General features: G+C 50.0%; 61 protein-coding genes and 1 tRNA gene (2 of these 62 only partly in view). 21 read left to right on the forward strand and 41 right to left on the reverse strand.

From position 1 onward, the window contains the following. Together BZG74_RS10650 and BZG74_RS10655 are read right to left on the reverse strand one after the other, a co-directional pair. A protein-coding gene (locus BZG74_RS10650; RefSeq protein ID WP_077772581.1) for a GNAT family N-acetyltransferase crosses the window boundary here: on the reverse strand, positions 1-73 show its 5' end (the start). Its footprint begins 368 nt before the window's first position; 73 of the gene's 441 nt are visible here — the first part of the coding sequence; its start codon is at positions 71-73; the stop codon falls past the left edge of the window. 12 nt (positions 74-85) lie between these two features. Continuing rightward, the gene (locus tag BZG74_RS10655; RefSeq protein WP_101494696.1) at positions 86-670 is read right to left on the reverse strand and encodes a nucleoside deaminase; all 585 of its coding nucleotides are present in this window, start codon (positions 668-670) and stop codon (positions 86-88) included. Positions 671-962: 292 nt separating this feature from the next. Between BZG74_RS10655 and BZG74_RS10660 the strand changes: the two genes are divergently transcribed. Together BZG74_RS10660 and BZG74_RS10665 are read left to right on the forward strand one after the other, a co-directional pair. Further along, complete coding sequence (locus tag BZG74_RS10660; RefSeq protein WP_235605749.1) at positions 963-1,997, forward strand: efflux RND transporter periplasmic adaptor subunit; 1,035 nt, start codon at positions 963-965, stop codon at positions 1,995-1,997. 10 nt (positions 1,998-2,007) lie between these two features. After that, on the forward strand, positions 2,008-5,100 hold the full coding sequence (locus BZG74_RS10665; protein ID WP_077772584.1) for an efflux RND transporter permease subunit: 3,093 nt from the start codon (positions 2,008-2,010) through the stop codon (positions 5,098-5,100). 80 nt (positions 5,101-5,180) lie between these two features. Here BZG74_RS10665 and BZG74_RS10670 read toward each other — a convergent pair whose 3' ends face one another. Next, the gene (locus BZG74_RS10670) at positions 5,181-6,074 is read right to left on the reverse strand and encodes a LysR family transcriptional regulator (RefSeq protein WP_077772585.1); all 894 of its coding nucleotides are present in this window, start codon (positions 6,072-6,074) and stop codon (positions 5,181-5,183) included. Positions 6,075-6,164: 90 nt separating this feature from the next. Here BZG74_RS10670 and BZG74_RS10675 point away from each other — a divergent pair, with 90 nt between their 5' ends. Beyond that, positions 6,165-7,094 carry a DMT family transporter gene (locus BZG74_RS10675; RefSeq protein ID WP_077772586.1) on the forward strand — a complete coding sequence of 310 codons (930 nt, stop codon included), beginning with the start codon at positions 6,165-6,167 and terminating at the stop codon, positions 7,092-7,094. 85 nt (positions 7,095-7,179) lie between these two features. On the opposite strand, the gene BZG74_RS10680 is transcribed toward BZG74_RS10675, so the two are convergent. Beyond that, entirely contained in the window at positions 7,180-8,427 is a 1,248-nt protein-coding gene (locus BZG74_RS10680; RefSeq protein WP_077772587.1) for an NAD(P)/FAD-dependent oxidoreductase, read from the reverse strand. A gap of 324 nt (positions 8,428-8,751) precedes the next feature. Here BZG74_RS10680 and BZG74_RS10685 point away from each other — a divergent pair, with 324 nt between their 5' ends. The 4 genes from BZG74_RS10685 (at position 8,752) to BZG74_RS10700 (ending at position 13,760) form a co-directional block, all read left to right on the forward strand. Further along, positions 8,752-9,978, forward strand: a complete 1,227-nt coding sequence (locus BZG74_RS10685; protein ID WP_077651347.1) for an ATP-grasp domain-containing protein — start codon at positions 8,752-8,754, stop codon at positions 9,976-9,978. Further along, positions 9,971-11,950, forward strand: a complete 1,980-nt coding sequence (locus tag BZG74_RS10690) for a hypothetical protein (protein WP_077772588.1) — start codon at positions 9,971-9,973, stop codon at positions 11,948-11,950. The genes BZG74_RS10685 and BZG74_RS10690 overlap by 8 nt, the downstream gene beginning before the upstream one ends. A 128-nt stretch (positions 11,951-12,078) precedes the next feature. Beyond that, complete coding sequence (locus tag BZG74_RS10695) at positions 12,079-13,086, forward strand: amidoligase family protein (RefSeq protein ID WP_077772589.1); 1,008 nt, start codon at positions 12,079-12,081, stop codon at positions 13,084-13,086. After that, positions 13,062-13,760, forward strand: a complete 699-nt coding sequence (locus BZG74_RS10700) for a gamma-glutamyl-gamma-aminobutyrate hydrolase family protein (RefSeq protein WP_077772590.1) — start codon at positions 13,062-13,064, stop codon at positions 13,758-13,760. Before BZG74_RS10695 ends, BZG74_RS10700 begins: the two co-directional genes overlap by 25 nt. A gap of 67 nt (positions 13,761-13,827) precedes the next feature. On the opposite strand, the gene BZG74_RS10705 is transcribed toward BZG74_RS10700, so the two are convergent. The 8 genes from BZG74_RS10705 to BZG74_RS10740 all read right to left on the reverse strand — a co-directional run bounded on the left by BZG74_RS10705 (position 13,828) and on the right by BZG74_RS10740 (position 18,233). Next, positions 13,828-14,301: a 2TM domain-containing protein gene (locus tag BZG74_RS10705; RefSeq protein WP_077772591.1), complete on the reverse strand. Its 474-nt coding sequence runs from the start codon at positions 14,299-14,301 to the stop codon at positions 13,828-13,830. 149 nt (positions 14,302-14,450) lie between these two features. Then, the gene (locus tag BZG74_RS10710) at positions 14,451-14,666 is read right to left on the reverse strand and encodes a VF530 family protein (protein WP_077772592.1); all 216 of its coding nucleotides are present in this window, start codon (positions 14,664-14,666) and stop codon (positions 14,451-14,453) included. A 187-nt stretch (positions 14,667-14,853) separates the two neighbouring features. Then, the gene (locus tag BZG74_RS10715) at positions 14,854-15,318 is read right to left on the reverse strand and encodes an NUDIX hydrolase (protein WP_077772593.1); all 465 of its coding nucleotides are present in this window, start codon (positions 15,316-15,318) and stop codon (positions 14,854-14,856) included. Further along, the gene (locus BZG74_RS10720) at positions 15,318-15,893 is read right to left on the reverse strand and encodes a GNAT family N-acetyltransferase (protein WP_235605750.1); all 576 of its coding nucleotides are present in this window, start codon (positions 15,891-15,893) and stop codon (positions 15,318-15,320) included. Before BZG74_RS10720 ends, BZG74_RS10715 begins: the two co-directional genes overlap by 1 nt. Continuing rightward, positions 15,886-16,407, reverse strand: coding sequence for a GNAT family N-acetyltransferase (locus BZG74_RS10725; protein ID WP_077772594.1), 522 nt, complete (start codon positions 16,405-16,407; stop codon positions 15,886-15,888). Before BZG74_RS10725 ends, BZG74_RS10720 begins: the two co-directional genes overlap by 8 nt. 134 nt (positions 16,408-16,541) lie before the next feature. Beyond that, a complete protein-coding gene (locus tag BZG74_RS15840) occupies positions 16,542-17,090 on the reverse strand; it encodes a hypothetical protein (RefSeq protein ID WP_077772651.1) in 549 nt (182 codons plus the stop codon). Next, entirely contained in the window at positions 17,090-17,626 is a 537-nt protein-coding gene (locus BZG74_RS10735; RefSeq protein WP_077772595.1) for a GNAT family N-acetyltransferase, read from the reverse strand. Before BZG74_RS10735 ends, BZG74_RS15840 begins: the two co-directional genes overlap by 1 nt. A gap of 19 nt (positions 17,627-17,645) precedes the next feature. Next, complete coding sequence (locus BZG74_RS10740; protein ID WP_077772596.1) at positions 17,646-18,233, reverse strand: GNAT family N-acetyltransferase; 588 nt, start codon at positions 18,231-18,233, stop codon at positions 17,646-17,648. A 210-nt stretch (positions 18,234-18,443) separates the two neighbouring features. On the opposite strand from BZG74_RS10740, the gene BZG74_RS10745 reads away from it, so the two are divergent. Then, positions 18,444-19,088 carry an NAD(P)-dependent oxidoreductase gene (locus BZG74_RS10745; protein ID WP_077772597.1) on the forward strand — a complete coding sequence of 215 codons (645 nt, stop codon included), beginning with the start codon at positions 18,444-18,446 and terminating at the stop codon, positions 19,086-19,088. 59 nt (positions 19,089-19,147) lie between these two features. On the opposite strand, the gene lhgO is transcribed toward BZG74_RS10745, so the two are convergent. The 4 genes from lhgO to BZG74_RS10765 all read right to left on the reverse strand — a co-directional run bounded on the left by lhgO (position 19,148) and on the right by BZG74_RS10765 (position 22,392). Then, positions 19,148-20,383, reverse strand: coding sequence for an L-2-hydroxyglutarate oxidase (gene lhgO, locus BZG74_RS10750; protein ID WP_077772598.1), 1,236 nt, complete (start codon positions 20,381-20,383; stop codon positions 19,148-19,150). A gap of 53 nt (positions 20,384-20,436) precedes the next feature. Next, positions 20,437-21,159 (reverse strand): hypothetical protein, encoded by a 723-nt coding sequence (locus tag BZG74_RS10755; protein WP_077772599.1) that lies wholly within the window; start codon positions 21,157-21,159, stop codon positions 20,437-20,439. A 92-nt stretch (positions 21,160-21,251) separates the two neighbouring features. Next, a complete protein-coding gene (locus BZG74_RS10760; RefSeq protein ID WP_077772600.1) occupies positions 21,252-21,776 on the reverse strand; it encodes a GNAT family N-acetyltransferase in 525 nt (174 codons plus the stop codon). A 187-nt stretch (positions 21,777-21,963) separates the two neighbouring features. After that, on the reverse strand, positions 21,964-22,392 hold the full coding sequence (locus BZG74_RS10765; RefSeq protein ID WP_077772601.1) for an organic hydroperoxide resistance protein: 429 nt from the start codon (positions 22,390-22,392) through the stop codon (positions 21,964-21,966). 181 nt (positions 22,393-22,573) lie between these two features. Here BZG74_RS10765 and BZG74_RS10770 point away from each other — a divergent pair, with 181 nt between their 5' ends. Both BZG74_RS10770 and BZG74_RS10775 read left to right on the forward strand, forming a co-directional pair. Continuing rightward, positions 22,574-23,017 (forward strand): MarR family winged helix-turn-helix transcriptional regulator, encoded by a 444-nt coding sequence (locus BZG74_RS10770; RefSeq protein WP_077772602.1) that lies wholly within the window; start codon positions 22,574-22,576, stop codon positions 23,015-23,017. Between the two features lie 117 nt (positions 23,018-23,134). Then, positions 23,135-23,371 (forward strand): RNA recognition motif domain-containing protein, encoded by a 237-nt coding sequence (locus BZG74_RS10775; protein WP_077772603.1) that lies wholly within the window; start codon positions 23,135-23,137, stop codon positions 23,369-23,371. A gap of 57 nt (positions 23,372-23,428) precedes the next feature. Here BZG74_RS10775 and BZG74_RS10780 read toward each other — a convergent pair whose 3' ends face one another. After that, the gene (locus BZG74_RS10780) at positions 23,429-23,749 is read right to left on the reverse strand and encodes a HigA family addiction module antitoxin (protein ID WP_077577889.1); all 321 of its coding nucleotides are present in this window, start codon (positions 23,747-23,749) and stop codon (positions 23,429-23,431) included. Between the two features lie 184 nt (positions 23,750-23,933). Here BZG74_RS10780 and BZG74_RS10785 point away from each other — a divergent pair, with 184 nt between their 5' ends. Beyond that, positions 23,934-24,185, forward strand: coding sequence for a hypothetical protein (locus BZG74_RS10785; RefSeq protein WP_077772604.1), 252 nt, complete (start codon positions 23,934-23,936; stop codon positions 24,183-24,185). Next, entirely contained in the window at positions 24,182-25,009 is an 828-nt protein-coding gene (locus BZG74_RS10790) for a TauD/TfdA dioxygenase family protein (protein ID WP_077772605.1), read from the forward strand. The genes BZG74_RS10785 and BZG74_RS10790 overlap by 4 nt, the downstream gene beginning before the upstream one ends. 13 nt (positions 25,010-25,022) lie before the next feature. Here the strand turns inward: BZG74_RS10790 and BZG74_RS10795 are convergent, their stop codons facing one another. From BZG74_RS10795 to BZG74_RS10870, 15 genes are all read right to left on the reverse strand, one after another. Then, complete coding sequence (locus BZG74_RS10795) at positions 25,023-25,532, reverse strand: GNAT family N-acetyltransferase (protein ID WP_077772606.1); 510 nt, start codon at positions 25,530-25,532, stop codon at positions 25,023-25,025. A 62-nt stretch (positions 25,533-25,594) separates the two neighbouring features. Then, entirely contained in the window at positions 25,595-26,074 is a 480-nt protein-coding gene (locus BZG74_RS10800; RefSeq protein WP_077772607.1) for a GNAT family N-acetyltransferase, read from the reverse strand. Between the two features lie 62 nt (positions 26,075-26,136). Then, a complete protein-coding gene (locus BZG74_RS10805) occupies positions 26,137-26,412 on the reverse strand; it encodes a putative quinol monooxygenase (protein WP_077772608.1) in 276 nt (91 codons plus the stop codon). Positions 26,413-26,525: 113 nt separating this feature from the next. Continuing rightward, positions 26,526-27,125: a glutathione S-transferase family protein gene (locus BZG74_RS10810; protein ID WP_077772609.1), complete on the reverse strand. Its 600-nt coding sequence runs from the start codon at positions 27,123-27,125 to the stop codon at positions 26,526-26,528. 1 nt (position 27,126) lies between these two features. Further along, positions 27,127-28,278 (reverse strand): YbfB/YjiJ family MFS transporter, encoded by a 1,152-nt coding sequence (locus tag BZG74_RS10815; RefSeq protein WP_201247382.1) that lies wholly within the window; start codon positions 28,276-28,278, stop codon positions 27,127-27,129. Positions 28,279-28,400: 122 nt separating this feature from the next. After that, the gene (locus tag BZG74_RS10820) at positions 28,401-29,126 is read right to left on the reverse strand and encodes a class I SAM-dependent methyltransferase (RefSeq protein WP_077772611.1); all 726 of its coding nucleotides are present in this window, start codon (positions 29,124-29,126) and stop codon (positions 28,401-28,403) included. Positions 29,127-29,327: 201 nt separating this feature from the next. After that, positions 29,328-29,807 (reverse strand): lecithin retinol acyltransferase family protein, encoded by a 480-nt coding sequence (locus BZG74_RS10825; protein ID WP_077600293.1) that lies wholly within the window; start codon positions 29,805-29,807, stop codon positions 29,328-29,330. Between the two features lie 365 nt (positions 29,808-30,172). Beyond that, complete coding sequence (locus BZG74_RS10835; protein ID WP_077772613.1) at positions 30,173-30,664, reverse strand: hypothetical protein; 492 nt, start codon at positions 30,662-30,664, stop codon at positions 30,173-30,175. A 161-nt stretch (positions 30,665-30,825) separates the two neighbouring features. Then, on the reverse strand, positions 30,826-31,365 hold the full coding sequence (locus BZG74_RS10840; RefSeq protein ID WP_077772614.1) for a hypothetical protein: 540 nt from the start codon (positions 31,363-31,365) through the stop codon (positions 30,826-30,828). A gap of 78 nt (positions 31,366-31,443) precedes the next feature. Continuing rightward, a complete protein-coding gene (locus BZG74_RS10845) occupies positions 31,444-32,418 on the reverse strand; it encodes a hypothetical protein (protein ID WP_077772615.1) in 975 nt (324 codons plus the stop codon). Positions 32,419-32,513: 95 nt separating this feature from the next. Then, the gene (locus BZG74_RS10850; RefSeq protein WP_077772616.1) at positions 32,514-33,014 is read right to left on the reverse strand and encodes a DUF4365 domain-containing protein; all 501 of its coding nucleotides are present in this window, start codon (positions 33,012-33,014) and stop codon (positions 32,514-32,516) included. A gap of 93 nt (positions 33,015-33,107) precedes the next feature. Next, on the reverse strand, positions 33,108-33,620 hold the full coding sequence (locus tag BZG74_RS10855) for a hypothetical protein (RefSeq protein ID WP_077772617.1): 513 nt from the start codon (positions 33,618-33,620) through the stop codon (positions 33,108-33,110). A gap of 133 nt (positions 33,621-33,753) precedes the next feature. Further along, complete coding sequence (locus BZG74_RS10860) at positions 33,754-34,299, reverse strand: hypothetical protein (RefSeq protein ID WP_077772618.1); 546 nt, start codon at positions 34,297-34,299, stop codon at positions 33,754-33,756. Positions 34,300-34,795: 496 nt separating this feature from the next. Then, positions 34,796-34,886 (reverse strand) — tRNA-Ser (locus BZG74_RS10865). Between the two features lie 180 nt (positions 34,887-35,066). After that, positions 35,067-36,275: a NupC/NupG family nucleoside CNT transporter gene (locus BZG74_RS10870; protein ID WP_077772619.1), complete on the reverse strand. Its 1,209-nt coding sequence runs from the start codon at positions 36,273-36,275 to the stop codon at positions 35,067-35,069. A gap of 580 nt (positions 36,276-36,855) precedes the next feature. On the opposite strand from BZG74_RS10870, the gene BZG74_RS10875 reads away from it, so the two are divergent. From BZG74_RS10875 to BZG74_RS10885, 3 genes are all read left to right on the forward strand, one after another. After that, positions 36,856-38,133, forward strand: a complete 1,278-nt coding sequence (locus BZG74_RS10875) for an NRAMP family divalent metal transporter (RefSeq protein ID WP_077772620.1) — start codon at positions 36,856-36,858, stop codon at positions 38,131-38,133. 207 nt (positions 38,134-38,340) lie between these two features. Then, on the forward strand, positions 38,341-39,009 hold the full coding sequence (locus tag BZG74_RS10880) for a Bax inhibitor-1/YccA family protein (RefSeq protein ID WP_046073363.1): 669 nt from the start codon (positions 38,341-38,343) through the stop codon (positions 39,007-39,009). A gap of 226 nt (positions 39,010-39,235) precedes the next feature. Next, complete coding sequence (locus BZG74_RS10885; RefSeq protein ID WP_025672953.1) at positions 39,236-39,565, forward strand: TusE/DsrC/DsvC family sulfur relay protein; 330 nt, start codon at positions 39,236-39,238, stop codon at positions 39,563-39,565. 127 nt (positions 39,566-39,692) lie between these two features. Here the strand turns inward: BZG74_RS10885 and yccX are convergent, their stop codons facing one another. Beyond that, entirely contained in the window at positions 39,693-39,965 is a 273-nt protein-coding gene (gene yccX / locus BZG74_RS10890) for an acylphosphatase (protein WP_077772621.1), read from the reverse strand. A gap of 81 nt (positions 39,966-40,046) precedes the next feature. Here yccX and BZG74_RS10895 point away from each other — a divergent pair, with 81 nt between their 5' ends. The 3 genes from BZG74_RS10895 to BZG74_RS10905 all read left to right on the forward strand — a co-directional run bounded on the left by BZG74_RS10895 (position 40,047) and on the right by BZG74_RS10905 (position 43,857). Further along, a complete protein-coding gene (locus tag BZG74_RS10895; protein ID WP_077772622.1) occupies positions 40,047-41,420 on the forward strand; it encodes a methyl-accepting chemotaxis protein in 1,374 nt (457 codons plus the stop codon). A gap of 138 nt (positions 41,421-41,558) precedes the next feature. Further along, complete coding sequence (locus tag BZG74_RS10900) at positions 41,559-42,746, forward strand: class I SAM-dependent methyltransferase (protein WP_077772623.1); 1,188 nt, start codon at positions 41,559-41,561, stop codon at positions 42,744-42,746. 130 nt (positions 42,747-42,876) lie between these two features. Further along, positions 42,877-43,857 (forward strand): sensor domain-containing diguanylate cyclase, encoded by a 981-nt coding sequence (locus BZG74_RS10905; protein WP_077772624.1) that lies wholly within the window; start codon positions 42,877-42,879, stop codon positions 43,855-43,857. 76 nt (positions 43,858-43,933) lie between these two features. Here BZG74_RS10905 and BZG74_RS10910 read toward each other — a convergent pair whose 3' ends face one another. The 5 genes from BZG74_RS10910 to BZG74_RS10930 all read right to left on the reverse strand — a co-directional run bounded on the left by BZG74_RS10910 (position 43,934) and on the right by BZG74_RS10930 (position 50,297). Beyond that, entirely contained in the window at positions 43,934-45,817 is a 1,884-nt protein-coding gene (locus BZG74_RS10910; protein WP_077772625.1) for a propionyl-CoA synthetase, read from the reverse strand. A gap of 65 nt (positions 45,818-45,882) precedes the next feature. After that, on the reverse strand, positions 45,883-47,334 hold the full coding sequence (locus tag BZG74_RS10915) for a bifunctional 2-methylcitrate dehydratase/aconitate hydratase (RefSeq protein WP_077772626.1): 1,452 nt from the start codon (positions 47,332-47,334) through the stop codon (positions 45,883-45,885). Positions 47,335-47,377: 43 nt separating this feature from the next. Beyond that, entirely contained in the window at positions 47,378-48,529 is a 1,152-nt protein-coding gene (gene prpC, locus BZG74_RS10920; protein ID WP_077772627.1) for a bifunctional 2-methylcitrate synthase/citrate synthase, read from the reverse strand. A gap of 114 nt (positions 48,530-48,643) precedes the next feature. Next, positions 48,644-49,513, reverse strand: a complete 870-nt coding sequence (gene prpB, locus BZG74_RS10925; RefSeq protein ID WP_077772628.1) for a methylisocitrate lyase — start codon at positions 49,511-49,513, stop codon at positions 48,644-48,646. A gap of 70 nt (positions 49,514-49,583) precedes the next feature. Then, positions 49,584-50,297, reverse strand: a complete 714-nt coding sequence (locus BZG74_RS10930; RefSeq protein WP_077772629.1) for a GntR family transcriptional regulator — start codon at positions 50,295-50,297, stop codon at positions 49,584-49,586. Positions 50,298-50,526: 229 nt separating this feature from the next. On the opposite strand from BZG74_RS10930, the gene BZG74_RS10935 reads away from it, so the two are divergent. Further along, a complete protein-coding gene (locus tag BZG74_RS10935) occupies positions 50,527-51,138 on the forward strand; it encodes a YitT family protein (protein WP_077772630.1) in 612 nt (203 codons plus the stop codon). 180 nt (positions 51,139-51,318) lie between these two features. Beyond that, positions 51,319-52,191 carry a (2Fe-2S)-binding protein gene (locus tag BZG74_RS10940; protein WP_077772631.1) on the forward strand — a complete coding sequence of 291 codons (873 nt, stop codon included), beginning with the start codon at positions 51,319-51,321 and terminating at the stop codon, positions 52,189-52,191. A 6-nt stretch (positions 52,192-52,197) separates the two neighbouring features. On the opposite strand, the gene BZG74_RS10945 is transcribed toward BZG74_RS10940, so the two are convergent. Continuing rightward, complete coding sequence (locus BZG74_RS10945) at positions 52,198-53,313, reverse strand: endonuclease/exonuclease/phosphatase family protein (protein WP_077772632.1); 1,116 nt, start codon at positions 53,311-53,313, stop codon at positions 52,198-52,200. A gap of 29 nt (positions 53,314-53,342) precedes the next feature. Next, complete coding sequence (locus tag BZG74_RS10950) at positions 53,343-53,828, reverse strand: 3'-5' exonuclease family protein (protein ID WP_077772633.1); 486 nt, start codon at positions 53,826-53,828, stop codon at positions 53,343-53,345. A 315-nt stretch (positions 53,829-54,143) separates the two neighbouring features. On the opposite strand from BZG74_RS10950, the gene BZG74_RS10955 reads away from it, so the two are divergent. Then, positions 54,144-54,599 carry a methylglyoxal synthase gene (locus tag BZG74_RS10955; protein WP_077772634.1) on the forward strand — a complete coding sequence of 152 codons (456 nt, stop codon included), beginning with the start codon at positions 54,144-54,146 and terminating at the stop codon, positions 54,597-54,599. Positions 54,600-54,665: 66 nt separating this feature from the next. Here the strand turns inward: BZG74_RS10955 and helD are convergent, their stop codons facing one another. Continuing rightward, positions 54,666-56,232 carry the 3' portion of a DNA helicase IV gene (gene helD / locus BZG74_RS10960; RefSeq protein ID WP_077772635.1) on the reverse strand. The gene runs 509 nt beyond the window's last position, so 1,567 of the gene's 2,076 nt are visible here — the last part of the coding sequence; its start codon lies beyond the right edge, outside the window — the gene reads right to left on this strand; its stop codon occupies positions 54,666-54,668.

A 56,232-nucleotide genomic window follows, 5' to 3' on the forward strand; every position in this document is an offset into this window, starting at 1 on the left:
AAGGGGCCATATTCTCTTGGGTCAGCTTTTGGCTGTAACTGGCATCCGTTGTCGGACCAATCGCAACATCCATGTCGTTCTCCTCTTATCCACGCTTGGCTAAACGCGCTTTAACGGCACTCACACCTTGCCAATCTTCCAACTCTTGTTCGGGGTGCTCGGCTCTAAATTGCTGATACAGCGCAATGCCCTGTGGATCTTCCAGCACATCAACCATCACCCCTTTCTCTTGCAGCATCATCTCGTTACCGCTCGCACTGGTGATATCCCCTACCACCACTCGAGAGAAACCGCGCATGGTGATCAATGCCGCACACACATCGCATGGGCTTAAACTGGTAAACAAGGTTGTTTGGCTAAAATCAATTCGCCCAGCATCACGTATCGCCGCCGTTTCACCGTGGTTGTAAGGGTGATTTTCTTGCACCAAGGTGTTGTGTCCTTTACCCACTATATGACGTGTTTCATTGTCAATAATCACCGCGCCGATGGGGCATCCTCCTTCCTCAGCGCTTTTTTGGGCTAGCAGCACCGCAATGCGCATCAAGTCCGCATCAGTTAGTTTTTGGCTGAAGCTGTTATCCACCAGCACCGGCAAACTGCGCGTTGGCATATGCGCCATGGCACGCAGCGCTGCTTCGTTCACCGTGCTGTTTGCATTGAGTAGCATCCGCTTTCTCCTCATCCTCTCTGACAGATAACGTTAGACTGCGTCATACCACAAGATCATCAATTTACTCGCAATTAATGAACCAAACAGTGATAAGGTTTGTATTGGTCAATTCGATATTTGTTATTGGTTTAATCGACCTTTTGCGCCTTCGTCTGTACTTGTTAGCCAAGGGTGGTGATAGCAACTCTGTTCAGGGATTTTTATGATAAAACGTTTGATTATTATGTTAGTCGCATGTGGGCTCGTTTTTGGGGGAATTTTTGCTTACAAAGCAGTAGGCAATCATTTTATGAACCAATTCTTTGACAACATGCCTGCCCCCACGGTCACCGTGACGGCCACCACAGTCTCAACCCACCCATGGCGAGAACAACAAACCACCATTGGTAGTTTTGCGGCCATTAATGACACCCAGCTAACTACCGAGGCAAGCGGCATCGTCAACAATATCTTGTTCGACAATGCGACATCGGTGAAAAAGGGACAATTGCTCCTCACGCTAGATGCCAGCGTTGATGAGGCAGAATTACGTCGGCTCGAGTCCGTCGCAGAGCTTGCTCAACTTGAGTTGAGACGCTATCAACGGCTGTTTAAAGATAAAAATGTCTCTGAATCTGAGCTAAAGCGCAAAGAAAGCGAAGCCAAACAAGCGATTGCCGCTGTCGACAGCCAAAAAGCGCGCATTGAGCAAAAGTCATTAACCGCGCCTTTCGACGGCATCATTGGCATCCGAGAAGTCAGTCTTGGCCAACTCATTGCGCCGGGGACAGCCGTTGCGACACTCACGTCAGTGACCCCCATCCACCTCAACTTTACCTTACCCGAGCAGCAGCTCAGCACGCTGGAAAATGGCCAAACCGTTTCTGCCACGATTAGCGCACAGCCCGACGAGGTCTTTACCGGCACAGTGACTGCGATTTCGCCGGTTGTGACGCCCTCGAGTCGCAGTGTCGACATTCAAGCCACCTTTGACAACCCAGATGCCATTTTACGGTCAGGCATGTTCGCACGCGTGAGTCTTGATCAAGGTGAAGAAACGCAAAATGTCTTGCTGGCACCACAAAGCGCGATTCAATTTAATCCGTATGGCAACGCAGTCTTCGTGATCCAGGAGAAAGACGATGCATTAACGGTACAACAGCGCTTTGTGCAAACGGGCGCGCGCCGCGGTGACATGATTGTGATTAAAGAAGGTCTTCAACCCGGTGACCGTATCGTTACCTCCGGCCTCCTCAAGCTCCGTAACGGCAGCAACATCAAGATCAGTGACAATGAGCGTGTTCAGCCGAGCGAAGATCTTGATCCCAACGTTGTGAATCAATAGGAGCCATTCGATGCGATTTACCGACGTCTTTATCAAGAAACCCGTCTTGGCCTCCGTGGTGAGCCTATTCATTATCTTGCTCGGCTTACGCGCCATCACGGACATGAATGTGCGTCAATTCCCCGAGATCAAAAATGCAGTGGTCAGTGTCTCTACCACTTATATCGGTGCAGATGCCGACCTGATTCAAGGGTTTATCACCACGCCGTTAGAGCGTGAAATTGCTGCCTCTGAAGGGATTGATTACTTAGTCTCGACTTCAACCGCCGGTGTGAGCACCATTGAGGCCTACTTGCGTCTGGATTACGATCCGAATGAAGCACTCACACAAATTGCCGCACAGGTGAATAAGGTGCGCTCTGAGCTACCTGATGATGCCCGTGAGCCCGTCGTTACCCTGCAGGTGGGGGAAACAGTCGCGGCTATGTACCTCGCGTTCTACTCTGACGTCCTCACTGACAATCAAATTACCGATTACTTGGTCCGGGTGGTCGAGCCACAACTGTCGACGATTCCCGGTGTCCAGCGTGCTGATGTGTTAGGTGCCAGTAGCTTTGCGATGCGGATCTGGCTCGACTCGGTCAAAATGGCCGCTTACGATCTCACAGGCACGGATGTGATTGCCGCCCTGCGCAGCAATAATGTGCTTGCTACGCTGGGGCGCACCAAAGGCCAAGACGTGGCGATTGATTTGAACGCTGCCACCGACATTCATGACGTTAAGCAGTTTGAAGATTTGGTGATCAGCAGTGATGGCCAATCTGTTGTGCGATTGAGTGATGTGGCGACCGTTGAGCTCGGCGCCGAAAGTTACCAAACGTCGGTGAACTTTAACGGGCTTGATGCCACCTTTATCGGCATCGAAGTCTCGCCAGATGCCAACGCGCTGGATGTGATTGAGGCGGTGAATCAGGTGTGGGATGCCGACATTACCACCCAATTGCCTCAAGGGTTATCGGCCTATATCGCCTATGATTCAACCGAGTATATTGATAACGCCATTGATGAAGTGGTGATATCGATTATTCTCGCCCTAGCCATCGTGGTGTTTGTCATCTATGGCTTTTTGGGGTCATTACGCTCAGTGGTTATTCCTGCGGTCGCGATCCCCGTATCGCTCATCGGCACCTTCTTTTTAATGTGGCTACTAGGATTTTCCATCAACCTCCTGACACTGCTTGCCATGGTGCTTGCAATCGGTGTGGTGGTCGATGATGCGATTATCATGCTTGAAAACGTGCACCGCCATATCGAAGAAGGCAAAAGCCGAACACAAGCTGCGCTTGAGGGCGCGCGCGAACTGGCGTGGCCGATTATCACCATGTCGACCACCTTGGTCGCGGTATTCCTGCCCATCGGCTTTGTTGGTGGCTTAACTGGGGTACTGTTTGTTGAATTTGCCTTTACCCTCGCCGCATCGGTGATCTTATCCGGCGTGGTGGCGCTTACGCTCTCGCCTATGATGTGTGCCTATGTGCTTAAGCCCTATCAAGCGGACAAAGCGACCCAAGAGCGCTCCCTTGAGCACTGGCTGGATAAGCAGTTTGACCGATTGCATCATCGCTACCAACGCACACTCCATAGCTTGTTGAATACCAATGCGGTGATCCTCACGTTTGGCGCGATTGTTTTAGTGTCTTGCTATTTCCTGTTTATCACCAGTCCTTCTGAGCTTGAGCCCGCTGAAGACCAAGGGTTTGTGTTCTCCATACTCGAAGCCGACAGCCAATCCACGCTGGATGCGTTGTCTGCCAGTACTGACGAATTAAACCGACTGATTGACGATGTACCAGAAATCGACAACGTCTTTATTATCAATGGCTCTGGCGGCACCAATAACGCAATCGCGGGTATTGTACTTGCGCCATGGGATGAGCGAGAGCGCAGTACCCAAGCGATCTTGGAAAACGAGATTCAACCCTTTATGGACAGCCAACCAAGCTTAAGTAGCTTTGCCTTGGTGCCTCCTTCACTGCCATCTCCGGGCGGCGGCACACCGGTTGAATTTATTATCGGTTCAACACAACCCTTTGAAGCAATTAATGAAGTCGCGAACAATATCGTAGTCAAAGCGATGCAAACGGGGCGGTTTATCTTTGTCGATACCGATCTGAGCATTGACCGCCCCAAACAAACCGTCAACATTGACCGTGAAAAGGCGGCTTTGATGGGCGTGAGCATGCAACAGCTTGCGGCAGATATGGGCTCACTGTTATCTGGTGCGGATGCGGGACGCTTTTCACTTGAAAACCGCTCTTACCGAGTGATCCCCCAAGTTGCACGTAATGAACGTCTCACGCCAGAACAGTTGCGCCAGTTTTATACCCGCAACCAAGACGGTGAATTGGTTCAGCTATCAACGTTAGTGACCTTAGAAGAAAGTGTGCAGCCCCAAGCATTGCGCGGTTTTCAGCAGCTGAATGCGGTGAAAATTTCTGGTGTACCGCGCCCTGGCGTGCCCTTGGGGGAAGCGCTGGGTGTACTCGAAGAGATTGCGGCGACAGAATTGCCAGCAGGCTTTAGTGTCGATTATGCCGGACAGTCACGCCAGTTTATGAGCGAAGGCCAGCAACTGGTCGTGACCTTCTTCTTTGCTTTAATCGTGATTTTCTTGATCTTGGCGGCGCAGTTTGAGTCGTTTAAAAACGCGATCATTATTTTGGTCACCGTGCCAATGAGTGTCTGTGGCGCGCTGATATTTATCAGCCTCGGCTTTACCACCTTGAACATATACACCCAAGTCGGCTTACTCACCCTCGTTGGTCTGATTGCCAAACACGGGATATTGATCGTCGAGTTCGCCAACCAGCTCCAACAAGAAGGACGGAGCAAACGTGAGGCGATTGAAGAAGCGACCGCCATCCGTTTACGCCCTATCTTGATGACCACGGCAGCGACGGTGCTCGCCATGATCCCGCTCTTGATTGCCTCAGGCGCCGGCGCAGGGGCCCGTTTTGCTATGGGGCTGGTGATTGCCAGTGGGATGACATTGGGCACCTTGTTCACCCTGTTCGTGGTGCCTGCCATGTATCTGTTCTTAGCCAAAACCATCACGCCGGCATCCACCGAGTTATCGCCAGCGAGCACGCACCATAGTGATTAATCGAAAAATCGTACCCATTGGGGCCACTGAAACGTGGCCCCTTTTATATCGAAATCAGCCCTTTTATGCCTGATTACGCGCTAAGAGGATGTAAAACGCGCGAGGACGAATTCCACCAACAATCGAACGCGCAAGGGCACTTGTTCTCGGTCTCGATAGAGCAAAAATAGCGTACGCGCTCGACTGCACCATTGCGGCAACACGCGCTGTAATTCGCCCTGTTCTATCAAAGGTAGCGCGGAATAATCAGGAATATAGCCGATGCCAAATCCGGCTTGCACCGCATGGGTTAACATTTCAATTTCATCCACTTCGGCACGTATGCCCGTGGTGGCTTGATAATCAAACGCCTCCCCCGTTTGATGGTGTGTGAGCTCCCAAACCGTCATCGGATGACAAATCACCACCGGCTGACCACTCAGATCATTGGGTGAGCGCACGTCGTGATAGTCACTGTCAGGACTGGCACACAAAATGAAGTGAATATCGGTGAGCGGCCGTGCAATCCAATTTTCTACCACTGGATTCCCGACTCGAAACACCACATCCATGCCTTCCGCTTCAATATCTATCAAGCTATTGGAAAAGTTAAGATCCAGTTGAATCTCGGGGTACTCACGCATAAAGTCGAAAAAGACGCAGCGTAAAAACTGCTTACCGGCATTGATCGGTGCGCTAATACGAATTTTGCCTTGGGGGTGATGTTTCTCACTGACGAGATCATCATTGAGTGCCTGCAACTCATCGAACAATCCTGCGGCACGATCAAAGTAGCGATGACCAATTTGGGTCAGCGAGATACGATGTGCATCGCGATTGAGTAAACGCAGAGCAAGATCCTGCTCAAGCTGGCGAATACGACGACTTAGGGTGGATTGCGGCATGGCAAGCTGCTGCGCTGCGGCTTTAAAGCTCCCTAGCTGCGCCACGGTACAAAAACAGCGTAAATCGTCTAACGAATAGTTAGGTTTCATATTTGGAATCTACCGTTCTGATATTGCCGGTTTATTCATATTTTGAAACTTATACACTAGCGCACATCACTCAACAAGTCAGGTCTTGCTATGACAACTACTGCTTCACTGTGGAAAGCCATTGCCCTTCTCATTTTATGTGCCTTTTTTTGGGGCAGCACTTTCCCAATTGGTAAAGATGCGCTGAATGAAGTGAATGCGCTCACCTTGGTCTTTTGGCGCTTTGCCGTCGCCGCAATTTGTCTAAGTTTTTATCTTAAGCTCACCCGAACCCGCGTCCCCACACTCAGCGCTAAACAATGGCTGTGGGCGACTACCGTCAGCGCCGTGGGGATTGGCGGTCTTAACCTCTGTTTGTTCACTGGGCTCGAGTACACCCAAGCGACCAATGGGTCATTAATCATGGCGCTCAGCCCGTTGGTGACTTCACTTATCGCCTGTATCGCGATTCGCGCATTGCCGCGTAAAGGGCAAGTTTTCAGCTTGGTGGTAAGTTTATCGGGCGTGCTCGTGGTAATCACCAATGGTCAATGGCAGATGCTCAGCCAATTAAACTTTAACCAAGGCGATCAGATGATTTTCACTGGCATGTTTGCATGGAGTGCATACACCTTCTTCAGCCAAGGCATTGGCCGTTGGATGCCGGTGATCCCCTACACGTTTTTGGGCATGCTGAGTGGCGCAACCGTCATTGGCATCATGTGTGCGCTTACACCAGAGGTTCATCCATTCGGCGAAGTCTGGGCTGCAAGTCCGCTGGCCGTTTCCGAACTTCTTTATATCGGTGTACTGGGTACCGTCGCCGGTTACTTACTCTGGCTCAACGGCGTGCGCCATCTAGGTTCAGCCAATGCAGCACTCTTTTTTAACTTTGTGCCTGTGTTCGCGGTACTCACCGCGTTTTTGATGGGACAAGCCGTGAGCCAACTTCAGGTGGTGGGCATTGTGATTGTGATCGCTGGGCTGTTGCTGCCACGCCTCCCTCACCCACGCCATTGGCGCGTTGCTCGCGTCGCGTAGTCGTACTGGTGTAATACAATTAAATGTTAATGGGGAGCGTACCATGGAGTCATGGCCACAATGCGCTGCCCATTATTGGTATGCACTATCTTGCAAACCGAGTAACGCTATATGGGCGCATGTCGACGTCCGGGGTTTCTCCATCCATCATTTGCCCTAATAATTTCCCGGTGACTGGCCCTAAGGTAAACCCTTGGTGTCCGTGACCAAAGGCGAGCCACAGCCCTTTTCGTTCGGGTGCCTCACCTATCACCGGCTTCATGTCGGGCATGCATGGACGCCCCCCTTTCCATGGCGTTTCATCAACACGTTCACCGATCGGATACAAAGCCCGCGCTTCTTGCTCGGCTGCTAGAAGCTGACTCTGATCCATGGGCGCATCCAAGGCGGTTAGCTCTGCGCCCGTAGTTAAACGGATACCTGCACGCATAGGTGCCAGTAAATACCCCACTTCGGCATCCATGATCCAATGATTAAGCGGCTTTTTCTCATCGCATTGGTAATGCATATGATAGCCACGCTTGGTAAACAGAGGCACCTCTAGACCTTGTTGACGCAACCAGTAAGAGGACCAAGGGCCCATTGCCATTACCACATGATCAGCTTGCAGACGCTCTTGATCGGTTTCAATCACCCATTGTTCACCAGTTTGTTGCAGTGATTGCAAGTTTGCGAGCTTTACCTCGCCGCCCTTAGCGATGACATCGTCGGCATAAGCCTTAACCAAGGCGCCAGGGTCAGTGACAGTCCAGGGTTGCTTCCAGTGGATCGCCCCTGCAACCGAAGCGGTTAAACCGGGCTCCATTCGCGCCACTTGCTCACCATCCAGCACCTGGTATTCCACGTCGTAAAGCGCCTTATCTGACGCAGCTCGCGTACACTCTTCGTCTAGGGCTTTTTGGGTACGGAATAGCTTTAGGTAACCCTCTTTGCGGATCAATGCCCCCGCTTGCGCAGATGTAATCATCTCCTCATGAGTCTCTAGAGATTGCATGATTAACGCCGCATACTCTGGCACCAATTGTTTGTATTTACTCTCACTGGAACAGTGCCAATACTGTAATAACGGATGAGCTGCTCGGATCACACTGGTGGGACGGTAGCGGATGTCGACGGAACGATTCGGCAATACGCGCAACAAGGTGGCAAGATCGCGGGGAAATGCGTAGGGCCTAACTGCTTCGCGCTGAATAATCCCGGCATTACCAAACGAGGTCTCTTGCCCTGGTGCCACCCTATCAATAACAGTGACATCGTAACCTCGGTTTAAAAGGTGCCACGCCACCGACACACCGACCATGCCTGCACCTAATACCACTACCCGTTTTGCCATACTTCGCTCCCTGAATACCTTGAAATTATGTTTTTATTGTTCTTTGCTTGTCATTGTGCGGTTGTGTGCTTTTTGCTCATAAGTTACAAGCTTTTAACCGATGCAGGTAGAGGTATTTGACAATCAATCTCACACTTTTTCGACCACCCCGTCCCTTTCAGATGAGCTCAAGCAAGTAAGTCTTTGTCAATGAAACAATTCATTATTCTTACTGATTCCAGCTAGCTAGCGCACACTTCCAGCAGAGAAACAGGGACACGTGGTTACTATTTACACCTAGCTATGTGACAGTGATGACACACATTCGACGTAGAAGGAAGCAATATGGCTGACTATGATCCAAACAAAGGCTTCGTCGCCATCCTGGGATGGAGCCTAAATGCAATTGATGCGATTAGCCGTTTCGATCGTAAATATGTCGTTGTTGCCCCGACATGGGCAGAAGAGTACGCCAAAGAACATGATATTCCCTATTTGCCGTGGGATTTTGAGCGCCTCAATGATCGCTCATTTGAAATTGCCACCACCTTGCAAGAAATGGGTGTCGATGTCGCCATTCCACTGTTCGAAGAAACCGTAGAGTGGGCCGGCGCCATTAACGCCGTGCTGCTTAAAAACCCCAAATTGATGGGACAGTCACTTCTCTTTCGTGATAAGTCCTTGATGAAACGCCGTGCACAAATCGGTGGTATTCGGGTTGGAATCTTTGAAGAAGCGCAAGATAAATCCGACGTGGTGCGTTTTCTACGCCGGGTTAACCAAGCGTTGCTAAAACTTGATGGCGACCCGAACGATCCCATTCACCTCAAAGCCTTTGACAAAGCTGGCTGCGAAGGCCATTGGATGGTGCGTGAGCCTGATGATCTCGATCGTGTCTCCGATGAAGAGTTTCCACTGTTGATGGAAAGTCACCTCGATGGTTGGGAGTTCGCGGTCGAAGCATTTATTAAAAACCGCAAAATCCAGTTTTTAAACATCTCCGAATACGTCACGCTCGGCTACTCGGTATTTGTTCCTGCCTCCCCCGAGTTGGAAAAGTATCGCGAAAAAGTGACTCAGGAAATCGAGAAGCTGATTGAAGCGTTTGATATTGATTTTGGCTTTATCCACCCTGAATACTTTGTGACCAACGATGGGCAAATGTACTTTGGTGAAGTGGCTTACCGCCCACCCGGTTTCCAAGGCTTTGAAATTATTGAACGCGTCTACGACTTTAACTGCTATCAAGGTATGGTCGTCGCCTTCGACCCACACACGACTGACGAAGAGCTAGAAGCCTTTTTCCCAACGCCTATCAAAGATGCAAAAGGGGTCGCGGGTACCTTTGGGGTCTATCCAAGACGCCGGGTAGTGAGTCAATTAGCCATTCCTGAAGAGACCGAGAACCACGAGTACTTTGAATTTCATGAGCTACAATCACCCATGGAAGGGAAAGTGCCTAAACGCAGTGCATTTGGCACACACTGGGGCTTGCTCCACTTTTATGGTGAAGATCCCCACGTTATGCGTGACTTATTAAAAGCACAGGAAGATCTTGATTTCTATGTCTAGCTTACTGAATAAGCTTGATCATGCCGTTGAACAACTTGGTCAAGTGAGTTCCATCGCCAAAGCGCGCCACCAATTTCACGTGATTGATATTTGTGGGCGTGTATTGGCGCAGGATGACGGCATTAACCAACTTTACTCTCGTATTGTGACCCTCACCGAAGCAGGCCTTTTTGAGGGCACAGATTGGGGCCAGCCTGAGTACTTAGTCGCGAATCTGGTGCCAGACACCATAGCCCACGCCGACAAAGCAACCGTGGTGCTAGATTGTCTCAGCCAGCTTCGGATGCTAGCTATCGTCCAGGGGAAGATCTCTTCCCCTCTGTTCTCTCAACAAGAAGCGCACCAGTTTCTTGCCAAGGTATTGAGCCTCAATTTATCGCTCGTGATGGGTCTCACCGACGAGTCGAGCCGTATTCGACTTGGTGCAACGGCCCCCGCCATTAGCACCCTATATCGTTTTATTCTCAGTCACCTGGGCTACGAAACCATTCTCAGTGAGCTGGTTGATGAGGTCTGGCGCGTGCTCGCGCAACGTCCTATCCAAGTCAACCCCATCAAGGCGATGATCAATCAGATCTCTATCTTAGTATCGCAGGAGCAGATTAACTTAGGTGAAGCCAAGCTTGGCATCGATCGTCTTGTGAGTGCGTTATACGGCCCAACCCAGGGCTGTTATGACGACCCAGGGCTAGATGCTTACTGTGAGCGTCTTGGAGCAATGGACAGCAATGCTTTACAGCAAGAGGCGTTGGGATTTGCACGTGCGATGCATGATGTCGGTTTAGCATCTGATTACCACGCCATATTTTTACGGTGGTTACTGGACAATGAGGGCAGCGACACACTCCCCACCGCGCTAGGTTTAAGTAATACTGGCTTAGACTGCCTAGTGACCTATCGTCAGCTGGTGCATACACTGATCCAAGAAGCAATCTATCCGCAAACCGCGCAAGCTGTGTATGGCTTGGCAATGATGCTAGAACGGGGTGTTCTGTTCGATGCGCCTGTCGCCCCGAGTCTGTGGCGTCAGATTCATCTCAACCTACACCCAGACGTCGCCCATACACTGACCTTGGCCTTTGGTGAGCAACTCCCCGCTCGCGTTCATCTGTTAGCGGGTGTCATGTCAGTGCTTGGCCAGCCGCTAGGTGTGGCTCAAGGCAACAACCCGACTTGCCAATCGGCACGTGCAATATCCATGTGGGCGTATAATGACCCTGATTACTTACTTAACTGTATCGTTCAAGTTGCTTGCAATCAGAGCCTACGCATGCATTTTGAAGGACAGTCGTTAGACTCTCACACCCTCTTGCAAGGTCTGAGCACTGCGTTACCATTTGATACAGACCCAGTGTCAGTTGTTCTCGTCCCGCATCTGGACAAACTTTATATTGAAATGGGTCGACTGTGTGTTAACCGTGAGCAAGACCCGCATAAATGGATCAACCCAGAGTTTCATGGTTGGTACGTGGGGCGTGAGTTCATGATTGCCGTTGACGTTAAAACAGGACAACTCAAAGAGTTTGATAGTTTTATCGAGCGCTTCTACCGCAGTTATCATCCGCTTTATAACGGCAACATACCCGTTATACACCCCCAGCCGGTTGGGATCGCCGTCACTAGCAGCCAAGGTCGATTTGTCGGCTGGCACGCGATAACCTTGATACGTATCGCCCTTGACCAAGACAGCGTCATGCGGGTGTATTTCTACAACCCCAATAATGACAGCGGCCAGGACTGGGGGCATGGCGTGGTGGTGTCAACGCAAGGGAAAGGAGAGCAATACGGGGAAGCTTCCCTGCCCTTTGAGCAGTTTTTATCTCGACTATACCTGTACCATGATGACACGATTCAAGTCGGTATAAAGAGTCCTCTACCCAGTGAAGCTCTCAATGAAATCAAACGCATGGCGCTTGAAAGCTGGGCACAAGATCGCGTAGAAAACAACCCAAACATCGCTGTTAACGGCTAACAACCAGCCTGTTCAGTGCTCTCGGCATCACTGAACAGGTGTTTAATATTTATCCCCTCAGACCTTTAATTGTCAAAGGTTTATCCCCATCTCTTATCTAGAGTCGATAAAAATGAGGCTAAAAAACCATGGATGCGCCACATTCACCACTGAAAACACCGCCTCAGATCTCAAACGCTAAGGGAAATACGCGCCGCGTAGGCGTTGAGATAGAGCTCAGTGGTCTAGAACTTGATACCATCACCCAATTAGTAGCTGACTTTTTCTCTCTTAGCGTTAAACGTGGTGGCCGTTATGACCGTCGCTTGGACGGAGACAAAGCCGGAGACTGGGTGGTTGAGCTCGACTATGCCAAGCTCAAGCGCTTAGGGCAAAGCGATCGTAGTGAAAACACCATGACCAATCGACTGGATCAATCCGCCGAAGATCTATTGGCATGGGCGGCAAAAGCCTTTGTCCCCGTGGAAATTGTCGGCCCTCCTCTGCCACTTGACCGCCTGCAAGAGGTAGACCAACTCATTGCTCATCTCCGTCAGCAAGGAGCCGAAGGAACCGAAGACAGCCCAGTTTATGCGTTTGGCATGCAGCTTAATCCAGAGCTGCCTGATCTAACCGCCAAAACGATTTGTGCGCACTTAAAAGCATTCTTATGTTTGTATGACTGGCTTTTAAAGCGAGCTGATATTGATCTATCTCGGCGTCTAACCAACTATGTCGACCCGTTTCCCAAAGCATACGTTGAGCGTGTATTAGCCAAGGACTATTGGCCTGACCTCAACACCTTGATTGATGACTACCTTGTTGATAACCCTACTCGTAATCGTGCACTGGATATGCTGCCCTTATTCACTCACCTTGATGCAGAGCGAGTGAATAAAGTCATTGATGATGGGCTCACACAAGCGCGGCCCACGTTTCATTATCGGTTACCGGATAGTAAAGTCAGCCAACCGAACTGGGGCATTCACGAAGCATGGAACGATTGGGTGGAAGTCGAAAAACTCGCCGCTGATCCGGCGCGACTGGACGCATGTTGCAAAGCCTATTTGGGCTATCTCAACGATCCATTAGCGCGTATCGTTAATAACTGGGCGGAAAAGGTGCACAATTTATGGATAGACCCGTCATCGCAATAACCGGCCCGAGCAAAGGCGCACGGCTGCCACGTTTTTTTGTTGCCGCGGCAGTCAAACTCTATGGTGGCAAGCCGTTACAACTACACCCCGGTACCGCGCTGGACCCAGACGCCTATCATGGCGTAGTGATTACCGGCGGGCACGATGTCGAGCCTGTTTTGTATGCTGCGGAGCCCGAGGTCAAACCCAACTACGATTCTGAACGCGATGCCCTGGAGAGTGCCGTTATCAAAAGCGCACTGGCAAGCCAAAAGCCCTTGCTGGGGATTTGCCGTGGTGCGCAACTTCTCAACATTTGCTTAGGCGGCACCTTGCACCAAAGCTTGCGCGAGCAACGTAAAAAAACCTCTCATCGCTGGACAATATTCCCGATGAAAACCTTGTGTATATTGCGTGATGTCAACGGCCACATCCAGCAACGGTTGGGGCAAGGCAGACTCAAAATAAACAGCCTGCACAACCAAGCGATTAACGCGTTAGGCGAGGATTTAACGATTAGCGCACGTGATTTAGATGGCATTGTACAAGCCATTGAGTCGCCCAACCGCCCCTATACACTGGGCGTACAGTGGCATCCGGAATTTTTGCTGTATCTTGGCTGTCAGCGTGCGCTGTTCAAAGGCTTAGTCGAGCACGCAACGCGCTTCCAGCAGCGACAAGCGGCATCTCAGTAAACATGTCTGTTAGTTGGTGAAAAACAAAAACGCCGAGGCACATTCGCTCGGCGTTATCAGGTAGCGATTAACGCTTAGACCGCGCGTTCAGTCGCTTCTCTATCTGACGTTTTTCCCACTTATCACCAAAGAGATCGACAATGCCCAGAGCACTGACACCGTGGCTGACCACGGCAATCCCCCATCCCAATGCGACCCACCAAGCCCAATAATAGCCTGGTGTGGTTAGCCAGTTGATAATAAACAAAATCGCCAGCACGACCACATAGTGCGTCAAATGAGAATAAAAACCGCCGAGGGCGCGGACGCGCTTGGCAATCGCTCTTTCTTCTGGACTCATTGAAGTATCTGCCTGCATGTCTGTCTCCTTTTGCAAATCAGTAATGTCGATATCAAACACAGCAGCCAACGATTTCAGCGACTCCAATCCGGGTTTGTGGCCGCGTTCGATACGTTGAATCGTCCGAACACTGAGCCCACTAAATTGTGCTAATTGGTCTTGCGACCACCCTTTTTGAACTCTGAGTACTTTCACGTTCATCCTTGCTCCTTTGTGCTCTTCCCTATCGACACTATGCAAAATGGGGGCGACATTACCACGACAGCGCCCCGACACCTTAACGACAGTTATTTAAAATCAATCACTTTAAAAACAAAAACCACCCAATAGCCAATCCACGTATTTCACCCTTAACAAAAGGTATCAATATACAAGGCTTCGACCTTATCGCGCGCCCACTGCGTTTTACGCAAAAATTTCAGCGATGATTTCATCGAAGGATCGTTGTTGAAGCAGTTCACGTTGATATGTTGGTAGAGGCCTGACCAACCATAATGTTCTACCAAACGGGTCAATATGGTTTGTAGGGTTAACCCGTGCAGCGGGTTATTAGGTTGTGTATCCATAAGGGTTCTCAGCAACTCGAGCACGCGCTCGTCAATAAAAGCGCTACTCTACGTGACGATATTGCAAAACGCGAATTTAACCACGGTAGCGCGCCAGCTTATAATCAAGGTTTAGCTGGTACCAAGGAAACCGTGTCACCGTGCAATATCATGTATCTTGAGTAAAAAAGCGTTCCATTCTCATGGTTCATTCCTGATGGTTAGGCAAGTTGACGCGATATAACGGGTTAACGGGCTGATCAACAAAGTAAGCCCAAACATGATCATATACAGCATGCTGATTTGGGTACGGCGCCAAGGCTTTTGCCTGATCAAGTGAGCACCAGCGAAACTCGGTGTGTTCCTCATTAAGCGTGATGGCTTGATTATCATCACACATCACCACAAATACAGGGATAAGCTCGATCACATTCACCGATGCTTCGTAAAACTGCTCCAAAAATTGCGCGTTATATAAATCAGCCACCGCTATCTGGGTTTCTTCGCTAAACTCACGGACGATGGCGTCCACTCCGGTCTCACCCGCTTCAATCGAGCCCGCAACATGGCACCAGAAGCCACCTTTCACTCGCTTCATCAGTAGCATTTTTGTCTCCCCGTCAATACGAGAGAGCGCTACGCCCGAGACCACGGAAGTATTCACAGGGATCATTATTTCTCCTCTGTTTCAAATGCCGCCACTTTTGCATAAACCACAGTGCTAGAAATCGCACCGCTCGGCAGGATACGGTCATTGATAAGTATCGCTTCTTGATGATACCCACAGCGCTCGGCTACCGCACGGCTGCGGGTGTTTTCGTAGGCGGTTTTGATTTCGACACGCTTGGCATTAAGGCCATCAAACGCGTACTGGTCTAGCGTTCGCACCGCTTCACTCATATAGCCAAGGCCTTCTTTAGAGCTCCGCAGCCAATAGCCTATTTCAAAATAAGGAATCGCGATGTTGCGGATAATTAAGCTGATCACACCCACCAGTTGCCCAGTCGATTTTTCAAAAATCGAGTAGCGTAACTCGTTAATGAACATGTCAAAGTTATCAATCGCTTGTTGGGTGTTTTCAATCGAGCTTGATTCGGTCAACGCGTGCGGCAGCCAATCCATAAAAGGAGCAAGGGTGTGCTGGCTTTCCAACACGGCTTCTAAAATGAAAGGCTGATGGGTCATATTAGGCGCCACCAGCAACAGACGATCACTGTCCAGTTGGTCCACGCGCGGGGAATCATCCATTAATGTCCACCCAGTACCGCGCCAATGATTCATTGAACACTTCGCCATTGATGATGTTTTCCAACATGCCGCCATTAGCTTCAATTACTTTACGCGATGCCGTATTGTCTTCATTCGCGGTAATTAGAGCGCGAGTGATCCCTAGCTTTCTCGCCTTGGGCAGCGCTAAGGCTAACATTTGCTTGCCGCATCCGCGTCCACGATATGACGGCGCAATATCGTAACCAATGTGTCCGGCTTCTTGAGATAGAAATGGCGTATTAATGTGATGGCGGATCCGAATCGCGCCAATGATTTGTTGCTCAGCATCAAGCAGCCAAAAATGACTACACGGCACATAACCTTTACGAAGGTTTTTACCCAATGCCTCATCCGATAACCGAGTCACGTAAGTGGGGAAATCGTCTTTCCCCGGCCGATAATAATCGGCATTATCGGGGTCAAACTGAGCAAAATCATCATAAAAACGTGTAAAGGCTGCTTGGTGATTGAGTGCGGGGGCGACTAATTCCATGTGCTTGTTCCAATTCTTGTCATAGAATAAGGCTATCTCATTGAAATTGAGAAATAAACACTTATTGATCGCCTGTCACCCCATCGCCTTAGCGCTCGCCACCTAGATGTGATTGAGTTGTTGATTGCCGCGCATCACTGCCAACGCATCACCGCATCAAACGTTTGACAATGTTGAACCGCTTGCTCCGCCTCTTGCAGATAAACTTGTTGGGCACTTGAGGTTGGATAGGTTAAATACTCGGAACATTTCGCGCTTTGACCGTTACCCACCACAATCTTGGCGCCCGGTTGCAAGGTGCACTGTACCAATTTATCGAGCGGCGACCATTGATAACAAATCTCATAGTCTTGGCGATAATCCGCCACCAAGCCAGACGGTTGTGATAACGACCACCAGTGACCAAACTGACTATGCGGGTTGGTGCTATTCCACGCGCGATATACTGTCACCCCTTCAGTCGCCTGATATACCTTGCCTTGGCAAAGCTTCCCTTCCAATGGCTGACCCAACGACGACGCCAGTAACGCTGGATCGTCCACAGCGACAAACTTGTCTGCCCATGCGCTTGGCAACGCCGTGCTACCGACACATTCTGCAGCGTTGGTCGTTTCATTATCAACGGGCGCACTGGTACACGCTTGCAGTGTCACCATCAGTGCGCCAAGTAGTGCTTTTTTCATCATCCTTGCTCCCATTCGTGTCGTAATATGGCGTAAACCACCGTATCCCACCACCGTTCTTTAAAGAAACGATGCTGATGAAAATGGGCCTCTTGTCGCATGCCAAGTGAACGACAAAGCTTGGTTGCAGCAAGATTATCGTAAATAGTCTCAGCGTATAACCGATGCACACCCAGAGACTCAAAACCAAAGTCGGCCAGCGCGACAGCCGCCTCTCTCATTAGCCCCGCGCCTTGCGCCTCTACAGCTAGGCCGCATCCGATGGAAGCTTGACGGTTGTCCTCAAGCCTTAAACCGACGGTGCCTATACATTTTTCTGATTGCTTGCAGATAACCGCTAACTGATAAGCCACGCGTGGATTTGTGTTGGCTTGTTCGATAAAGCGCGCGTGTAAGTCTCGGTATGCCTCTGGCTGGCAGTCCGTTTCGCTATAAAAACGCTGGTACTTCTGGTGTTGCGTTAAGTGAACAAACGCCTCTTCATCGCTCGGCTGCATGTCACGCAGCACAAGTCGACGTGTTTCAATCATAAACATCCTTGTCTCTCTTGTTGTTTTAGTTCAGCGCCTTGACCATGGTGGTGGCGCCTGAAAAGCCGACTAACCATTTTAGGTGCGGAAAGCGCTCTTCTTTAGTGGCGACAAAGCCTTTGGCTTGATAAAGCTTGCGGGCTCTGGGGTTGCTATTAATGACATCTAATCGAACGCTTTCAAAGCCATGTGCTTGAGCATAATCCACAATGGCATCCAATAATTGGGAGCCAATCCCCTGCCCGCGCACAGCGCTATCAACAGCAATGCCATCCATCACCAATTCATTGGGTGCCGCTTTACGCTCAAACAGCGCCAATACTGCACAGGCCCAAATGCCTTTAATGGGCCCCAAACTATCGATCAGTTGTTTTGCGCCCATACCCTGTGTCAACGCGCCGGCTTGAGTTTGAAACCCGGCCAACCCCACCACCTTGCCGTTTTGCATAGCAGCAAACGAAAAGTCTGGGACGAAACATCGGGATAGTATCGCCACGCGCGCTGCCTGATTAGGGATTGCCCGTGCGAACTTCATCCCAAACGCCTGCTCATACAACTCAGCGACCTGTTGTGCTTGCTCAAGCGGCCATCCTTGCCGGATCGCTATCTTCATTGGCTCCCCTCAGTCTTCCTCAATAAAAAACACCTACACACTTATCTTGACGTAAAGATTTTTAGAAACTATCTTTACATTAAGATAGATAATTAATCACAACTTAATCAGTTCAGCATGGTTTAACCACAAGCGTATGACAGCCACCCTTTTTACTGGCTATTGCGCGGCATAAGGACACACAGGAGTCATAACATGGAGACTAACGTAATGAATATAATCGTATTTGGTGCCACGGGCGATATTGGCAGTCGAATTGTGTCGGAAGCGTTGCAACGCGGCCATAAGGTCACGGCAGTGACACGTAACGAGGCGGCATTCAGCAAGCTACCCGACGGCGTAAAACCTGTCGCCGCCAATTTGAGCGATGCGGACAAGGTGGCATCGGTAATGGCTGGTCATGATCTTGCCATTACGGCGTTACGTCCACCGACAGGCGAAGAAGCACATTTACCCGTGTTAACCCAAGCAGTCGTCCAAGGCGCAGCCCACCATCAAATGCGCGTTCTGATTGTCGGCGGTGCCGCTCGACTGATGATTCCGGGCACTGACGGTGAAACCGTGTTAAACGCCGAAGGATTTCTCCCTGCTTCAGCGGTTGAGATTGCACGCGCGTGCCAAGTGCAATATGAGCAGTGCCTCGCCAGCCAAGATGTGATTTGGAGTTACCTCTCGCCTGCCGCCATGATCGCACCTGGTACTCGCACCGGTCAGTACACATTGGGGACAGACACCTTAGTGACAGATAGTGACGGACAGTCTCGCATTTCAATGGAAGACTTCGCGGTCGCCATGCTTGATGAAGCCGAAATCCCTAAGCATTTGCAACAAGCATTTACTGTGGGTTACCAATAATCAAAGTAAGAGCCAGCGGCCACGAATAGGTGCTGGCTTTCACTTTCCAGTATGTAACGCTAATCAGCCTCACTACTGAGCCACTGCTGTTTTTGCGTCACCTTGTCACAAATGTATTCACCAATCGGCATCGCAGAGGTCGCGGCTGGCGATGGCGCATTGCACACGTGTAAACTCCGCGCACTTTCGGCAAACAGAAAGTCGTGTACCAAGGTGCCGTCACTTAGCACCGCTTGAGCTCGGATCCCCGCAGGATAAGGCTTCAAATCCTTAGCTTTTATTGTCGGACAGTACTTATTGACTTGTTTGACGTAGCCCGGCTTCCACCACGAGTTTTTCAGCTCGACCAAGCCAGTCTTTAAGTTGTTGATGGTCACTTTCCAAAAGCCCGCAAACGTTAGCATTTGCCAGGTATCTTTTAGACTGAGATTGACCTTGCCATAGCCTTCTCGCTTCCAGCCTTGCACAGCGTTAGGTCCCACCGTAATGGAGCCGTCTATCATCCGCGTGAGATGGACGCCTAAAAAAGGTAAGTCGGGATCGGGAATCGGATAGATAAGGTGATTCACAAAGCCTTGGTACTGGTTCGCGAGTTGATAGTACTCACCGCGGTAAGGGATAATTTGAAACGCGGTCGGGATCCCCATCATTTTGGTCATTCTATCTGCCATCAACCCACTGCATGTCACCACAAATTGGCATTGAATCGTCAGGCGCTCCCCGCTTGCTTGGCAATGGAGAGTGACTTGTTCAGCCGCTTCGCTGGCTCCAATCACTTCTGTACTGAGTTGGGTGACACCACCGAGCGCTTCAAACTCACACACCATTTGCTCAGTCACCCGCCGATAGTCAACAATGCTGGTCGCGCGAACCGCAATGGCACCTAAGCCTTTAACATTCGGCTCTTCAGCATGAAGCTCCGCCGCATCCAGCCAGCGCACGTCGATATCATTAGTTAAGCAACGTTCATAGAGCGCCTGCATCCGAGCCATCTCTTGCTCGTTGGTGGCGACCAATAGCTTGCCGCAGTTTTCGACCGCAATACCGTGTTTGGCGCAAAACTCAATAGTCAGTGCCGCCCCTCGTTTACAGAAGTCGGCTTTTAAACTGCCTGGTGGATAATAGACACCCGCGTGGATCACGCCGCTGTTATGCCCGGTTTGATGTTGGGCAACGCTTGCCTCTTTTTCCACCAGCAGTACAGAGCAGTCAGGATAACGCTGTTTTAACTGCCAAGCCGTAGACGCGCCAACAATACCACCACCGACAACTACATAATCATAAACAGATTTCATACACGCCTCATGACACTGGCAGCTGAGATTGTTGCAACTGATACTTACGCCCACTAAAACCGGTACCGGAGGCTGGCTAGGCCATAGTGAAGCCAAGAAAAGTTATAGACTTCATCGTTGTCCGCCCCACCTTCTAGGGTGCGATATCCCAGAGCGCCATACCAGCCATCACCAAGGTGATACTCCAACATCAGCGCCGCATCAACCGCACGTCCCATGGGTGACCACGCGCCTTCCACATCCAAGATCAACGCCGCGCGATCGGACAGGCGATATTGCCCATAGCCATGCAGCAAGGGCACTATACCAACGTTGGATTTCGTTGCTTTTGTTTCACCTTGCGCGAGGGTGATTTCAGCATCTCTCACCAAGGCGGCGGCACCAACGCCCCACTGCCAAGGGCCATGATCGTAAAACGTCCAGCGGTATGTCGCACGATAGGTATTGAATTGATAATCCGCGTCAATCGCTTGCCCATCGGCAAAGCGCTGATCCTGAAACTGGATGCTTTTTGACAGCGTGCCACGACCATCGACAGATAGAGGCGCAAAGGTTAGGCGCACCGCGTGCTGGGGATTGAACTGATACGTGCCATACAAACGCAAGTAGGGCGTAGCGGATCGGCCGGTTAAATCGGTCATATCAAAGCGAGTGCCAGTATCTCCGGGGATGCTGACATCATTTTTGCTAAACGTCACCCCGCCGGTTTCAACGCGAAAATCCAACCCTTGCGCATAAGCCCCCGTTGATAGCCCCCCGACAAACAACACACTCATGATTCGAGCTGTCTGTTGGCACATCGTGTGCAAGTCTAAGCCTGCCCTAAGCCATTGTCGCGTATGACCAAACGTTGTGGTTCTGCCCTTTCTCATTGCGCTTTGCCCTTATTATCGGCGTCAATCGCAGCATACATAATATGCTGAGGCCCTGCCGCGCCGCCCCAGTACAGCTCGCCTGTATCAGTAAAGCCGCCTTTTTGGTAACAGGCTTTAGCGGCCGGGTTTTGACAGTTCACCGTTAGATACACCCAATTGAAATCACGATAATCAACGGGCAAATACTCAAGCAAGGCTTTAACCGCACCGGTACCTAAACCCTGCCCTTGATACCGCGCATCCACCACAAACATGCGCAGACCCAGCGTCTTTGGCGGACAAAAGTCGTACTGAGAGGCATAGTCGGTATCGAGTTTAAAAAAGCCTACCGTCTTGCCCGCTCGCTTGATCACATGGCGGTGAATGGTCTCACTGGTCTCGGTAAGAAATTCGTCTGCGGTGCCGGCAAATTTCACTTGTTGGTCGTGTAGGGATACCTGGCGAACATCGTCGATGTCCGCATCAGTCAGTGGAGCGACGCTTATCTTGTTGAGCTGACTAGTGGTGGTTTCTGACATACCAGTTCTCATCATCCTTGTTATTGGTATAGGGCTTGTGCGCTAGTCTTAGTGGTCAATAGCCCTAGCGGTCAATGCTGAGCACTCGAGGTTAGGAGCGCCGAACAACGCGCTGCTTCCATAAAAAGCGGACATAAAAAAGGGAGCCCCGCTACACAGCGCTCCCTATCATAGCGTGCCAGTTAGGTTAAATCACTGACAATTCGACCTTAATATTGCCACGCGTGGCATTGGGATACGGGCATACCTGGTGCGCTTGCTCGACCAATGACTGCGCGGTCTCTTTATCCAGATCACCCACAGACACTGCCAACTTCACGGCAATGCCAAAGCCGCCATCAATGGGGCCAATCGACACTTCTGAGTTGATGTGGGTGTCTTCCGGCAAAGTGACGCCTGCTTTACCCGCCACTAAACGAAGCGCGCCAATAAAACACGCCGCATAACCGGCGGCAAAAAGCTGCTCAGGATTTGTCCCTTCACCATCGTTTCCGCCCAAACCTTTAGGCGTGGAAAGCGCCACATCTAAACGTCCATCATCAGATTTGGCTGACCCTTCACGGCCTCCGGTAGCGGTCGCTTTTGCTGTATAGGCAACACTTTGTAGCTCTTTCATTTCACTCTCCTGTAGTCCAGTCCGCTTGCGGCCCACTGCTTCGCACTCAGCAAGTGCGGTAAAGCCGCTTGCATCAGGTTTATTTATTTTGCATGCAAAATATTAGATCGCATACCCCAACATTGCAAATACTTTGCGCGCAAAATAAAATACTCACTAGACACACAGACAGTGATAAGCCATGACTTACCCCCAATTACAGCTCAATAGCCAAATTTGCCACCGCTTATACAAGGCCTCCAACGGTATTTCGCGTGCCTATCGAACCTGGTTGAGCGAGCTTGATCTCACCTACCCGCAATATGTGGTGATGATGGCACTGTGGGAAACTGACCGACTCGCGATCGCAAACCTGGTTGAGAAAACCGGCATTGATGGTGGCGCGATGACGCAGATTTTGAAAAAGATGAGCGATAAAGGCTTGCTCACCATCGTGAAAGACGAAGACGATAAGCGAAAGCGGTGGGTAACATTGACGGGCAAAGGCACTGAGCTGCAGCACCAAGCAGCGGAAATTCCTGAAAAGATTCGTTGTAAGTTTCCCAGCATTGATGGTCAGCAAGCGCAGCAACTTATTGCGCTGCTGGATAAGATTAATCACGACTTAGGAGAAAGTGACGCATAACCGTCGGCTGAGCAGCACTCAAGGCTAACGTATCGATAAGAAAGCCAAACTATTACTTGGTCGTGGCATCCTTTACTGACACAATCGGTGCTGTTACCTCGATATTAACGGACAACAATGAAACTTTTAGCTCGCAATCTTGCTCGCACCACTACCGAACACCAACTCCGTCAGCTGTTTTCTGAACACGGCGATGTCACCGAATGCAACCTGGTGCTGGACCAAGAAACTGGCGAATCCAAAGGCTTTGCTTTTGTGACCATGCCTGACGAAGCAGAAGCCAAAGCCGCGATGGCCGCTTTAAACCTCACCAGTGTTGCGAAAAGCAAAATCCGCGTGAAAGTCGCAAACTAAGCAAAAAGCCCCCTTGCACTTACATTGGCTATGAGGCGAGAGCGATAGCCAACACGATCACACGTGTTGGCTTTTGTTTATGGTCGAAACTTCTGTCCATGGGCGAATACTATTCAGCTGATCTTCGAGCTCATGTTCAGTAATTTCAGTATCATAGGCCACTTGAGCACGCAGCCAATAGCCCTTCGACAATCCAAAAAAACGGCATAAACGCAGGTCTGTATCAGCCGTTATAGCCCGTTTACCAGCAATAATTTGACCAATACGCTGTGCGGGCACTCCGATTTCTTTAGCCAAACGATATTGCGAAATCCCCATCGGAGTCAGGAACTCTTCTTTTAGTAACTCGCCAGGTGTGACAGCTTCTACAGTACGCATGAGCGACCTCTTAGTGATAATCAACGATTTCGACATCTTTGCACTTAAGCGTTCGAATCATAAACCTAATAGTAACGCACAGCGTTAATAACGTAAAGCGTCATTAAACGATAGCTGATTGACAGCCTACGTCCGGCTCGTCACTATCAAGCTTTGATAATGTAGTGACGCTTGAGCAGTCAAAATGGCAAAACCGAATAAAAAAGGCCCCACCAAAACCATCGATATTTTCTGTAAACGCTGTAACGCACAGCTGTTTAGATACCGAAAAGGTGGTAAAGGCGCTTTGGTGAAGTGCTTTAAAGAAAGGATTGTTGAAGATGCCACCACCACGCCGTGTCACTGCCCTCAGTGCGAACAGCCCTTTGCGCGTGACACCCTGGTGCGAGGCACACCAGCCTACAAATTCATTGGCGGTAAGGTATGGTTCAAATGAAGATAACCCCTTTAGGCGATACGTTAGGGGCGCAAGTCGATAATATCGATTTATCCCAGCTTTCCGAGGCTGAGTTTGCGGCGCTGTACCAAGCATTTTTACGCTACAAAGTGCTTTTCTTTCGCGAGCAGCCTCTCTCTACCGACGATCATGTCGAACTGGCAAAACGCTTCGGCGAGCTTGAGTCTCCTCACCCGTTTTTTCCGCACCTGCCCGACAACGACCAAGTGGTCGTGATTGAAACCAGCCGCGGCAATCCACCCAGCCAAAGCTATTGGCACACCGACATGACATGGCAAGCGGTGCCGCCCAAGTGCTCGGTTTTACACGCGCAATATGTACCAGAACATGGCGGTGATACGATTTGGTGTGACATGGCAGCAGTATGGGCTGATCTCACCGACGAAGAAAAAGCCGAGCTACGCCAGCTCAACACCATTCACGCATTGCACGCCTTTGAAGGTAGCCGTTACGATCATCAAGACGCCGACGGCCAGAGTGTGGTTTCGAAACGCGCTCAAGACTACCCACCCATTCGCCGTGCCATGGTGCAAACTCACCCAGAAACCGGCCAAGAAGTACTATTTATTAACGAGCAATTTACTCGCGCGATTGCCGATTGGCCAGAGGCTGACAGCCAACAACGGCTGGCGACACTGTTCAGTCAAGCTCGCCAATCGAAATATCATGTTCGCTTTCGCTGGCAAAAACACTCGGTGGCGATCTGGGATAATCGCGCCACCCAACACTACGCAGTAACCGATTATGGCGACACACCCAGACGATTACACCGCGTCACGGTTCAGGGTGACAGTGCTCAATAACGCCTAATGTCGATCAGGTACGGGTGTATTGATACAGATTGTTGCTATGCCCATAAAGCATGATTGGGTGTTGTAGCTGAAACCCGAGCTTTTCAAGCAAACGGTTTGAAGGTTGATTGTCCGGTAAGGTCACCGCCTGAACCGTAGTCAGTCCGCTCGCTATCAAGGTTGCCTCAAGCACCGCCTGGGTGGCTTCTGTGGCGTATCCTTGCCCGGTATAACGCGATAAAAACGCGTAGCCTAAATCTGGATATGCCAACTCATCGCGCTTGAGCACACCGCACATGCCAATGGGCTCACTATCTTCCCGCCGTTCTACCAGATTCAGGCCAAAGCCATGTGCTTGATAACTTGTGAGCGGCCCGTGACGAAGATACTCGACTGCATCTTGTTCAGTGCGCACCTTTTTATCTGCGATATAGCGTATAAACGACGCATCATTAAGCAGCTCCACAATAAACGGCGCATCGTCGAGTATAAACTGTCGCACATTGAGCCTTTTTGACTGGCATATCAGTGTCATAAATCACTCGCCTACTGAAACATTCTATCGCGCCATAATCGCATATTGGCGCGAATAAGTATCTACGCCGGCAACCAACACTGGTAAAAATCGGTCTTCGCATGTTTGGGGTTGGCGCGAACAAATTCCCAGCCGTGCTGGCGATAAAAGGCTAACGCACGATGATTATCACGGCTTACAGATAGCAACGCTCGGCGACACCCCGCATTTGTTAAGGTGGTTTCGATATAGCGCTGAAGCAAAGGAGCAAACCCTCGACCACGAAAGGCAGGTGCAAGATAGATGAGATGCAGATAACCCGTCTCAGGCTCCGGTGACGTGCTGCGAAATTCAAGCTGCCCAGCCCATTCTCCATCGACAAAAATATGCCGATAAAACCACTCGGGCTGATTCATGCGTTCACTCACCCGTTCAAAATAGCCAGCCAGAAAGTCTTCAAACCCCGCATCGGATCCAAAGCTACACACAAAAGCGTCCCGACGTGCAGCCACACAATAAGCAAAATCGGTTTCAAGATTGATGGGACGGAAAGTCAGGTGCATGGGTGTGCCCTTACGCTTTAGCGGCTATACGCGATAAATAACGATGGTATTCAGCCCAGGCTTTATTCGCTGATCTGGTAGTGACGCGTGACATTTTGCGTAACCACTCCCCAATAGGATGATTTAACTCTCTCTTGGTGCTTATCAAAAGCTGAGCGATCAGTAAACTCTTCATAAACATCAAATCGCAGCGGGTTGTCCGAATGTTGCTGAACCTTAAAGGCCAAACAGCCCGGCTCTTCCAACGTCAACTTTTCATGATTAACAAGCTCTCGCGTCACGGCCTTAAGATCAGTGTCTGGCACGAGAATAAAACCTTCTAAAATGACTTTTGACATATAGTTTATTTTTAAAATATCTCGTTAATTTGGTGAGGCCTTTAATATCGGAACCAGCCATATCGACCTAATGTGATTTTGGCGATAGTCACTAAAAACATTCTTTACAAAACCTAAGTAAAGGCCGTTTCTTTGACACTTGCACGCTCTAAAAACCTCCTTAACCAGTCAGCGAGGAGTGGCTGGCTTTCACCCCATTGCAGCTCCGGTAATCGAAAATCGATATAGCTCAGCGCAACGCCAGTAACAATCTGGCCAAGGTTAATGTCGGACTGCATAACGTCAGTATTCACCCTATCCTCCAGCGTCTGAAGGCACCTGATAATGGCACTCTGTCGACGAACTCCGAGTACTGTACTATCGCTCTCTTTCCCAAAGTGCTTCCGATTAATAACCGTCATAAAAGCTGCATCGGTAAGGCCCTGACTAAGCCCCGAGAGAGCAAGGACATCAGTGTAGTTGGGTGCACCAAGCAAGCTGTTCGTCGAAGAAAGCCCGTCCAAGTATGACGCGATGAGAAGGGATTCTGATAAAGTCTCTCCCCTATCCGTTACAAGCACGGGAATTTTTCCGTTCGGATTGGCGGTAAGCAACGCATTGTCATCCGCCCAAGGATCTACCCAGATGAGCTTCACATCATCCAACTGCTTTTCAATCGCGCAGATTCGGACAACTCTTGCATAAGGCGATGTCGTGTTCAGATACAGTTCCATATCAATTTTTCTCCATCTGTGTGGCTTTTCGAACGATAAGATATCGAGTTGATAGCAAGAGGACACCGCTCGCCAGAATAACGGCACCAATGCTGAATAAAGGTTCGTAGCTACCAAGCGACGCGTAGACGAATGCCAAAGCGTACCCGCCTGCTGCTTGAAATGCAGCGAACATGGCGGTCGCCATACCCCATATCTTTTTATGACCAGCAGGCCCCATAATCTCTGAAAGCCGCCCTGCTGTTAGCGCAACAATGCCGGGGATCATGGCTCCAACGACAAAGGATGAAACCGTGATACTGGCCATCGATACCCATATAACCGGTAATACCGTCGCGATGGACTTTGCTAGAAACCCTGACAGCAGAGCCTCGTGCCAGCCGAGCTTTTTGGCCGCCCTCCCGGCAATAAAAGGTCCGAAAACAGCACCAACACCCAGAACAGCCCATTGGAAACTCGCGATGCTCTGCCCCATACCGACTTCACGTGCAAGATAATCTACCCAGAAAACCGTATGGGGAACAAAGCCGACTCCGTCCATCGCATACGCCGCCATGACGATTCCGATGCTCCATTTCTGTGCAGCGGTTAAGCCCTCTGACCCATTTCCTGAATGGGGAATAGCTGGTAATGATTTCAACCTTGCGAGAGCCCTATCGGCGACAAGGCCAGCCGCAGCAGCAAGTACGCCGAGCCCAATCCAGGCTAAAACAAGCCCTACATTTAACAATAACGGAATCGCGGTGGCCGACAAAAAAGCCCCAATTCCGATACCGGTAAAAACCATCGCTCCGGTCGCTGGTCGTTGTGACGCTGGCGTACTTGAGAGAGCCAGAGACGGACCGACAACCATCAAGGTTGCACCGGCAAAACCAGACACAAATCGCCAGATAAAGAACCACACGAAGCCGATCGGGCTCAGACAAAGAAAGAAGCTCAACGCGACTGCGATATAAGCGCCGCCAAGCACATAACGGAGTTTGTATCGCTCAGAGAGGGTGTGCGCGCCAATCGCTCCACCGAGATAGCCGAGCAGATTCGCGGCCCCCAAGTATGCCGCTTCCGTGGCCGTAAACCAGTTGGCTTCTACGAGTGCAGGAATAATTGGTGTGTAGGCGAACCGCGCCACGCCAATCCCCACAAATGTTGCCATCGCCCCAACGAGCAACGCAGAGAGATTGAATCTACTCGGTCTCATATTGTTATGCCCTCCATGGCGCTAAGTGTGCCCGGCTCATAGCCTTATTCAGACTGGAAGAGCCTCAGACTCATTTTTTAGATGCTTTGGGGTGTAGCGTGAATGAATAGGTATAGAGCAAACCCCATTGTTTCTCGCCCCCACCTCAAATACGCATCTTTCCAATGTCGTCTCGTTTTTACTTTATCCAATAGCTCTATATTTTCAGGGTCTAGCATCAACTCGCGTTCAGCAGCTAGCCAAAACGAGCTTTCAAACGTATCCCAATCTTGATAAGAAGAATGGACGACATAAGCGCATTCAAGGCCTAGTTGATTTCCTGCTTCTATGTTTTGAAGGTTTGAGCGTAACTCTATCGGGTCAATACCTGTTGCGAGTAAGTACTCTTTATCTGGTTCTTTTCGCCAATACGCATCCCCAAGTACAATTACGCCATTAGACGCTATGAGAGCCTTCATGTCAGACAACGCATGGTCTAAAGCTTCACCAACATCGCCAAAAGCATGAGTAGAGCCTAAGCTAAAGCACGCATCAAATACGCCCCTAGGCAGTTCCATATCTTTGAATGCTGCATTATGAAAGGTGACTTTATCTAAATAAGGCTCCAAGTTTTCCTTGGCTTTAGCAATCTCCCTTTCATCAATTTCAATGACTACCGCCCGACAGTTAAACTTTTCTAAAACGCTTTTAATTAATTCGCCGTTACCACAACCAACATCTAAAACTAAAGAGTCCTCATTGAGCCATAGTTCACCCAGCAAGTTATCTAAACAATTTGGGTTGATGGGGTTGTTATATTTCATTATTACTTTCCATAGTGTTTTAATTGAAAATTGATATGAGTGTTAGCGTCAATAACGCCTAACGAAGATGAGCAATATTCGCCATTGTTGCCTGTGTACGTAAGATGAACGTGAACTTAGGCTCAATGCTCAGAGGAGGAATGATGTGGGGTAAAAGCCTCGCCATCCTCTAGTGATTGGCGAAATAGTCGTTTGTCTTACCTATTTTTCCTCAACGGCTTTAGTAGCTAAGACTGCTAAACCACCCAGAGCTAATGAACCACCGAGAAACTTAGCAAACTTCGGATTTTCTGAGCATAAACCAATTAAACTTGCACCCAAAACAGCACCAGTTGCACCAGCAACAACTTGAGTCGAAGACATTTTTAATCCTGTCGCCCATTTAGCAAAATGCTCACAGTTTCGGTCTGTTAGTGAGTATTTCCACTGTCCAATTTGAGAACGAGCGAGTTCGAGTACCTCTGGTACTGGGCGGTCGTAAGTAACTTTAGCTGGATAGGTATGTTTACCTTGGGTTACTACATCCCAGTTTTCTTCTTGAACGGTACCATTTCGCTGAGTTGCAGAAATGAGCATAGGCAGCCCCTTTTCACACAAAGCGTCTGAAACTAAAGACCAGTGCTGATAAACACCGAAGTTGCTAACAACAATATCGCCAGCATTTAGGTTTTGAATTGACATATGTTCCCCTATATTTAATTAATTGACGATATCAATATGTAGGCATATTTAATCGTTTCAATTAGTTGCATAGATATAACTAATAACATAGATCCCCCCTGTTTAGGATCTGCCACACTTAGGTGCGCTCTTTAATAGCGGAGGTAACCATGTCTGCTCAATTATTTTGTGGTGTTTATTTCGCCAAGCATCACTTTTTAAGTAACAATGTATCCGCTTGTTTCTTGGCTGCGCTCGCGCTGAAAAAAGTGCCAGACGCAGCGCCTGCCTATGCGTATTCGAACTACTTAATTAATAAAGCAACGGGCTTTCTCAACACCAAAATAAAGTGTCGGCTGCGCGACACTTATTCATATTTGTTAGGTTTATGCCCCTTGACCTTTCATTAAGCCAAGTAACTCTAGCACTTGCCTCCCATCGCTAGGCATACCCTCATACACACCAAAGTAACTTGGATAGTATATGGGCATTGCTGTAAATAAAAATTGAAACAGTGAAAAGTACAGTCCAAAATTTACCAAATATTGAGCTAGATACGGTAATTCATAGCGACTAAGTAAATATAACCCGACACATAAAATTAGAGATACAACAGGTCCCATTAACAACGAAACAACTTGCAAATTTTTGCTCACATCTCTTTCTATTGAAGCAAAGCCAACATTCATCGACAATGGTGTGATTAAGAGCTTTAATTTACCAACCCGAAATTCCTTAGCATTACTTCCACTTCCCAATCGAATTTCTACCGACTGACCTGTCATCAATTGAGGAGTTGCATGCCCTAACTCATGAAGTAGCACGGCCAATGGCATTACCAACACAAAACCCAAGACTAAACCTATTAAATTGCTCACACACAACCTCCTTATTACGGATAAGCAACAAGACTAAAATATTTTTTGAAGTTTGCACCAAGTCCTTATAAAAAACCTAACGCTGGCGTAACGGGCCGGTTTGGAGCGCCAGCGTAAAACCGGTCCCTATGACGTAATTGTTATGTGCTTTATTGCTTGTACTAATCAAGATACACCAACCAACCTTTGAGCTTTTTCGTGCATTTAGAAAGCTCTTCCATCGGCCTTAAAGCCGCAGGGAAACCATCGAGAACCAATCTGATTTTTTTACCATGCTCGATTCCAATTTCACCTATTTCTTTTGTATTCGAAAAGTCAGCATGACTCAGCTTATTCAACGACTCAAGAGTGGTAGCCTCAATCAAAATATACTGCTGAATCAAACTTGAGTTCTCAATAACAAGCCCAACAGGATCTGTCGAACTATCCCAAATCTTCTGAATGCACCGCGACTCATCACTTCCAAATTTGTCATTGATAATTTTAGCTATTCTGGAAAATGAACGGACCCGTTCTACTGGAACCCTTTTTTCGTTCAACAATATCGGAGCATCTTCGCTCAATGTTTCTGCATCTTGAGCCCCTACGACGTATGCGGTTACAGCCGAATCATCTTCTACTCCCCGATACACCCCATAACCCGCTGCCAAGACAGCAAAAAAAACAAACACAATTAACGCTAACTTTAAAAACCTATTCATACTTCCCTTATTTTCCCATAACGCTAGTGTAATAGGCGCGAGCTTGTGAGCGTCCTGATTGACGTGCCTGTGAAATAGCTAGTAATCACGGTACTTCACAATTATCCCGTCTGATCCTATAGAATAATTCCGCTCTATTTCCTGACTACGCTGTTCTATAAGCTTGGACCTTAATGATGAAGGAAACTCAAATAGCTCCCTTTGCTGAATTAGGTCATGTATCTCTTCTTCAATACCGACAGTAAGGTTTACCCCTTTTGCCTCAAGGTTGATAGCGTAATACCTGAAATCGTCTTCAACTCTAAGTTCCAACTTTTTATTCAAAGCATCTTCAAAAAGGAAAATCGGCTTGTAGTTGGAATCAAAAATTTTCTCTCGTTTAACCTTATAACGCTTTTCTTTTTTGCTCTCTGGATCTACTAAATAAGTCAGTATTCGTTCATCATTAAAGTAAGTTGCGCATGCATTTAGTGTCTGAGGTGGTATACCGTCTATTGACTCTACTCTTTGTACTTGTTCTTTTGCACTTAATATCTTCGTGTTTAGTTGGTTGGTTGACATACCTTTAGCTTCAAAAACATGCCAATCACCGTTTAAGCATTGTCCTACTAAATCTGGTTCGCGGCCTCGCCCTTCCTCTGGATCAACAAACTCAATAGCCCCCAATGCTTTGAGGCTTTCCACATGCACTAAACTCGGGATATTTAGCAACTTTTCGGCATAAAACTTAGCAAAGGCCATTCCCAAGTTGTAACTTACAATCCGCTTCTTATCACTCACGTGGGCATGATATATGGGTTGTATCCTCATACCATTTCTATCAGATTGTATATTCTCAAATACTATACCGACCTTCTCTATTACAGAGCTGTATATCGTGCGCGCAAGACCATATTCACGAATTTTTTGCTTTGATATAAAACTTGGATTTCCAACAGTAATCATTGACCTATAAAGGTCTACTTTTCTGCAGCGTAGACTTGCTTCACCATTTGAATTTACATGTGAATGGTTATTGGTGTAATCACTACTCTGATAGAAGATTAGAGGCAAGATATGCTCCTTTTGCCATTTAACGCCGCCAGCACGCGCGGCTTTGTAGTGAAGGCGAAGCCGCAACGAAAAAGACGTCGCTGTGCCTGGCCTTGTTAATTTCTCTCGTCTTGAAGTCGCCCTCTCCTGCGAGCAGCCAGCTTCTCATCTGTCACGTTCCGGACGTGGTCGTAAATATTGTTCCAGTCAATGTTTCTCAGAACATTCGTCTTTGGAATGTGGATAGTAAACGAATCATGCTCCTGAGCAGGCTCAGGCACTTCACTAAGCAAAAGCCAATAAGCCTCATCATCGCGCTCGACATATTTAACAAGCATAACAACTTGTAGCTTGTCCCACAGATGATTATATGTAGGTGTCGCCAATCTAATAGTTTCATTCTGTCGATCGGTGCTTTCGGCAGAAGACTTGAGTTGTACCAATAGTTCAAGTCCAGTTGCCGCCTGATCATCATAAAGATCAACTCGTAAATCCACACCGTAATCTTGAGCTGGTTTGTCACAAGTCCAATTTCGTGGCAAATGACTCCGGAAATGTCTTTCGGAGACCTCTTCCAACTGGTGATTGTTTATCCTTTGTGGATACTGATGTGCCACCTATGTCTCCTTGAGAAAATTAACGCTCGCATTTGCGGCTGGTTTGAAGCATAGCGGAAAACCAGTCCGACAACATGCGCTTGTTACATTAACCTATTTCAACCCGATTGCTGTGACGACCAGTGCGATCGCAACTCCAATTATTATCTTGCCCCACCCCGTATTATGCCATGCAGGGTCATTATTTGTTGCATTGCTAATCGCAATGTCAATGGTGGCCGACTCACTCAATGTTTCAATCCCTGCATCCTTACGCATTTCACGTAAAGCGATTTCTTTTTCGATATCAGCCTTTAGCTCATAAAACTTTTCTCGTAGCATGCGATGATCTGTTATAAACAACGCACAGATACCGAACACAACAACCGGGGGTATTATAACTTTGTAGAACTCTATGATGTCTCTACCTTCAAATGGTATTGCAGGTATCGCCTCCCAAAAATTTCTCAATGGGAAAAACCACGTCTTTTCAATAACCCACCTTGATCCGTCATTTATGTTTTTGGCAAGAAGGAAGCTACTGCCGTCCGTCCAAAAATAAACACCTTTAATTCCCGCTATTAATAAATATATAACTGCTAGTAGAGCTACCAAATACGCCGCCATAGCGCGTTTCTTGGATTTTTTTTAGCTTGTCGGTAAATTTCAACTCAAAGTCCTTCTGCCATAAGAAATGTAACGCTTGCAACAGCAGCAAATTAAGAGCCTATGCGATTAATTTGTCTGATGCTTGCTCTTGTTATGTGTTTTTGCTCTTTAGCTCTATTCCTATTTCATTCAATCTAGATATTGGATTCCATTTGCCATAATCTTTATTGGGCATTCCATATTTATTACGTAATTTCATACTCAATTTATCAGCCCTAATACCCAATATTGCGAAATGATAACGACGAGTATTAAATACATCATCAAAGTCAGGTGCTCCATCTCCATGTTCATAAGCAAAAGTTTCAGCTTCTTTAGCAGTTAGCAAATGATTAGGAAAATCTAAGACTTCATACATCAAATTAAACGAAAGTGATTGCCATTCACCATCGATATTATCAAAATTTAGAGTGGGTATTTTTGTCGTTGGAACCATAACACCCTCTCTATCAGGCCTACCAGTATCACATGCGACATCAACGCATTGACTTATAAATTGATCTAATAAACCAACTATTCTTACAGCCAAATAACGTGCATTATTTGTTTTTGAACGATATTCATTAATGTAATCGCGAATTATGGATAACAAAGAACCAATAATGACGCCAACAATACCAATTAAAAACTTATCCATAACTAACCTATCATTGCAGAAGTGATGAAACACATAACATTGTATTAGTGTGCGTGCTCGATTTGTCAAAACTGTTATACGCCCTGCTTTACCCATAACCTCATGATAATAATGTGGTTTTTCCGTCTATCTCATCAAGCCCTAATCGGTGATAATGTGCATGCCGCCTATCCCGGTTGAGGTGTTCACATTATCCCCGCGCTTATGCTTTTAACCGATTGATTATTCGTGTTTTTTATTTTTTCGCCCCGGGAAAGTGTGAATCAGTCATGAGAAAGCGTGCATCTATGTAGGCGTTTTGTTGCGTTCCACGCTACCGCCATTGGTTGTCGGCATCCAAAAGGCCTTACGGAGCGATTTTTGCGGGCTAGGTTATCAGACGCTGGGCAGTGTGTTTAGGCAAAGGCGTCTAAAATGTTGGCGCGGTCAGGGTTTGGGGATTTGTGGGGGCATAAATGCAAAAAAGCCGCTGAATAATCAGCGGCTTTTCTATATATGGCGGAGAGATAGGGATTTGAACCCTAGAAGGGCTATTAACCCTTGCCGGTTTTCAAGACCGGTGCTTTCAACCACTCAGCCATCTCTCCGGAACGCGGCGTATATTATTGGGTTCGCTGTGGCTTGTAAACCCTTTATTTGCCGCTTTTTGTCTGTTCGCTCAAGCCGTGATCAGGTTGGCGATATTGCTAGCAAAAGGCGATTAGCTTGCCGCCAATCGCCCTACTTTTACTGAGACACGTTAGCTGAGTCTCTTTACTGCGCAGTGTTTATAGCGCGATAAAAATACCCGCCAGTGCCGCACTCATTAGATTGGCAAAGGTGGCGGCAATCACTGCGCGCACGCCTAGGCTGGCCACATCTTTGCGACGCTCGGGCACCATGGCACCAATCGAGCCGAGTTGAATGGCAATCGAGCCGATATTCGCAAAGCCACACAAGGCAAAGGTCACAATCACCTGGCTTTGCACCGACAGGTTCGCTTTGATATCGGCAAAGGATAAGAAGGCGACAAACTCGTTGAGTGCGATTTTCTGCCCTAACAGGTTGCCGACGGCAAACACTTCATGCACCGGCACCCCAGTAAGCAATGCCAAGGGTGAGAACAAATAACCGAATAGGGTTTCTAGGCTTAAACCTTCGAGTTCAAACAGCTCGCCAATACTCCCGAGCCCGGCGTTTAGCATCGCAATCACACTGATAAAGGCGACCAGCATAGTACCCACAGCCACCGCGACTTTCATGCCGTTCATCGCGCCGCTAGCCAAGGCGTCAATCGCGTTTGCTTGGTCGCTATCGCTGATCTCTACCTGGTTTTGCTCAGCTGGTGTTTCCGTCTCAGGGACAATGATTTTGGCCATCAATAATCCACCCGGCGCGGCCATAAAGCTCGCGGCAATCAGGTATTTCAAATCCACGCCCATGGCGGCATATCCGCCGAGCACACTGCCGGCCACCGAAGCCATGCCGCCGACCATCACGGCGAAGAGCTCAGAGCGGGTCATTTTGCTAAGAAAAGGGCGAACTACCAAAGGAGATTCGCCCTGAGAAAGAAAGATGTTGCTGGTCGCGACCAAGGATTCTGCGCGGCTGGTGCCGAGTAATCGCTGTATGCCGCCGCCGAGAAGTTTAATAACCCACTGCATAATGCCGAGATGATAAAGGAGAGAAATTAGCGCACTGATAAAAATGATTAACGGCAGTACTTTAACAGCGAAAATAAACCCATCGTTCGCCAGTGGCCCAAACACAAACTCGATGCCTTCGTTGGCAAAAGAGAGCAGCTTCGCCGCGCCATTGCTCATTGCCCCGAGCATGGCTTGACCAAAAGGAATATAGAGCACCAGGGCAGCAAACACCGCTTGCAGGCCAAACGCGCCTAGCACTGTTCGCCAGTTAATCGCTTTGCGGTTGGTGGAAAATGCGGACGCGCACAGAAACAGAGCGACGAGACCTGCCGCACTATAGAGGAGTTGCATAAATAGATTACCTTGCCGTTGTGTTGCACTTGCGATACGGATGAGTACGACACGCTGCCGGGGTGGCAAGAGGTTCCATCATGCGTTACATCGTACCGCGGGTTCGGTGAAGGTGGGCCCGACCTTGGACGCTTTTTCTTCTGCCGCGAATCGCGACACAGTCACTCTTTGGCTATCGCTGCGCAAAGAGCACATGTTGGGCGAGCATTCTATTGTGATTAAACTCTCATTTCCAGCAGAATTTGACGTTCGATCACACTTATTCAGTGATTGTTGACCGTTGCAAACGGCCTTTTTGGCTGTGTCTTGTCTCTCAGACAATGGTCGGATGTTTATCCCTCTCTTTTTGTGTCACCTTGGTGGTGTCTATCATTCACACCCAGCATCACGCCTACGCTTAACAAATTTGGCAAGATTAGTTGACACGTTTGGCTCATGTGATATTTATGGGTGGCTATTGACAAAATAATTGAAGGCAAAGTGATAAAAATAAGCCTCAATGAAAAAAACAAAAGCAATAGCGCTAAAAATCATAAAACAAAGCAAACACAACAACGCAACCACAATAAAGGAAACACACATGCAAACCGTCTCTTCGCATCAGGCAGGATCTAGCTTGTCGGTGATGCAACGTCTACGCGCATTGGGGCCAGGTATCATGATGGCCGCGGCAGCTGTAGGCGGCTCTCACCTTGTTGCTTCAACCAAAGCCGGAGCCATTTATGGCTGGCAGCTTGCGGCATTGATCCTGCTCGTTAACTTGTTTAAATACCCCTTTTTTCGAGCAGGCGTACAATACACCGCAGGAACCGGTGAAACCTTGGTCGAGGGCTATGCACGTTTAGGCCGCCCTTATTTGTGGTTATTTGTCGCTTTAAGCGCAGTCTCCGGCGTGATTAACACCGCAGCCTTAACCTTATTTAGCGCCAGCTTGCTCAGCTATTTTGTGCCGTTTGATCTCTCACTGACGGTGCTCTCGACCATTATCGTAGTCACCTGCTTAGTCATATTGATTGCAGGGCATTACAAAGCGCTGGATACCTTATCGAAAGTGATCATGGCCACGCTCACCTGTGCCACCTTGGTGGCGGTGACGGTTGCCGTGGGGAACCCTGTTGCGGTTGAGCCCAACTTCAATGCGCCCTCGATTTGGTCTGTCGCCGCCATCGGCTTTATCGTGGTGACCATGGGGTGGATGCCTGCCCCGATTGAGATTTCTAGCATCACCTCGGTGTGGCTCAAGCGTAAAGCGCAATCTGAACCGATCAACGCCAAAGCGGCACTGTTTGATTTTAACGTTGGCTACATTGGTACCGCGCTGTTGGCGATTGTGTTCTTATCACTCGGCGCCTTGCTTCTGCATGGCAGCGGGGTTGAACTAAAGCAATCAGGTATTGGCTTTTCGCACCAGTTAGTGGGTCTGTATGCCGCCACCATTGGTGAATGGTCACGTTATTTGATTGCGGTGGTCGCCTTTTTCTGTATTTTCGGCAGCACTATTACTGTGATCGATGGCTATGCGCGAGTGGTGTCAGAATCACAACGCTTGTTGCGTGAACAAACAGAAGCCGAAGCGCACTCGGGTATCGCACAAGGCTGGATGATGCTGATCTCGGTGTTGGCACTGGCGATTGTGGCGTTTTGGACGGGTGCACTGCTGACCATGCTTGATTTTGCCATGGTGGCCGCGTTTGTCACCACGCCCTTTTTTGCATTGCTCAACTATATTTTGGTGACCAAGCACCGCTTACCGCCTGAAGTGACCATGAGCAAAGCGATGCGTGCATTGGCAGTCACCGGCTTGGTGTATTTGTTCGGCTTTTTGGCCGTATTCGTCTGGTGGAAGTGGTTGATGTAACAAACTTTACCTTGTTCACGCTTAAAGGGCTGGGTTAACATCCTTTTACAACTTCAGCAACGGTGTTGGGCGTGGATAAGGTATTATTGACTTTATAAAAGCCAGTCGTGGTTTAGGTTAAGGACGTGGGCGGCTTGAAAAAGTGAACGACTGCCCACATAACTGTCGTATATAGAAATGGATTGTTAACCCAACCGGGAGAACGTTATGAACGATCGTATCGTTTCGCACAGCCAGTCACAGCAGAGTGCGTTATCTACAAACAAAGTGCTACGTAATACGTATGCACTGCTATCGATGACACTGATCACCAGTGCTATCGCGGCCTTTATCGCTATCGCTGTCGGCATCGGCCCAATGATGTCGCTAGGTATGACCCTAGGTGCGTTGGCGATCGTGTTCTTTGTGCTACCTCGCACCATGAACTCCTCCGCCGGTATTGTATGGACCTTTGTGTTCACCGGCCTTTTGGGTGCCTCGTTAGGCCCAACGCTGACCTACTACCTGAGCCTATCTAGCGGCCCAGGGATTGTTATGCAGGCGCTCGCCACCACAGGTATGGTGTTCCTAGGCCTGTCGGCATATGCCATTACCTCTAAGAAAGACTTCTCTTTCATGGGTGGTTTCTTGGTCGCCGGTGTGATTGCCCTTCTGGTGGCAATGGTCGCGAACATCTTCTTACAGATCCCAGCGCTGAGCCTAGCAATCAGCACCATCGCGGTACTGATTTTCTCAGCCTTTATTCTGTATGACACCAGCAACATCATTAATGGCGGCGAGACCAACTACATCCGCGCTACCGTGTCGCTGTATTTGAACATCTTTAACATCTTCGTTCACATGCTAAGCATTCTTGGCTTTATGAACGACGACTAACCCCAAGGTTTAGTCAGTCACAAACACAAAGAGCCGGCACGCGCCGGCTTTTTTTATGGCTACCCTTTTATGCCTAAAAGCGGGTGATTAGATAGCGCACCCACTCAGTGTGGCGCGCCACGTCCGCACAGTGAACGCCAGTTGCACTCGCCTTCCCTGCTCGCTATGCTTTGCAGCCTTAATCAAAGCGATAACGTCCGGTCAGATGACGAACAAAGGTAAGACTATGCTGGTGTATGAAGGTGAAACCATTGCGACGGATGCGCAAGGGTATTTAAAAAATGTGGACGATTGGCACGAAGCCTTGGTGCCGCTGCTTGCCGAACAAGAAAACATTGCGCTGACCGAGGCACATTGGGAAGTGATTCACTTTGTCCGCCACTTCTATCAAGAGTACAACACCTCACCGGCGGTGCGTTTGTTGGTTAAATCGATGGAAAAAGAATACGGCCCAGAAAAAGGCAACAGCAAGTACTTGTTCAAGCTATTCCCGAAAGGCCCAGCCAAACAGGCCACCAAGCTGGCAGGCTTACCCAAGCCCGCTAAATGCCTCTAGTCACCGAGACAAACAAGTACCGAAGCTGACAAGTCCCGAGGCCGACAGATCATGCGCCGCGACACCCTCGCGGCGCATGTAACGATTGGCACTATGCTCTATGTTATTGAGACCTGTTGTTAAGGCGCTATAAGATGGCGAACCCATCAACAGTGCGCCATTCCGCCTCTTCTTTATCAACCTGATCGACGCCCGCCGTCGGTGGCCCTTTATCTAGCCACGCCATTAAAGAGTCCACTGACTCCTCGCCTCCACAAGCCAATACCTCAACGCGACCATCCGGCAGGTTCTTCGCGTATCCGGTTAATGAGAGCTTTAACGCCTCATGGGCGGTGTGATAACGAAAGCCAACCCCCTGAACGTGACCTGTGACATAGGCTTTGACACATTTTTGAGACATCTGTCACCTCTGCTGTATTCCCATTGCAAAACGACACCTGTATAACGCTACATGAGACAAGTCGTTTGACAGGATGGCGTCATGAAAGAAGTTGCGTTTCGATGGATTGATAAATATTTTATCCACCTTCGACTACAAGAAAAATTTTACCTTATCTTTTTCCTCCCCTTGCTCGCAATGGTTGTGATTGCGCTTACCTTGGATGCCGCCTCAGATACCCGCGTGGCACACAAAATGGAAGCGGAAGGCCAAGCCATTCAAGCCATGGTTGAAAAATACGACCTCCCGAAAGGCGAGGTGCAAACCTTACTCAATAACCAGCAAACCGGTTTCACCTTTAATGGCAATCAGCTTGTCTACCAAGTCGACGGCTCGCTGTTTAGTCATATGAGCGCTACCGATTGGAGCCTGCTACTCGGCATGGTGCTGGTGATTGCGGTACTGATTTACTACATCATGACCTTTATTGGCGGTGCGATGTACACCATGAACCAAGCTTTATTAAAGCTAGCAGATGGTGAACTGAGTTACCGAATGAACTTTATTCCTGTTCGTGATGAGTTTAGCCAAATTGCCGTTACTATCGATAAAGTGCTCGAGCGCGAGCAAAACCTGGTGAAAGCCATTCAGCAAAGCGCGGAGATGATGGATGGTCTGTCCTCCAGTCTGCAGCAGCGTAGCGATGAAAGTGAAGCCTTGGGTGAGAGTCAACGTCAGTATCTTGATTCGCTGGCCAGTGCCACCGAGGAAATGGCAGGCTCGATTCGCGAAGTAGCCAGCCATGCCACGGACACCTCGACCCAAACGCAAGAGGCCACCGAGGCGGCAAACCAGGGGCGTCAGCAAGTTCAACAAACCATGAGCGCGATTAACGGCCTTGCCAGCGAAATTGCCCAAGCGGCGGATAAAGTCAGCGAGCTGAGCAAAAACGCTGAGCAAATTGGCACCGTGGTAACCACCATCAATGGCATCAGCGAACAAACCAATTTGTTGGCCCTTAACGCCGCAATCGAAGCGGCACGTGCCGGTGAGCAAGGCCGCGGCTTTGCGGTCGTCGCGGATGAGGTGCGTACCTTGGCGAGCCGTACCCAAGAGTCCACGGTAGATATTCAGTCGATGATTGAATCACTGCAAACGCATACCGCGGATCTGCGCCGCGTGATGGAAGGCACGGTTGAAAATGCCTCCGCCAGCGAGGCGGCGGTGCAAGAAATTGATACCGAAATCAGCCAAATCGCTGAGCGCAGTGGCACCATTGCTGATCGCAGTACCGAAATTGCCGCCGCTGCTGAGCAGCAAGGCAATGTCGCAGGTACGATTTCACAAGATGTCGAACAAGTACGTAGCCAATCGACGCAGGTAGCACAAATGCTGCGTGATTCCGCCACTGAAGTGAGCGAGCTGGGTGCCCAGGCGCATCAGTTAAAAATCTTGGTGGCAGGGCTTCGCACTTAAACACTTGGCCTAGCTCCCTCACACTTGTTATCACGCGCCCTTCTCTGGGCGCGTTTTTATTGCAATGTTACTCACCTTGCTCGACAATACCCGCCCTTTTTTGCTTTGCCTATCCATCATTAATCGTTAGGACACTCCATGACTGTCACTGTGTATCTTGCCAAAGGCCGCGATAAATCCATCAAACGCCGCCACCCTTGGATCTTCTCACGCGGTATTGCCCGTATTGAAGGGAAGCCCAGCTTAGGTGACACTGTCACGGTTTGTGATCATCAAGGTGAGTTTCTAGGCCTTGGCGCCTTTTCGCCGCAGTCACAAATCCGGGTACGCATGTGGTGCTTTGAGAAAACCGCCATCGACAGTGACTTTTTCCTTGCCCGTATTCGTGCGGCAAAATCGCTACGTACCATGCTCGCTAAACGTGATGGTCTCACCGGTTATCGTCTCTTGGCCGCTGAGTCAGACGGTGTGCCCGGTATTACCGTGGACAAATACGATAACTACTTGGTGTGCCAATTGCTCAGCGCTGGCGCGGAAGCTCAGCGTGATAACCTGGTCACCGCCCTACGTACCGAGTTTCCAGATTGTCATATCTATGAGCGCTCGGATGTGGCAATTCGTAAAAAAGAAGGCCTCAAGCCTCGCGTAGGAGTGTTACACGGTGAAGAGCCACCTGCCTCCGTCATTATCGAAGAAAATGGCGTGGCGATTGAGGTCGATATTGCTAACGGTCATAAAACCGGTTTTTACCTCGACCAACGGGATAGCCGCGAACAAGCGGTGAAATACATGGATGGCAAGCGCGTCCTGAACTGCTTTTGTTATACTGGCGGCTTCGGCTTGTATGCGCAAAAAGGCAATGCTAAACACGTCACTAATGTCGATGTGTCACAACCGGCGCTCGACAAAGCCAAAGCCAATGCGGCGCGAAACGGCTTTGATCTCACCCGCGCGGAATTTGTCAATGCCGATGTGTTCAAGCTGCTACGCACTTATCGCGAACAAGGCGAACGCTTTGATGTGATTGTGATGGACCCGCCCAAATTTGCAGAGTCGAAATCGCAACTAAACGGCGCGTGTCGTGGTTACAAAGATATCAACATGCTCGCCATGCAGCTGCTGAATCCAGGCGGTGTGCTGCTCAGTTATTCATGTTCAGGGCTAATGGACGCCGGATTGTTCCAGAAGATCCTCGCAGATGCGGCCTTGGATGCGGGTAAAAATATGCAGTTTATTGAGCGCTTTTCACAAGCTGCCGACCATCCCACTCACAGTGCCTACCCAGAAGGGTTCTATCTGAAAGGCTTTGCTTGCCTGGTGCAATAACACGCAAGCGGTATCGCAATTTTGTGTCAGCAGGCAGCAGATGTCGCCTGCTGGCCTAGACACTTCTGTCTAGCCCCTCTACTGTTCTTAGAGAGTCAGCATTTAGAGAGCTAGCAACAGGAGTGTATGAATGCTCAGTCCCATTAAGCCACAAGATGAAGAGCAACGTTTAAAAAAACTGCAAGAAACGGGTCTGCTCGATAGCGAAGACGAAGAGCGCTTTGACCGAATCACCCGGCTCGCTAAGCGATTGTTCGATGTCCCGATCGCCCTCGTTAGCTTGATTGATAACGATCGTCAGTGGTTTAAATCCTGCTTTGGCCTCAACGTTCGTCAAACATCACGGGATATCTCATTCTGTGGTCACGCTATTTTGGGTAATCAGCCGTTTGTGGTGCAAGATGCCAGTGCCGACCCGCGGTTTGCCGATAATCCATTGGTAACAGGCGAACCACATATTCGCTTTTATGCGGGGCACCCGCTTTCTCTCAGCGATGGCACCAATGTCGGCACACTGTGTGTCATTGATACTCAACCAAGGCGCTTTAGCCAAGAAGACTTGCGCTTTTTAAAAGATCTGGCGCTATTGGCGGAAAGCGAGTTGTCATCCGCCCAGACCGCTTACACTGATGACATTACTGGCATTTCTAATCGACGCGGTTTTATGCAACTGGCGAGCCGGGCGGTGCAGCATTGTCAGTCGATTAATGCTCCTTATTCATTGGCTTTTTTAGACTTAAATAACTTTAAAGCGATTAATGATACCTACGGCCATGCTGAAGGGGATATCGCGTTATCTCACTTAGCGAACTTGCTGCGTGCCAATATGCGCGAATCGGATGTGTTCGCCCGCTTTGGTGGGGACGAGTTTGTGGTGTTTCTCTATGGTGCCGGACGCCAAGAAGCAGAAAATGCCCTCGAACGCTTTGCGGGGGTGGTTGAGCGATTTAACCGGATTAATCGCCATACCTATCCCCTTTCATTTAGCCAAGGCATTGCGACCAGCTCAGCCACCTCGCACCGCGGATTAGATGACTTGTTGGATGAGGCGGATACCCAGATGTACCAACAAAAAATGGGTAAAAAGGCCAACAACGGTGGCGAGCGCTAAGCGATGTAACAGAATGAAGCAAGGCGTGGCACACAAAGGTGGCACGCCTTGCCAATAGCACTAACAGTCTTTACATCTAGTGTGAAAGCGCCGAAGCAATGGTCTCCAAGCTGCTCGGATCGTCGATCGTCGAGGGGACTTGATAAGATTCGCCATCTGCCATTTGACGAATAATGCGACGCAAAATTTTACCTGAGCGTGTTTTGGGCAACTTATCGACGATCACTGCTTTTTTGAAGCACGCAATCGCGCCAATTCTCTCCCGCACACGCTGCACCAACTCCTGTTCGATCTCGCCACTCACTGAGACAAAACCGTCTTTCAGTACCACCAAGCCGAGCGGCAATTGGCCTTTGAGCTCATCGTGCATGCCCACCACCGCACACTCGGCGACCGCTTCATGACTGCCTAGCACTTCTTCCATTTCGCCGGTCGATAAGCGGTGGCCCGCGACGTTAATCACGTCATCAATCCGTCCCATCACAAACACGTAGCCATCTTCATCCATATAGCCGCCATCACCGGAGACATAATAGCCTGGGAACTGGCTGAGATAGCCGGCTTCAAAACGATCGTGGTTGCGCCACACCGTCGGCAGGCAGCTAGGCGGCAGAGGCCGCTTCACGGCAATGTATCCTTGCTGGTTTGGTGCGGCAGGGTCACCCATTTCATCGAGAATACACACCTGATAGCCAGGACTTGGCATGGTTGCCGAGCCGGGCTTGGTCGCAAAGCAGGTTAACCCCAATGGATTGCCCGCAATCGCCCAACCAGTTTCGGTTTGCCACCAGTGATCCACCACGGGCCGCTGGGTCTTTTCTTCTACCCATTCCAATGTCGGTGGGTCAAGCCGCTCGCCGGCCATAAACACCGTGCGTAAGGATGTCATCGGATAACGCGCAAGGTGCTCACCGTTTGGATCTTGCTTTTTAATCGCCCGAAAGGCGGTAGGCGCCGAGAATAAGATGCTGACGTTATACTCATCACATACGCGCCAAAACGCCCCCGCATCCGGTGTACCGACTGGCTTACCTTCAAACATCACTGTGGTGCAGCCGTGTAGCAAAGGGGCATACACAATATACGAGTGCCCTACTACCCAGCCAACATCCGATGCGGCCCAAAACACTTCACCGGGTTTGACGTTGTAAATCGCGCTCATGCTGTACTTCATCGCTACCGCATGGCCGCCATTATCACGCACTACGCCTTTGGGTTTGCCCGTGGTGCCGGAGGTATAAAGGATATATAAAGGATCGGTGGCATTGACGGGCACCGGTGGCGCAGGGGTGGCTTCAGCTAATAGCGCCGCCCAGTCGGCATCACGCGGATTGTCTAAACTGGCACGACACATGGCACGCTGATAGACCACCACATGATTGGGTTTGTAGCGACTGTCCATGATGGCTTGATCGACCATCGGCTTATAAGCCAAGGTTTTCGCGCCCTCAATGCCGCATGAGGCGGTAAGCACCACTTTGGGCTCCGCATCTTCAATCCGCACGGCCAGCTCGTTAGGGGCAAAGCCACCAAACACCACCGAATGAATCGCCCCGAGCCGTGCACAAGCGAGCATCGCTACGGTTGCTTCTGGGATCATGGGCATATAAATCACCACCCGATCTCCCTTTTCAACCCCTAACCCTGCCAGCATGCCCGCAACTTTCGCCACGTAGTCACGCAACGCCGCATAGGTATAGGTGGTTTTTTTACCGGTAACCGGTGAGTCGTAAATAAGCGCGGTTTGTTCGCCCCGACCTTGTTCGATATGAGCATCGAGTGCCATATAGGCGGTGTTCATGGTGCCATCGGCAAACCAGCGCTCAATGCCATTATCATCTTTGCTAAGAATAGTTTGTGGAAAGGTAAACCAATCAAGCTGTTTGGCCTGCGCCTGCCAAAACCCCTCTGGATCGCGGCTGGCCCAATCCGCATGGTGCTGGTAACTGGCTTCTTGCATAAGCGGCTCCTTATCGCCCGCCATCAGCGGGCGATGAGTTAGCAAGCAACGTGTTTAGAACGTGCTTAGTTAATCACAAACAGCGACATAAATTCGTGCACCGGGGTTTTCTCCAGCGCGGCCTGATCACTACATAAAGCGGTGATTCTTTCGCTTTGTGCTTGCGGGAAACGGGTCGCCAAGTTGGTACGGAATTTTTGCTCCAGCACGGGGATCCCTTCTTCGCGGCGGCGGCGATGACCAATCGGATATTCCACCGCGACTTGTTCAGTGCTGCTGCCATCGGTAAAGAAGATTTGGATCGCATTGGCAATCGAGCGCTTGTCATCTTCAAGGTATTCCGCGCTATAGCGAGCGTCTTCTTTGATCACCATTTTTTGCCGTAGTGCATCAATACGCGGGTCGGCGTGATGGAAGGCGTCTTCGTAGTGCTCAGCCACTAGATTGCCGTATAGCAGCGGCACTGCCACCATGTATTGCAGGCAGTGGTCACGGTCTGCCGGGTTAGCCAACTCCCCTTCTTTGGAAATGATGCGAATGGCGGATTCATGGGTGGTGATTTCAATACGTTCAATCTCATCCACACGGTCTTTCACCTGTGAATGCAAGGTCACCGCTGCTTCCACCGCGGTTTGAGCATGAAACTCAGCTGGGAAGGAAATCTTGAACAACACGTTTTCCATCACGTAGCTGGCAAAGTCTTGTTTGATACTAAAGGGATTACCGTTAAACAGCACATCGTAATAGCCCCACTTAGGTGCGCTGAGTACCGACGGCAAGCCCATCTCACCTTTCATGGTGATCATCGCCAGACGCACCGCACGAGAGGTAGCATCGCCCGCCGCCCACGATTTGCGTGAACCAGCGTTCGGCGCATGACGGTAGGTGCGCAGCGCACAACCATCCACCCAAGCTTGTGAGACGGCATCAATGATCTGATCGCGATTACCGCCCAGCATTTTGGTGACCACGGCTGTTGATGCCACGCGCACTAATAAGACGTGATCGAGCCCGACGCGGTTAAAGCTATTCTCAAGGGCGAGCACGCCTTGGATCTCATGCGCTTTGATCATCGCAGTCAATACATCACGCATGGTGAGCGGCGGTTTGCCTTCGGCCACGGCCACGCGGCTTAAGTAATCAGCGGTGGCCAAAATTCCGCCCAAGTTATCAGACGGATGGCCCCACTCGGCGGCGAGCCAAGTATCGTTAAAATCGAGCCAGCGAATAATACAACCGATGTTAAATGCGGCAGTGACCGGATCAAGCTCGTGAGAGGTGCCCGGCACCCGCGCGCCATGGCGCACTGTGGTGCCCGGCACCAGTGGGCCCAGGTGTTTGGTGCATTCAGGGAAACGTAGCGCCAGCAAGCCACAGCCAAGGGTATCCATCAAACAGTTGCGTGCGGTGTTGTAGGCCTCTGCCGAGGCAATCGGCGTGCTATCGACATAGTCAGCAATTTGCACCAATAAAGCATCAGGGTCAGGGCGCTGGTTCAGTTCTACGTTGTTGCTCATGGTCAATTCCTTCTGTAATTTCAATCGGGTGAATGCGCGCTAATTAGGGGCGCTGATCGATGGGTAGCCAATCTTGGTGTTCAGGGCCGTCGTAATCGGCACTTGGGCGAATAATGCGATTATTGGCGCGCTGCTCAAACACATGCGCCGCCCAGCCCGTTACTCGGCTCATCACAAAAATCGGGGTAAACAATTTGGTTGGGATCCCCATAAAGTGATAAGCCGATGCGTGATAAAAATCGGCATTGGGGAACAAGCCTTTCTCGCGCTTCATCACTTGCTCAACCCGTTCAGACACGTCATAAAGCCAAGCGTCTGGTGCGTTTTCGGCAAGCTGTTTCGACCAATGCTTAATAAGCGCATTGCGGGGGTCTGATTCACGGTAAATCGCATGGCCAAAACCCATCACCTTGTCTTTATTGGCGAGCATTTGCATTAACCCTGCTTCGGCTTCGTCAGGTGTGCGCCATTGTTCTAGCATCGCCATCGCCGCTTCATTGGCACCGCCATGCAATGGGCCGCGCAAGCTGCCGATGGCCGCGGTAATGCAAGAGTGCAAATCGGACAAAGTGGACGCGCACACACGGGCAGTAAAGGTCGAGGCATTGAACTCATGCTCGGCATACAGCACCAGCGAGCAATGCATCACAGATTCATGCAGTGGCGACGGCGTTTCATCAGTGAGCATTTTGAGGAAGTAACCGCCAATGCTTTTCACCTCCGGCTGATAGGTATCGACTCGCACACCATCATGCGAATAGCGATACCAGTAGCAGATAATGGCCGGCAACATTGCCAACAGCGTATCGGTTTTATCCGCTTGCTCACCAAAGTCGGTTTCTTGATCCAAATTACCCAGCATCGAGCAACCAGTACGCATCACATCCATGGGGTGCGCATTGGCAGGGATTCGCTCCAGCACGGCTTTTAAGGCGTCAGGTAACCCCCGCTTGCCGACCAAGGTTTCTGTGTAGTCAGCCAGTGCTTGGCGATTGGGGAGTTGGCCTTTGAGTAGCAGGTAAGCGACTTCCTCAAATTGGGCGTGATTGGCTAAATCGGTAATGTCATAACCGCGATAGGTTAATCCGGTGCCGGTTTGCCCCACCGTACACAATGCGGTGGTGCCGGCACTTTGGCCGCGAAGGCCCGCGCCGGAGAGTGATTTATCTTTGGGTGCGACGGCGACATTTGTCATGATTGGCTCCTTTCCTTTGATGCCATCAGATTCAACCGCTGCATGAATCCGTGAACGTGGCGATAATTCCAGTGGTGTAACCGACGTTTTCACACCGAGGGTGTGCGTCTGTGATCACTCTTTTCCAAATAGGCGATCCAATTGCTGTTCGTAGGCGTGATAGCCCAAGAAATCATAAAGGGCATCACGGGTTTGCATGGTGTCGACCACGTTTTTCTGGTGGCCATCATCCAGCAGATGTTGATACACATTGAGGGCGGCTTGGTTCATGGCGCGAAACGCAGAGAGCGGATACAGCACCATGCTGACCCCGACGCCCGCCAACTCTTGGCTGGTAAACAGTGGGGTTTGACCAAACTCGGTGATATTCGCCAGCACCGGCACCTCCACTTGCTCGACAAAGGCTTGGTACTGCTCGAGCGTTTGCATGGCTTCGGGGAAAATCATGTCCGCGCCCGCTTCTACATACGCTCTGGCGCGGGTGACAGCACTGTCCATGCCTTCCACCGCCAAGGCATCGGTGCGCGCCACGAGCACAAACTCAGGATCGGTGCGTGCATCGACCGCGGCTTTGATGCGGTCGACCATTTCAGCTTGGCTGACAATTTCTTTGTTGGGACGATGGCCGCAGCGCTTTTGCGCCACTTGATCTTCCATATGTACCGCGCCCGCGCCGGCGCGTTCCATTTCGCGAATGGTACGAGCAATATTGAGCGCACCGCCAAAACCGGTATCAATATCCACCAGCAAAGGCACGTCGGTCGCTGCGGTGATCCGGCGGACATCTTCCAACACATCGTTGAGGGTCGTGATCCCTAAGTCCGGTAAGCCATAAGAGGCATTGGCAATCCCGCCTCCGGATAGATAAATGGCTTGATGCCCCACCCGCTCTGCCATCATGGCGCAATAGGGGTTAATTGTGCCGACGACTTGCAACGGAATATTGTTGCGTACCGCTTGGCGAAAACGTGCACCTGCACTCATAGCATTCTCCTTATGAACTCATGGCTTAGCGGGTTTAACCGCCGGCATTTCGTAGCCAATAGCGTGTTAGTTAATCGGTAATTTGCTGTTCAATCAGTTGGCGGCTGCGTTGAATATGCCGACGCATCAGCATTTCCGCCAGCTCAGCATCGCGCTCGCGAATTGCCGCTAAAATTTGCATGTGCTCTTGCAGCGCCTGCTTAGGACGAGAATGCGCCCGCGGCGATTGAAACCGGTACATCCGCAGCAAGTGGTATAACTCACCACACAACAGGGTGATCAGCTTCTGGTTATGGCTGGCTTTGATGATGCAATAGTGAAAATCAAAATCGCCTTGTTGGTGAAAGTAGGCCGCCCCATCCACCCGTTCGATATAGGCATGGTGGGTATCGAGCACCGCACTTAACTGCTCAATTTCCGCATCGGTGATGTGCGCGCAAGCCAGTCTTGCGGCCATGCCTTCTAACGCTTCACGCACCGCGTAAATCTCAGCCAATTGTCGATGCGTGAGTGTCACCACTCTCGCACCGACATGAGGGACGCGCTCGACCAACCCAAGGGCTTCGACCCGCATCATCGCCTCGCGCAATGGGCCTCGGCTGACGCCAAATGCTGTGGCCAACCCCGCTTCCGACACCTTGGTGCCCGCTGGATAGGTGCCGGTGACAATCGCCTCGATAAGCTGCTCGGTCAGGCTGGCTGACTTGGTGCGCTCACGTGACTCAGCTTGCGCCGATTGGGTGTACTGATCGAGAATCTGGTCATTTGTCGACAATAAAGACATAAACACCGCCTAAAAACTTCAATAAAGCCAGAATAGAATAAGATTGTAGACAATGTAGATTAGACTTTGGTCTGTAGAGGCGCACTTTTATCGTGATCAAAACCACAACGTAAATGATAATGTACGCATTGAATTGTTATTCACTTGTTATCAAACGGGCGTTTGACTCGACCTATTGCGAGAGCGGCGTATGGTGTAGCGGTCGTTTTAATAGGGATAGAACGCAAATATGGATAAAAATCATTCCAAGCGTGAAAACGCACTCGCGCTGCTTATCGGCAGCAGTTTGGTGTCACTGGGCATCTTCTTTTTCAACCAAGTGGGGTTACTGACCGGCGGCACTGCAGGGTTAGCGCTGTTTTTACAACGGACCACCGATTTCAGTTTTGGTGAGCTTTTCTTTGTGATCAACCTGCCTTTTTATTGGCTCGCCTACACCCAAATGGGTAAACGCTTCACCCTTAGTACCTTAGTTGCGGTCAGCATCGTCTCATTCGGCGCGGATCACTTGAGCGCCGTATTAACCATCAATAGCATTCATCCTGTTTATGCCGCGCTATTTGGCGGCGGGCTAATCGGCATGGGCATGCTAGTGATGTTCCGCCATCAGTGTAGTTTGGGTGGATTTAACACCTTAGCGCTGTTTTTGCAGCAACGGTTTGGCATCCGTGCCGGAAAAGTTCAAATGGCGCTGGATTGCTCGATTGTGGTGTTGTCGCTGATGGTCGTTGACCCATGGCTGATTGCCTTATCGGTCGCCGCGGCGATCACCACCAACCTCGTGCTCGCCATGAACCACAAGCCTGGACGCTATCAAGTTCAACCTCCTTCAACAGCATAATAGCGTCGATCTTTGAGAGGTGGATGTCCGCCTCTCTTTCCCTATGCTCAATCCACCCAAGTTTGGCGTGTTAGTCGTACTACCACCGACCACCTCGCACCTAAATGCGAATCACTCTTACAATTGATTGCTGCACATGCTAAATTTCGCGTTTTGATCGCCTATCATAAAGGAGTCTTGATGAACGCGGCCGATCCTAGCGTTGATGTGTTAAACCTGCCCGCCATGGTTGCACTGCCCCCTTTCCCTTCTGCTTTAGGCTTGTCTGTGATCCCAGATGATGTGCAGGGCGTGCCGCTTCGAGAACAACTCACCACATCACAAGGACTCGCACAATGTTTTGCCGCGGTGAACTCGACCTATGGTGATGCCGATAACCGCGCCCAAGGCACGCTCTTTATCGGCGCTTATGCCTATGAATTTTTACTTCCGGTGCTGGCTAGCTGGCTGCAGGGTGGACAACTCCCCTCGCTGGACTTAGATAACTGGCAAGTTAAATACCAACCTACCCGTGTCACTAAACCGAATGGCAAAGAGCTTGTCTATCATAAGCCGCATTTTTACCTCAATGCCTTGATTGGCTGGAAACAACCCGCGGCAGAAGAGTGGCAAGCTATTTTGCACGGGGCGTTGTTACGTCACTTTTCGCCTATCGTCGATGCGGTAGCGGAGCAAAGCGGTATGCGCGAGGGGCCACTTTGGAAAGTGGTTGCCGATTCAATCTGTATTGCCTTTTTGATGGTGGGTAAACATCGTGATTGCGAGCAGGCCGCACGTGACGCGGCACTGTCGATCGTCCATCAACGCGGCACCCCGCTTTATAGCAAGCGCAGCGGTTTTCACGATGTCACCGTCTACGATCCGAACGATACGCAAACCGTACTGCAAACCCACAGCTTCCGTTTGCGCGGTGGCTGCTGTCGCATTTTTACCGTGGATGATCACAGTTATTGCTCAACCTGCTGCTTTTTAAAGCCTGACGAACAAGCTAAGCGCCTCGCAGAAGTTGCGTGTCAGCGTGAAGGCGTGGCGCTGGACACGCAGCCTCGCTAACTCAGCCTAACTCAGCGCCACATCGACCCAAACAAGACGATGATCGGAGTGAGCACGCGCATGCTCCTGGCCGTTTTTATCACAAATCAGTGGGTAGTCGGCATCATTCGGCGCCGGCCAAAATACGCCGGAGGCTTGCACCGCTAGCTCTCGCGAAGGTAGGACGTAATCGAGGCGTAACCCACCGTTATGGGTAGCGATGGCCCGTCCTTTCCCTTCGATAAAGCGAAACGCGTGAGACTGGGCCGCGTCACTTTTTGGTACCTGCGCCCCAACTGCAACCTCTGGATGCACCCGCGGATGGTGAAGCAAGGCGCCAATGGCTTGCTTATCCCCGTCGCCATAGCTCGGGTCTGCATTTAAATCGCCAATCACCACAAACGGTGTCTCAGGAGACAGCCCGCCGCGGCCGCCCTTGTCGTCCACCAGCCAATCAGCGTTATCCAAAAGGCCAATCAGTTGGTGAATTTCATCACTGTTGCGCCGCCAGTTACGCTTCTCTGGCCCATCAAACACGGGCGGTGTGGGATGACACGCCACCACCTGTATTTGAAACTCACCAACCAGAATCGGCACTGACACCAAGTTTTTCGAGGCGAGACGCAAGGCTCGTTGCGCCTGTTCGGTGTAATACTCTGCAGGGAGTTGGTGCTGAGGCAATTGATGCCACGCGAAATGCTGCCAAGTGCGAATTTCGGTGTCTTCGATGGGATAGCGCGATAAAATCACATAACCAAATTGACCATGATAATCGCCAAATCCATGGCATTGCTGGGCCTCCGTTAAGCGTTGATGCTCGCTGACCGGCACCGTCAGTTTTAACCCGGTATTGGTAGCGGGCAAGTAGCGATACGGATAATCAATCGGCGTTTCACCGTGTTGCGATTCGGCCAAGTGGCGTTCACAAAATGCGGCGAGCGCCCCATCATCACCGCCATCACCTGGATGATCGAATTCACAAAGCACCACCACATCGGGTCGCACTCGTTGTATGGTCGCGGCGAGATTTTTAATTTGTCGGCTGGGGGTAGGCGCTAGCATCTTTGCTTTAATGTCGCCGGGCTGACGCCCAGCCAGAGACAGGTTAAATTGTGCCACCCTGAGGGTTGAAGGTGCTGTCATGACATCCTACTAATGTGCTGAACGAACACCTATTTTAACAAGCTATCAAGGGCGCGACGAATTTGTCGCGCATCATCCTCTGCTCGATGCGGCGTCGGCCCCAACGCCTCCATTTCGCGACTAAAATCGCGCCGGTCGAGATCACTGTGCTTTTTTAGCCATTGATTCACCTCCATTAGGGTGAATGAAGGGCGCATATAGCAGGCTTTGTAAAGCCGCCCCATCCAAAACAGATCCCACTGACTATCGCACAAAACATGATCAAAAGGCGCGAGGGTCTGGTTGAGATGCTGACAGACATCGAGCACACTGATGCCTTCGCTAAAAAGGCGTTCACGCGAAATCCCATGTATTCGCGCTTCGGCTTCGTTGTCCCAGTGATTCCAGTGCCCACTGGCAGTAGAAGGGTCAATCAAAAAACTGTTGCTGTCGCCACTTGGCAACACGTACCCCACTTCGATGGGATAAGACGATAACGACAAACCGGATGCTTCAAAATCCAGTGTCACCCACATACGCGTACTCCTTGCTCATAAACACTCCTGCATGACTAGGCACTTCCATTGCCTGATTACCTAACTGTAGCCTTTTTGTTGCCATTTAGATGGGTTGTCGCGCTACTTTTGCGTGCTTGATTAACAAGTGGCTGAAAAAACCGACTTCATTTCATGGTCTTGGCTATTTTTTATTAAGAATGTGATAGCTCTAACAAGTGACAGCCAGGGTTTGCCCGCTGTGCGCTATATTTCATGGTCAGATTGTTTTAGGCTTCGGTAAAACACTGCGGTAGGCAGTTTGATGGTAACCGCTTTAATTAGATGGAAAGAGTTATGAAGCAGACGTCTCGCACCATGCTTGCACGTAAACACGTCGCGTTAGTGGCACACGATCACTACAAAGACGCTTTGACTGAGTGGGTAAAAGAAAACAAAGCGACACTCAGTGAGCATGAGCTTTATGCCACCGGCACCACCGGGCATATTCTTGCGCGAGAAACCGGATTAAAAATCACCCCATTAATCAGCGGTCCCATGGGCGGTGACCAGCAACTCGGGGCGATGATTTCTGAACAAAAAATTGATGCGATGATTTTCTTTTGGGATCCGCTCAATGCCGTACCACACGACCCTGATGTTAAGGCGTTGCTGCGTGTCAGCTCTGTATGGAACATTCCGATTGCTACCAATCGCTCAACCGCACGCTTTTTGATCACGTCGCCGTTATTTGGCCAAGAGGTGGATATTCAAATCCCTGATTATCAAGCTTATTTGGATGAGCGCTTGTAGTCTTTTTCCCACACTGTCCGTCTGTGACTAACGCCGTCTATGGCTTACAGTGTGGGTTCCCGTTTCTTAAAGGTACCCTTTCAACTCCTCCACAAACGGCGAGGCATGGCCTTTTTGGTGTACCAGCCACACTTGTTTTTGCGCGCGCGTCAGGGCGACATAAAACAGTCGCCGCTCTTCCGCATGCTCAATTGGCTCTTCATTTTTCCCTAATAAGGCCTCACCGAGTGAAAGCGAACGAGGCTTGGCGGGAAATACGCCTTCATCCAAACCGAGAATAAACACATAATGCGCTTCTTGCCCCTTGCTGGCGTGTGCGGTGGTATAGCGAAGCGTCAGTGATGGATAAGCTTCTTGCCAGCTTTCTAGCGCGTCAGGACGGATGGCATGCGTGCGACCTAGCAGCATCACACTCACTGCTTTCTCGGCTTTAGCGTGCTTTTTGGCAAGGCTTGCCAGGGTCTTTTCTACCTTATCGTTAGTGATCACTTTGATCGCTTTAGGTGTTTTCGCCGATGTCTTGTCTCGCGCATAATCTAGTTGTTTGCTCAGCTGCTTGGGGTTTTTTTCGATGAACTGCTGTGCCACATTTCCCAAAGTAGACGGATAGCGATAACAGGTGGTCAGCCAGCAAATTTCACTGTCACCGAAACGCTGCGCAAACTCTGTGGTTAGGCCGACATCGGCACCGGCAAAGCGATAAATGGCTTGCCAATCATCCCCCACGGCAAATAACGAAGCGCGTGGTACTTGCGATTCAGTGTCCGCTTTACCGTGACACAGCGCCTCGATCATCGCTAACCGTGCAGGCGAAATGTCTTGGTATTCATCGACCATGACAAACTGGATGGGCGTGACGAATTTTCGCTGCTGAAACAGCTTAGTGGCTTGGGCAATCAAGCTGTCAAAGTCTACGGCATTATCCGCTTTTAGCGCCTGTTTATAGGCTTGGTATAACGGCCAAATCACCGCCAGCTCATCTTTTAAGGCGGCCTGCTCCTCAAAGCTTGCCAGTTTATCGGTTAGCGCTCGCTTGGTGGCGTTGGCTTGGATCACTCGTGAAAGGCGCGACCACACCCAGGTGTGCAACCGGGTGTCATGGGCGCAAGCAGTCAGTTCAGCGTTATCGTTAAGCGGCAGTGTTTGCTGCTGATGTAATTTGTCCCAGCGTTTGCGGGTAGTGGGCTGTTGCCACTGCTCAGCAAGTGTTTGGGTAAGCCACGCCGCTTTGGCCGTCTCATCACTGGCGAGCGGCGAAATAACCGGGGCCTGCCCTTGGTGATCGGCGAGTTGTTGGCGGGCAAAGCCATGGAAGGTGGTAACATTCACCTCATGACCGGTTTTGGTCTTTATCCGCGTTTTCAGTTCTTCAGCGGCATCACGACCAAAGGCCAGCAGCAATAGCTGCTCTGGCTTGGCTTGACCACTTTCAATTAAATACGCCGCGCGTGCCACCAATACGCTGGTTTTGCCGCTTCCGGGCCCCGCCACCACCAGGGTATGAGATTCATCGGTAAGCACGGCCTCGCGCTGCCCGGCATTTAATGGCGATGACTCAATGGTATCAAACCAAGTTTGCCACTGGTTGAGCATCGCCGCTTGCCACTGTTGGTTGCGGGCTTTCAGCCAGCTT

The organism is Salinivibrio sharmensis (genome assembly GCF_001995985.1).
Classification (GTDB): Bacteria; Pseudomonadota; Gammaproteobacteria; order Enterobacterales; family Vibrionaceae; genus Salinivibrio; species Salinivibrio sharmensis.

Bases quoted from the DNA above. Each gene is read 5' to 3' on its own strand.
- BZG74_RS10770 (WP_077772602.1), top strand. From the start codon at position 22,574: ATGACTTACCCCCAATTACAGCTCAATAGCCAAATTTGCCACCGCTTA.
- BZG74_RS10700 (WP_077772590.1), top strand. From the start codon at position 13,062: ATGGATAGACCCGTCATCGCAATAACCGGCCCGAGCAAAGGCGCACGG.
- BZG74_RS10675 (WP_077772586.1), top strand. From the start codon at position 6,165: ATGACAACTACTGCTTCACTGTGGAAAGCCATTGCCCTTCTCATTTTA.
- BZG74_RS10955 (WP_077772634.1), top strand. From the start codon at position 54,144: ATGAAGCAGACGTCTCGCACCATGCTTGCACGTAAACACGTCGCGTTA.
- BZG74_RS10915 (WP_077772626.1), bottom strand. From the start codon at position 47,334: ATGAGCAACAACGTAGAACTGAACCAGCGCCCTGACCCTGATGCTTTA.
- BZG74_RS10710 (WP_077772592.1), bottom strand. From the start codon at position 14,666: ATGGATACACAACCTAATAACCCGCTGCACGGGTTAACCCTACAAACC.
- BZG74_RS10840 (WP_077772614.1), bottom strand. From the start codon at position 31,365: ATGAATAGGTTTTTAAAGTTAGCGTTAATTGTGTTTGTTTTTTTTGCT.
- BZG74_RS10870 (WP_077772619.1), bottom strand. From the start codon at position 36,275: ATGCAACTCCTCTATAGTGCGGCAGGTCTCGTCGCTCTGTTTCTGTGC.
- BZG74_RS10790 (WP_077772605.1), top strand. From the start codon at position 24,182: ATGAAGATAACCCCTTTAGGCGATACGTTAGGGGCGCAAGTCGATAAT.
- BZG74_RS10800 (WP_077772607.1), bottom strand. From the start codon at position 26,074: ATGCACCTGACTTTCCGTCCCATCAATCTTGAAACCGATTTTGCTTAT.
- BZG74_RS10885 (WP_025672953.1), top strand. From the start codon at position 39,236: ATGCTGGTGTATGAAGGTGAAACCATTGCGACGGATGCGCAAGGGTAT.
- BZG74_RS10860 (WP_077772618.1), bottom strand. From the start codon at position 34,299: ATGGATAAGTTTTTAATTGGTATTGTTGGCGTCATTATTGGTTCTTTG.
- BZG74_RS10930 (WP_077772629.1), bottom strand. From the start codon at position 50,297: ATGTCTTTATTGTCGACAAATGACCAGATTCTCGATCAGTACACCCAA.
- BZG74_RS10795 (WP_077772606.1), bottom strand. From the start codon at position 25,532: ATGACACTGATATGCCAGTCAAAAAGGCTCAATGTGCGACAGTTTATA.
- BZG74_RS10810 (WP_077772609.1), bottom strand. From the start codon at position 27,125: ATGGAACTGTATCTGAACACGACATCGCCTTATGCAAGAGTTGTCCGA.
- BZG74_RS10695 (WP_077772589.1), top strand. From the start codon at position 12,079: ATGGATGCGCCACATTCACCACTGAAAACACCGCCTCAGATCTCAAAC.
- BZG74_RS10945 (WP_077772632.1), bottom strand. From the start codon at position 53,313: ATGACAGCACCTTCAACCCTCAGGGTGGCACAATTTAACCTGTCTCTG.
- BZG74_RS10950 (WP_077772633.1), bottom strand. From the start codon at position 53,828: ATGTGGGTGACACTGGATTTTGAAGCATCCGGTTTGTCGTTATCGTCT.
- BZG74_RS10715 (WP_077772593.1), bottom strand. From the start codon at position 15,318: ATGATCCCTGTGAATACTTCCGTGGTCTCGGGCGTAGCGCTCTCTCGT.
- BZG74_RS10665 (WP_077772584.1), top strand. From the start codon at position 2,008: ATGCGATTTACCGACGTCTTTATCAAGAAACCCGTCTTGGCCTCCGTG.
- prpB (WP_077772628.1), bottom strand. From the start codon at position 49,513: ATGAGTGCAGGTGCACGTTTTCGCCAAGCGGTACGCAACAATATTCCG.
- BZG74_RS10895 (WP_077772622.1), top strand. From the start codon at position 40,047: ATGAAAGAAGTTGCGTTTCGATGGATTGATAAATATTTTATCCACCTT.
- prpC (WP_077772627.1), bottom strand. From the start codon at position 48,529: ATGACAAATGTCGCCGTCGCACCCAAAGATAAATCACTCTCCGGCGCG.
- BZG74_RS10740 (WP_077772596.1), bottom strand. From the start codon at position 18,233: ATGAAGATAGCGATCCGGCAAGGATGGCCGCTTGAGCAAGCACAACAG.
- BZG74_RS10720 (WP_235605750.1), bottom strand. From the start codon at position 15,893: ATGGATGATTCCCCGCGCGTGGACCAACTGGACAGTGATCGTCTGTTG.
- BZG74_RS10815 (WP_201247382.1), bottom strand. From the start codon at position 28,278: ATGGCAACATTTGTGGGGATTGGCGTGGCGCGGTTCGCCTACACACCA.
- BZG74_RS10680 (WP_077772587.1), bottom strand. From the start codon at position 8,427: ATGGCAAAACGGGTAGTGGTATTAGGTGCAGGCATGGTCGGTGTGTCG.
- BZG74_RS10735 (WP_077772595.1), bottom strand. From the start codon at position 17,626: ATGTTTATGATTGAAACACGTCGACTTGTGCTGCGTGACATGCAGCCG.
- BZG74_RS10785 (WP_077772604.1), top strand. From the start codon at position 23,934: ATGGCAAAACCGAATAAAAAAGGCCCCACCAAAACCATCGATATTTTC.
- BZG74_RS10880 (WP_046073363.1), top strand. From the start codon at position 38,341: ATGAACGATCGTATCGTTTCGCACAGCCAGTCACAGCAGAGTGCGTTA.
- BZG74_RS10660 (WP_235605749.1), top strand. From the start codon at position 963: ATGAACCAATTCTTTGACAACATGCCTGCCCCCACGGTCACCGTGACG.
- BZG74_RS10755 (WP_077772599.1), bottom strand. From the start codon at position 21,159: ATGAGTGTGTTGTTTGTCGGGGGGCTATCAACGGGGGCTTATGCGCAA.
- BZG74_RS10745 (WP_077772597.1), top strand. From the start codon at position 18,444: ATGAATATAATCGTATTTGGTGCCACGGGCGATATTGGCAGTCGAATT.
- BZG74_RS10690 (WP_077772588.1), top strand. From the start codon at position 9,971: ATGTCTAGCTTACTGAATAAGCTTGATCATGCCGTTGAACAACTTGGT.
- yccX (WP_077772621.1), bottom strand. From the start codon at position 39,965: ATGTCTCAAAAATGTGTCAAAGCCTATGTCACAGGTCACGTTCAGGGG.
- BZG74_RS10705 (WP_077772591.1), bottom strand. From the start codon at position 14,301: ATGAACGTGAAAGTACTCAGAGTTCAAAAAGGGTGGTCGCAAGACCAA.
- BZG74_RS10905 (WP_077772624.1), top strand. From the start codon at position 42,877: ATGCTCAGTCCCATTAAGCCACAAGATGAAGAGCAACGTTTAAAAAAA.
- BZG74_RS10725 (WP_077772594.1), bottom strand. From the start codon at position 16,407: ATGGAATTAGTCGCCCCCGCACTCAATCACCAAGCAGCCTTTACACGT.
- BZG74_RS10760 (WP_077772600.1), bottom strand. From the start codon at position 21,776: ATGTCAGAAACCACCACTAGTCAGCTCAACAAGATAAGCGTCGCTCCA.
- BZG74_RS10935 (WP_077772630.1), top strand. From the start codon at position 50,527: ATGGATAAAAATCATTCCAAGCGTGAAAACGCACTCGCGCTGCTTATC.
- BZG74_RS10780 (WP_077577889.1), bottom strand. From the start codon at position 23,749: ATGCGTACTGTAGAAGCTGTCACACCTGGCGAGTTACTAAAAGAAGAG.
- BZG74_RS10685 (WP_077651347.1), top strand. From the start codon at position 8,752: ATGGCTGACTATGATCCAAACAAAGGCTTCGTCGCCATCCTGGGATGG.
- BZG74_RS10670 (WP_077772585.1), bottom strand. From the start codon at position 6,074: ATGAAACCTAACTATTCGTTAGACGATTTACGCTGTTTTTGTACCGTG.
- BZG74_RS10805 (WP_077772608.1), bottom strand. From the start codon at position 26,412: ATGTCAAAAGTCATTTTAGAAGGTTTTATTCTCGTGCCAGACACTGAT.
- BZG74_RS10765 (WP_077772601.1), bottom strand. From the start codon at position 22,392: ATGAAAGAGCTACAAAGTGTTGCCTATACAGCAAAAGCGACCGCTACC.
- BZG74_RS10910 (WP_077772625.1), bottom strand. From the start codon at position 45,817: ATGCAAGAAGCCAGTTACCAGCACCATGCGGATTGGGCCAGCCGCGAT.
- BZG74_RS10775 (WP_077772603.1), top strand. From the start codon at position 23,135: ATGAAACTTTTAGCTCGCAATCTTGCTCGCACCACTACCGAACACCAA.
- BZG74_RS15840 (WP_077772651.1), bottom strand. From the start codon at position 17,090: ATGAAAAAAGCACTACTTGGCGCACTGATGGTGACACTGCAAGCGTGT.
- BZG74_RS10900 (WP_077772623.1), top strand. From the start codon at position 41,559: ATGACTGTCACTGTGTATCTTGCCAAAGGCCGCGATAAATCCATCAAA.
- BZG74_RS10940 (WP_077772631.1), top strand. From the start codon at position 51,319: ATGAACGCGGCCGATCCTAGCGTTGATGTGTTAAACCTGCCCGCCATG.
- BZG74_RS10820 (WP_077772611.1), bottom strand. From the start codon at position 29,126: ATGAAATATAACAACCCCATCAACCCAAATTGTTTAGATAACTTGCTG.
- BZG74_RS10825 (WP_077600293.1), bottom strand. From the start codon at position 29,807: ATGTCAATTCAAAACCTAAATGCTGGCGATATTGTTGTTAGCAACTTC.
- BZG74_RS10875 (WP_077772620.1), top strand. From the start codon at position 36,856: ATGCAAACCGTCTCTTCGCATCAGGCAGGATCTAGCTTGTCGGTGATG.
- BZG74_RS10855 (WP_077772617.1), bottom strand. From the start codon at position 33,620: ATGGCGGCGTATTTGGTAGCTCTACTAGCAGTTATATATTTATTAATA.
- BZG74_RS10655 (WP_101494696.1), bottom strand. From the start codon at position 670: ATGCTACTCAATGCAAACAGCACGGTGAACGAAGCAGCGCTGCGTGCC.
- lhgO (WP_077772598.1), bottom strand. From the start codon at position 20,383: ATGAAATCTGTTTATGATTATGTAGTTGTCGGTGGTGGTATTGTTGGC.